This window comes from Mesorhizobium sp. NZP2234, assembly GCF_013170765.1.
Taxonomy (GTDB): Bacteria; Pseudomonadota; Alphaproteobacteria; order Rhizobiales; family Rhizobiaceae; genus Mesorhizobium; species Mesorhizobium loti_D.
Window position 1 is genome coordinate 684,999 of record NZ_CP033364.1, and the last position, 55,381, is coordinate 740,379.

General features: G+C 64.0%; 58 protein-coding genes (1 of these 58 running past the window's edge). 33 read left to right on the forward strand and 25 right to left on the reverse strand.

Features of this window, described 5'->3' with window-relative positions; translation table 11 throughout:
• The first annotated feature begins 103 nt into the window (after positions 1-103).
• From gcvA to EB230_RS03245, 8 genes are all read left to right on the forward strand, one after another.
• Positions 104-1,078, forward strand: a complete 975-nt coding sequence (gene gcvA, locus EB230_RS03210; protein WP_056570261.1) for a transcriptional regulator GcvA — start codon at positions 104-106, stop codon at positions 1,076-1,078.
• 136 nt (positions 1,079-1,214) lie between these two features.
• Positions 1,215-2,519 (forward strand): nicotinate phosphoribosyltransferase, encoded by a 1,305-nt coding sequence (gene pncB, locus EB230_RS03215; RefSeq protein WP_056568475.1) that lies wholly within the window; start codon positions 1,215-1,217, stop codon positions 2,517-2,519.
• 507 nt (positions 2,520-3,026) lie between these two features.
• Positions 3,027-4,295 carry a hypothetical protein gene (locus EB230_RS03220; RefSeq protein WP_348646677.1) on the forward strand — a complete coding sequence of 423 codons (1,269 nt, stop codon included), beginning with the start codon at positions 3,027-3,029 and terminating at the stop codon, positions 4,293-4,295.
• A gap of 152 nt (positions 4,296-4,447) precedes the next feature.
• A complete protein-coding gene (locus EB230_RS03225; RefSeq protein ID WP_172371320.1) occupies positions 4,448-5,749 on the forward strand; it encodes an ABC transporter substrate-binding protein in 1,302 nt (433 codons plus the stop codon).
• Between the two features lie 161 nt (positions 5,750-5,910).
• The gene (locus EB230_RS03230; RefSeq protein ID WP_172371322.1) at positions 5,911-6,792 is read left to right on the forward strand and encodes a branched-chain amino acid ABC transporter permease; all 882 of its coding nucleotides are present in this window, start codon (positions 5,911-5,913) and stop codon (positions 6,790-6,792) included.
• On the forward strand, positions 6,789-7,751 hold the full coding sequence (locus EB230_RS03235) for a branched-chain amino acid ABC transporter permease (protein WP_172371324.1): 963 nt from the start codon (positions 6,789-6,791) through the stop codon (positions 7,749-7,751). Before EB230_RS03230 ends, EB230_RS03235 begins: the two co-directional genes overlap by 4 nt.
• The gene (locus tag EB230_RS03240) at positions 7,748-8,473 is read left to right on the forward strand and encodes an ABC transporter ATP-binding protein (protein WP_172371326.1); all 726 of its coding nucleotides are present in this window, start codon (positions 7,748-7,750) and stop codon (positions 8,471-8,473) included. Before EB230_RS03235 ends, EB230_RS03240 begins: the two co-directional genes overlap by 4 nt.
• Entirely contained in the window at positions 8,470-9,204 is a 735-nt protein-coding gene (locus tag EB230_RS03245) for an ABC transporter ATP-binding protein (RefSeq protein WP_172371328.1), read from the forward strand. Before EB230_RS03240 ends, EB230_RS03245 begins: the two co-directional genes overlap by 4 nt.
• On the opposite strand, the gene EB230_RS03250 is transcribed toward EB230_RS03245, so the two are convergent.
• Positions 9,205-10,614 carry a sodium:proton antiporter gene (locus EB230_RS03250; protein WP_172371330.1) on the reverse strand — a complete coding sequence of 470 codons (1,410 nt, stop codon included), beginning with the start codon at positions 10,612-10,614 and terminating at the stop codon, positions 9,205-9,207.
• 49 nt (positions 10,615-10,663) lie between these two features.
• Complete coding sequence (gene pncA, locus EB230_RS03255) at positions 10,664-11,278, reverse strand: bifunctional nicotinamidase/pyrazinamidase (RefSeq protein ID WP_172371332.1); 615 nt, start codon at positions 11,276-11,278, stop codon at positions 10,664-10,666.
• 273 nt (positions 11,279-11,551) lie between these two features.
• On the opposite strand from pncA, the gene EB230_RS03260 reads away from it, so the two are divergent.
• From EB230_RS03260 to EB230_RS03285, 6 genes are read left to right on the forward strand one after another with little or no spacing between them, the layout of a single operon-like run.
• Positions 11,552-12,412: a xanthine dehydrogenase family protein subunit M gene (locus EB230_RS03260; RefSeq protein ID WP_172371334.1), complete on the forward strand. Its 861-nt coding sequence runs from the start codon at positions 11,552-11,554 to the stop codon at positions 12,410-12,412.
• Entirely contained in the window at positions 12,409-15,402 is a 2,994-nt protein-coding gene (locus EB230_RS03265) for a molybdopterin-dependent oxidoreductase (protein WP_246738908.1), read from the forward strand. Before EB230_RS03260 ends, EB230_RS03265 begins: the two co-directional genes overlap by 4 nt.
• Entirely contained in the window at positions 15,399-16,940 is a 1,542-nt protein-coding gene (locus tag EB230_RS03270) for a 6-hydroxynicotinate reductase (protein ID WP_172371336.1), read from the forward strand. The genes EB230_RS03265 and EB230_RS03270 overlap by 4 nt, the downstream gene beginning before the upstream one ends.
• Positions 16,940-17,824, forward strand: coding sequence for a thiamine biosynthesis protein ApbE (locus EB230_RS03275; protein ID WP_056568439.1), 885 nt, complete (start codon positions 16,940-16,942; stop codon positions 17,822-17,824). Before EB230_RS03270 ends, EB230_RS03275 begins: the two co-directional genes overlap by 1 nt.
• The gene (locus tag EB230_RS03280; protein WP_172371338.1) at positions 17,817-18,401 is read left to right on the forward strand and encodes an amino acid synthesis family protein; all 585 of its coding nucleotides are present in this window, start codon (positions 17,817-17,819) and stop codon (positions 18,399-18,401) included. The genes EB230_RS03275 and EB230_RS03280 overlap by 8 nt, the downstream gene beginning before the upstream one ends.
• Positions 18,398-18,859: a MarR family transcriptional regulator gene (locus EB230_RS03285; RefSeq protein WP_056568432.1), complete on the forward strand. Its 462-nt coding sequence runs from the start codon at positions 18,398-18,400 to the stop codon at positions 18,857-18,859. The genes EB230_RS03280 and EB230_RS03285 overlap by 4 nt, the downstream gene beginning before the upstream one ends.
• A gap of 47 nt (positions 18,860-18,906) precedes the next feature.
• Here EB230_RS03285 and EB230_RS03290 read toward each other — a convergent pair whose 3' ends face one another.
• The 3 genes from EB230_RS03290 to EB230_RS03300 are packed head-to-tail and all read right to left on the reverse strand — an operon-like array spanning position 18,907 to position 22,774.
• Positions 18,907-19,875, reverse strand: a complete 969-nt coding sequence (locus EB230_RS03290) for a substrate-binding domain-containing protein (RefSeq protein WP_056568429.1) — start codon at positions 19,873-19,875, stop codon at positions 18,907-18,909.
• The gene (locus EB230_RS03295; protein ID WP_172371340.1) at positions 19,872-21,191 is read right to left on the reverse strand and encodes an ABC transporter permease; all 1,320 of its coding nucleotides are present in this window, start codon (positions 21,189-21,191) and stop codon (positions 19,872-19,874) included. Before EB230_RS03295 ends, EB230_RS03290 begins: the two co-directional genes overlap by 4 nt.
• Positions 21,188-22,774 (reverse strand): sugar ABC transporter ATP-binding protein, encoded by a 1,587-nt coding sequence (locus EB230_RS03300; RefSeq protein ID WP_172371342.1) that lies wholly within the window; start codon positions 22,772-22,774, stop codon positions 21,188-21,190. Before EB230_RS03300 ends, EB230_RS03295 begins: the two co-directional genes overlap by 4 nt.
• Before the next feature lie 220 nt (positions 22,775-22,994).
• Here EB230_RS03300 and EB230_RS03305 point away from each other — a divergent pair, with 220 nt between their 5' ends.
• Positions 22,995-24,014 carry a LacI family DNA-binding transcriptional regulator gene (locus EB230_RS03305; protein WP_056568424.1) on the forward strand — a complete coding sequence of 340 codons (1,020 nt, stop codon included), beginning with the start codon at positions 22,995-22,997 and terminating at the stop codon, positions 24,012-24,014.
• A 15-nt stretch (positions 24,015-24,029) separates the two neighbouring features.
• Here the strand turns inward: EB230_RS03305 and EB230_RS03310 are convergent, their stop codons facing one another.
• From EB230_RS03310 to EB230_RS03325, 4 genes are all read right to left on the reverse strand, one after another.
• Complete coding sequence (locus EB230_RS03310) at positions 24,030-24,824, reverse strand: inositol monophosphatase family protein (RefSeq protein WP_056568421.1); 795 nt, start codon at positions 24,822-24,824, stop codon at positions 24,030-24,032.
• Between the two features lie 179 nt (positions 24,825-25,003).
• Positions 25,004-26,005 carry an LLM class flavin-dependent oxidoreductase gene (locus EB230_RS03315; protein WP_056568418.1) on the reverse strand — a complete coding sequence of 334 codons (1,002 nt, stop codon included), beginning with the start codon at positions 26,003-26,005 and terminating at the stop codon, positions 25,004-25,006.
• A 69-nt stretch (positions 26,006-26,074) separates the two neighbouring features.
• Entirely contained in the window at positions 26,075-27,244 is a 1,170-nt protein-coding gene (locus tag EB230_RS03320; RefSeq protein ID WP_172371344.1) for an AI-2E family transporter, read from the reverse strand.
• A 113-nt stretch (positions 27,245-27,357) separates the two neighbouring features.
• Positions 27,358-28,419 (reverse strand): LLM class flavin-dependent oxidoreductase, encoded by a 1,062-nt coding sequence (locus tag EB230_RS03325; protein ID WP_172371346.1) that lies wholly within the window; start codon positions 28,417-28,419, stop codon positions 27,358-27,360.
• 221 nt (positions 28,420-28,640) lie between these two features.
• Here EB230_RS03325 and EB230_RS03330 point away from each other — a divergent pair, with 221 nt between their 5' ends.
• A complete protein-coding gene (locus tag EB230_RS03330) occupies positions 28,641-29,069 on the forward strand; it encodes a DUF6481 family protein (protein WP_065005444.1) in 429 nt (142 codons plus the stop codon).
• Between the two features lie 144 nt (positions 29,070-29,213).
• On the opposite strand, the gene sugE is transcribed toward EB230_RS03330, so the two are convergent.
• Together sugE and EB230_RS32925 are read right to left on the reverse strand one after the other, a co-directional pair.
• The gene (gene sugE, locus EB230_RS03335) at positions 29,214-29,528 is read right to left on the reverse strand and encodes a quaternary ammonium compound efflux SMR transporter SugE (protein WP_056570253.1); all 315 of its coding nucleotides are present in this window, start codon (positions 29,526-29,528) and stop codon (positions 29,214-29,216) included.
• A gap of 207 nt (positions 29,529-29,735) precedes the next feature.
• Positions 29,736-29,861 carry a hypothetical protein gene (locus tag EB230_RS32925; RefSeq protein ID WP_081294966.1) on the reverse strand — a complete coding sequence of 42 codons (126 nt, stop codon included), beginning with the start codon at positions 29,859-29,861 and terminating at the stop codon, positions 29,736-29,738.
• Positions 29,862-30,074: 213 nt separating this feature from the next.
• Here EB230_RS32925 and EB230_RS03340 point away from each other — a divergent pair, with 213 nt between their 5' ends.
• The 4 genes from EB230_RS03340 to EB230_RS03355 all read left to right on the forward strand — a co-directional run bounded on the left by EB230_RS03340 (position 30,075) and on the right by EB230_RS03355 (position 33,334).
• Positions 30,075-30,884, forward strand: coding sequence for a transglutaminase family protein (locus EB230_RS03340; RefSeq protein ID WP_056568407.1), 810 nt, complete (start codon positions 30,075-30,077; stop codon positions 30,882-30,884).
• A 120-nt stretch (positions 30,885-31,004) separates the two neighbouring features.
• Positions 31,005-31,958: a cation diffusion facilitator family transporter gene (locus tag EB230_RS03345; protein ID WP_056568404.1), complete on the forward strand. Its 954-nt coding sequence runs from the start codon at positions 31,005-31,007 to the stop codon at positions 31,956-31,958.
• 77 nt (positions 31,959-32,035) lie between these two features.
• Positions 32,036-32,440, forward strand: a complete 405-nt coding sequence (locus tag EB230_RS03350; RefSeq protein WP_172371348.1) for a GFA family protein — start codon at positions 32,036-32,038, stop codon at positions 32,438-32,440.
• An 81-nt stretch (positions 32,441-32,521) separates the two neighbouring features.
• On the forward strand, positions 32,522-33,334 hold the full coding sequence (locus EB230_RS03355; RefSeq protein WP_065005445.1) for a methyltransferase domain-containing protein: 813 nt from the start codon (positions 32,522-32,524) through the stop codon (positions 33,332-33,334).
• A gap of 12 nt (positions 33,335-33,346) precedes the next feature.
• Here EB230_RS03355 and EB230_RS03360 read toward each other — a convergent pair.
• A protein-coding gene (locus EB230_RS03360; protein WP_156394344.1) for an IS630 family transposase occupies positions 33,347-34,289 on the reverse strand; the annotation gives its coding sequence in 2 pieces (ribosomal slippage) (positions 33,347-33,952 and positions 33,954-34,289; 942 coding nt in all).
• Between the two features lie 181 nt (positions 34,290-34,470).
• Positions 34,471-35,742, reverse strand: a complete 1,272-nt coding sequence (locus EB230_RS03365; protein ID WP_056573545.1) for a DNA recombination protein RmuC — start codon at positions 35,740-35,742, stop codon at positions 34,471-34,473.
• Positions 35,743-35,845: 103 nt separating this feature from the next.
• Between EB230_RS03365 and def the strand changes: the two genes are divergently transcribed.
• The 4 genes from def to truA are packed head-to-tail and all read left to right on the forward strand — an operon-like array spanning position 35,846 to position 38,610.
• A complete protein-coding gene (gene def, locus EB230_RS03370) occupies positions 35,846-36,376 on the forward strand; it encodes a peptide deformylase (protein WP_056573548.1) in 531 nt (176 codons plus the stop codon).
• Positions 36,377-36,380: 4 nt separating this feature from the next.
• The gene (gene fmt / locus EB230_RS03375; RefSeq protein WP_172371350.1) at positions 36,381-37,334 is read left to right on the forward strand and encodes a methionyl-tRNA formyltransferase; all 954 of its coding nucleotides are present in this window, start codon (positions 36,381-36,383) and stop codon (positions 37,332-37,334) included.
• Positions 37,331-37,837, forward strand: coding sequence for an N-acetyltransferase (locus EB230_RS03380; protein ID WP_056573554.1), 507 nt, complete (start codon positions 37,331-37,333; stop codon positions 37,835-37,837). The genes fmt and EB230_RS03380 overlap by 4 nt, the downstream gene beginning before the upstream one ends.
• 23 nt (positions 37,838-37,860) lie before the next feature.
• A complete protein-coding gene (truA, locus tag EB230_RS03385) occupies positions 37,861-38,610 on the forward strand; it encodes a tRNA pseudouridine(38-40) synthase TruA (RefSeq protein ID WP_172371352.1) in 750 nt (249 codons plus the stop codon).
• An 83-nt stretch (positions 38,611-38,693) separates the two neighbouring features.
• Here the strand turns inward: truA and EB230_RS03390 are convergent, their stop codons facing one another.
• Both EB230_RS03390 and dapE read right to left on the reverse strand, forming a co-directional pair.
• Positions 38,694-39,326 (reverse strand): hypothetical protein, encoded by a 633-nt coding sequence (locus EB230_RS03390; RefSeq protein WP_056573559.1) that lies wholly within the window; start codon positions 39,324-39,326, stop codon positions 38,694-38,696.
• A gap of 5 nt (positions 39,327-39,331) precedes the next feature.
• Positions 39,332-40,525 carry a succinyl-diaminopimelate desuccinylase gene (gene dapE / locus EB230_RS03395; protein ID WP_172371362.1) on the reverse strand — a complete coding sequence of 398 codons (1,194 nt, stop codon included), beginning with the start codon at positions 40,523-40,525 and terminating at the stop codon, positions 39,332-39,334.
• 126 nt (positions 40,526-40,651) lie between these two features.
• Here dapE and EB230_RS03400 point away from each other — a divergent pair, with 126 nt between their 5' ends.
• Positions 40,652-41,704: a 2-dehydropantoate 2-reductase gene (locus tag EB230_RS03400; protein WP_172371364.1), complete on the forward strand. Its 1,053-nt coding sequence runs from the start codon at positions 40,652-40,654 to the stop codon at positions 41,702-41,704.
• Here EB230_RS03400 and EB230_RS03405 read toward each other — a convergent pair.
• The 4 genes from EB230_RS03405 to dapD all read right to left on the reverse strand — a co-directional run bounded on the left by EB230_RS03405 (position 41,607) and on the right by dapD (position 44,158).
• A complete protein-coding gene (locus tag EB230_RS03405; protein WP_172371366.1) occupies positions 41,607-42,380 on the reverse strand; it encodes a hypothetical protein in 774 nt (257 codons plus the stop codon). The two genes, EB230_RS03400 and EB230_RS03405, sit on opposite strands and share 98 nt — an antisense overlap.
• A gap of 127 nt (positions 42,381-42,507) precedes the next feature.
• A complete protein-coding gene (locus EB230_RS03410) occupies positions 42,508-42,885 on the reverse strand; it encodes a DUF805 domain-containing protein (protein WP_010912753.1) in 378 nt (125 codons plus the stop codon).
• The gene (locus tag EB230_RS03415) at positions 42,878-43,231 is read right to left on the reverse strand and encodes a DUF805 domain-containing protein (protein WP_056573568.1); all 354 of its coding nucleotides are present in this window, start codon (positions 43,229-43,231) and stop codon (positions 42,878-42,880) included. The genes EB230_RS03410 and EB230_RS03415 overlap by 8 nt, the downstream gene beginning before the upstream one ends.
• Before the next feature lie 72 nt (positions 43,232-43,303).
• A complete protein-coding gene (gene dapD, locus EB230_RS03420) occupies positions 43,304-44,158 on the reverse strand; it encodes a 2,3,4,5-tetrahydropyridine-2,6-dicarboxylate N-succinyltransferase (protein ID WP_056573572.1) in 855 nt (284 codons plus the stop codon).
• A 227-nt stretch (positions 44,159-44,385) separates the two neighbouring features.
• On the opposite strand from dapD, the gene EB230_RS03425 reads away from it, so the two are divergent.
• Complete coding sequence (locus EB230_RS03425) at positions 44,386-45,231, forward strand: LOG family protein (RefSeq protein WP_081294967.1); 846 nt, start codon at positions 44,386-44,388, stop codon at positions 45,229-45,231.
• A gap of 115 nt (positions 45,232-45,346) precedes the next feature.
• Here EB230_RS03425 and EB230_RS03430 read toward each other — a convergent pair whose 3' ends face one another.
• Positions 45,347-46,051 (reverse strand): pyrimidine 5'-nucleotidase, encoded by a 705-nt coding sequence (locus tag EB230_RS03430; protein WP_056573581.1) that lies wholly within the window; start codon positions 46,049-46,051, stop codon positions 45,347-45,349.
• Between the two features lie 161 nt (positions 46,052-46,212).
• Between EB230_RS03430 and EB230_RS03435 the strand changes: the two genes are divergently transcribed.
• The 3 genes from EB230_RS03435 to EB230_RS03445 all read left to right on the forward strand — a co-directional run bounded on the left by EB230_RS03435 (position 46,213) and on the right by EB230_RS03445 (position 48,775).
• A complete protein-coding gene (locus EB230_RS03435; protein ID WP_172371368.1) occupies positions 46,213-46,974 on the forward strand; it encodes a GGDEF domain-containing protein in 762 nt (253 codons plus the stop codon).
• A gap of 182 nt (positions 46,975-47,156) precedes the next feature.
• A complete protein-coding gene (locus EB230_RS03440) occupies positions 47,157-47,339 on the forward strand; it encodes a hypothetical protein (RefSeq protein ID WP_056573587.1) in 183 nt (60 codons plus the stop codon).
• Complete coding sequence (locus EB230_RS03445; protein WP_172371370.1) at positions 47,336-48,775, forward strand: GMC family oxidoreductase; 1,440 nt, start codon at positions 47,336-47,338, stop codon at positions 48,773-48,775. The genes EB230_RS03440 and EB230_RS03445 overlap by 4 nt, the downstream gene beginning before the upstream one ends.
• An 87-nt stretch (positions 48,776-48,862) precedes the next feature.
• Here the strand turns inward: EB230_RS03445 and EB230_RS03450 are convergent, their stop codons facing one another.
• Positions 48,863-49,030 (reverse strand): hypothetical protein, encoded by a 168-nt coding sequence (locus tag EB230_RS03450; protein ID WP_171883271.1) that lies wholly within the window; start codon positions 49,028-49,030, stop codon positions 48,863-48,865.
• Between the two features lie 94 nt (positions 49,031-49,124).
• Between EB230_RS03450 and EB230_RS03455 the strand changes: the two genes are divergently transcribed.
• Entirely contained in the window at positions 49,125-49,622 is a 498-nt protein-coding gene (locus EB230_RS03455; RefSeq protein ID WP_172371372.1) for a MarR family transcriptional regulator, read from the forward strand.
• Positions 49,623-49,671: 49 nt separating this feature from the next.
• Here the strand turns inward: EB230_RS03455 and EB230_RS03460 are convergent, their stop codons facing one another.
• Positions 49,672-50,304, reverse strand: a complete 633-nt coding sequence (locus tag EB230_RS03460; RefSeq protein ID WP_172371374.1) for a TetR/AcrR family transcriptional regulator — start codon at positions 50,302-50,304, stop codon at positions 49,672-49,674.
• Between the two features lie 103 nt (positions 50,305-50,407).
• On the opposite strand from EB230_RS03460, the gene EB230_RS03465 reads away from it, so the two are divergent.
• Entirely contained in the window at positions 50,408-50,812 is a 405-nt protein-coding gene (locus tag EB230_RS03465; protein WP_172371376.1) for a VOC family protein, read from the forward strand.
• Positions 50,813-50,893: 81 nt separating this feature from the next.
• Here the strand turns inward: EB230_RS03465 and phhA are convergent, their stop codons facing one another.
• Positions 50,894-51,730, reverse strand: coding sequence for a phenylalanine 4-monooxygenase (phhA, locus tag EB230_RS03470; RefSeq protein ID WP_172371378.1), 837 nt, complete (start codon positions 51,728-51,730; stop codon positions 50,894-50,896).
• Between the two features lie 138 nt (positions 51,731-51,868).
• Between phhA and EB230_RS03475 the strand changes: the two genes are divergently transcribed.
• Together EB230_RS03475 and bchE are read left to right on the forward strand one after the other, a co-directional pair.
• Complete coding sequence (locus EB230_RS03475) at positions 51,869-52,345, forward strand: Lrp/AsnC family transcriptional regulator (RefSeq protein WP_023810775.1); 477 nt, start codon at positions 51,869-51,871, stop codon at positions 52,343-52,345.
• 117 nt (positions 52,346-52,462) lie between these two features.
• Positions 52,463-54,025: a magnesium-protoporphyrin IX monomethyl ester anaerobic oxidative cyclase gene (bchE, locus tag EB230_RS03480; protein ID WP_172371380.1), complete on the forward strand. Its 1,563-nt coding sequence runs from the start codon at positions 52,463-52,465 to the stop codon at positions 54,023-54,025.
• Between the two features lie 7 nt (positions 54,026-54,032).
• Here bchE and argB read toward each other — a convergent pair whose 3' ends face one another.
• Both argB and EB230_RS03490 read right to left on the reverse strand, forming a co-directional pair.
• The gene (gene argB / locus EB230_RS03485; RefSeq protein ID WP_056573602.1) at positions 54,033-54,926 is read right to left on the reverse strand and encodes an acetylglutamate kinase; all 894 of its coding nucleotides are present in this window, start codon (positions 54,924-54,926) and stop codon (positions 54,033-54,035) included.
• A gap of 159 nt (positions 54,927-55,085) precedes the next feature.
• On the reverse strand, positions 55,086-55,381 hold the final stretch of the coding sequence (locus EB230_RS03490) for an amidase (protein WP_172371382.1). The gene runs 1,204 nt beyond the window's last position; 296 of the gene's 1,500 nt are visible here — the last part of the coding sequence; its start codon lies beyond the right edge, outside the window; it ends in the stop codon at positions 55,086-55,088.

Consider the following 55,381-nt stretch of genomic DNA (forward strand, 5'->3'; position numbering starts at 1 on the left):
TGAAGTTGTTCAGGGCCGAAGTGTCCGGCAGCCGCATTGAAAAATCAATTGATATTGTTAGGGTGTTTTCTGTGAGAAAATCTCACAAACTGTCGAGTCCATGATGGCCAAACGCCTGCCGCCCCTCAATCCGCTGCGCGCCTTCGAGGCGACGGCGCGGCTTGGCTCGCTGACCAAGGCGGCGAGTGAGCTGAACGTCACGCATGGCGCCATCAGCCACCAGATCAAGGCGCTGGAGCAGTCGCTCGGGGTCAAGCTGTTCGAGCGTGTCGGCCAGCGGGTCAAGCTGACGCCGCATGGCGCCGAGCTTCTGCCGGCTGTATCGACCGCCTTCGACGGCATCGCCGCCGCCACGCAGCGGCTGACGCGCCCAGCCAGCAGCGGCGCGCTTTCGGTGTCCTGCGTACCGGCATTGCTGCTTTTGTGGATGACGCCGAGGCTCGGCAGCTTCACCGCGCAATATCCAGACATCCAGCTGACGCTCATTCCCTCCAATGATCCCAGGGATATAAGGGCGCCGCATATCGATGTCTGCGTCCACTATGGCAATGGCGGCTGGGCCGATTGCTGGATGCGCAAATGGTCGGGGCTGGAACTGTTTCCCGTGGTGAGCCCGACCTTGATCAACAACCGCCCGATCCGCGGCGTCAGGGATCTTGCCGACCATGTCTTCCTGCATGGCGACGACGGCCGCGAATGGCACACCTGGCTGGCGGCCGCCGATGCGCTGGACCTCGAGCGCGGCCGCCGCCATCATCTTGGCGATGCCCGCATGGCGACCGAGGCCGCGGTGCACGGCCATGGCGTGGCGCTGGGCGATTCCGTGACGGCAAGCGCGCTGCTGGCCAGGGGCATGCTGATCGCGCCGTTCAGCCTGTCGGTGCCGGCGGTCGATGAATTCTACATCGTCTGCCGCAACGAAATGCGGACGGCGCCGATCGTGCAGGTGTTCATCGACTGGCTGTTCGCCGAGAAGGCCGGGGATGACGGCCGCGCCGATGCTCCGGTCGCCGGCCGCCTCGTCACCCGCCGCAAACGCCCGGCACTCAAGGTGATGGGTGGCAAATCGGCAAGCTGACGGCAAACCGCGCCTCGCCGTATGCAGGCCGTTCTTTTTGTCGGGCCAGCCTGAAAGCGAGCAGCGTTTTGGTCAATTCGATGCTATGAGGCCTCTCGCGGTTGTGGATGGCAGGCAGCGAAGGCGGCGTTGAAACATGGCTAAGACCGATATTGCGCGGCGCGTCTACAACCACACCTGGAAGCTCGATCCGATCGTGCGCAGTCTGCTCGACACGGATTTCTACAAGCTTCTGATGCTGCAGATGATCTGGGGGATGTACCCCAAGGTCGAGGCCACCTTCTCGCTGATCAACCGCACCACTTCGGTGCGGCTGGCCGACGATATCGATGAAGGCGAGTTGCGCGAACAACTCGATCATGCCCGCACCTTGCGCTTCTCCAAGAAGGAGATGATCTGGCTGGGCGGCAACAATTTCTACGGCCGCAAGCAGATCTTCGAGCCGGAATTCCTCGCCTGGCTGGAAGGTTTCCGGTTGCCCGACTACGAACTGTCCAAGCGTGACGGGCAGTATGAGCTCTCCTTCAGCGGCCCGTGGATGTACACCACGCTGTGGGAAATCCCGGCGCTCGCCATCATCAACGAACTGCGATCCCGCGCGGCGATGCGGGCCTTCGGGCCCTTCGCGCTCGATGTGCTCTATGCCCGCGCCAAGGCCAAGATGTGGGCCAAGACCGAGCGCCTGAAGGCGCTGCCCAGCATCCGCATTTCCGACTTCGGCACGCGCCGGCGGCACTCCTTCCTGTGGCAGCGCTGGTGTGTCGAAGCGCTCAAGGAAGGTATCGGCGAGGCCTTCACCGGCACCTCCAACGTGCTGCTTGCGATGGACAACGACCTCGAAGCGCTCGGCACCAACGCACACGAATTGCCTATGGTGTTCGCGGCGCTTGCCAATTCGGAGAAGGAGCTGAAACAGTCCCCGTACAAGGTGCTGCAGGACTGGCAGCGCTACTATGGCGGCAATCTGCTGATCGTGCTGCCCGACGCTTTCGGCACCGCCTCCTTCCTGCGCGACGCGCCGGACTGGGTGGCCGACTGGACCGGTTTTCGCCCCGACAGCGCCCCGCCGATCGAGGGCGGCGAAAAGATCCTTTCCTGGTGGCGCGAGAAGGGCAAGGATCCCAAGCAGAAACTGCTGATCTTCTCCGACGGCCTGGAGGTGGAAACCATCGAGGAGACCTACCGCCACTTCGAGGGCAAGGTGCGCATGTCCTTCGGCTGGGGCACCAACCTCACCAATGATTTCGAGGGCTGCGCGCCGACGGAAACCAACAGCCTGGATGCCATATCGCTGGTCTGCAAGGTCACCGAAGCCAATGGCCGGCCGGCGGTGAAGCTTTCCGACAATCCAGCCAAGGCGACCGGCGACGAGAAGGAAATCCAGCGCTATCTCAGGATTTTCGGCGAGAAGGACCGCGTGGAGCAACTGGTCAAGGTGTGAGCCAAGATCGGACTCATGGATAGTTCGAGTTCCTTCACGCCCCCTTCTGTCCTGCCGACAGAGGCTCCTTTCCTCTCCCTCCGGAGGGGGGAGAGGTGGCGCCGCGAAGCGGCGACGGAGTGGGGGAACCACTTGGCAACCGCCACAACGGACATAAGAAAGAGGACCACGCTCGACCCGCGCCAGGGTCGACCCCCACTCCGTCGAGCTACGCTCGACACCTCTCCCCCGATCGACGGGGGAGAGGAAGGGTGCCAAGTTATCCGAACAGGCGCCAGTCGTCGGCGGCAGAGGCTCCCGTCCGAAAATGGCAGCATGATCTCCCCCCTCGAGGGGGAAATATCTGGCAGGACAGAGGGGAGCGCCGTAGAGCGCCGTCTTCACGGATTCGCTTTCGCCGTCGCACTGCTAGCCCTCCTCCCCACTCGCGCCTTCGCCCACGCCTCCGACCGAGGCCACGTCCTGCTCCTCCCGACCGGCTACTACCTTGTCGGCGGCGCGTTCGCCGTGGCCGTCAGCTTCCTCGTGCTGGCGCTGCTGCCGGCGGCTTTCATCGATCGTTTCTGGCGCCAGCGACTGCCGCTTTTGACCTTCGGCGATACCGCCCGCACGTCCCTCAGCCTGATATCCTTTGCCGGCTTTGCAACTCTCATCGCCGCCGGCCTTTTCGGCAGCCGCGACCCGCTCTCCAATCCATTGCCGCTGGTGATCTGGACGCTGTTGTGGGCCGGCCTCACGCTGCTGCAAGGCGCTGTCGGCGACATCTGGTCATGGCTCAACCCTTGGGTCGGGCCGTGGCGCCTCGCCTCGCGCCTGCGCGGCGCAAGCGATGAGGGGCCGTGGCGTCTTCCCCGGTGGATCGGCTGCTGGCCGGCCGTCATCCTGTTCTTCGCCTTTGCCTGGTTCGAACTCATCGATCCGGCGCCCGACGACCCGGCAAGGCTTGCCCTTGCCGCCGGCATCTACTGGCTGTTCTCTTTCCTGGCCATGCTGATGTTCGGCTATCGCGCCTGGAGCCGCAGCGGTGAGTTCCTGACCATCTTCTTCTCCATGGTGGCGCGTTTCGCGCCTGTCGAGCGCGACGAGAAGGGCCGGCTTGCGCTGTGCTGGCCAGGCGCCAAGCTGCTGGCGGCGGAGCCGTTACCGCCCAGCGGCATCGCCTTCCTGCTGCTGACCCTGTCCTCGGTCTCCTTCGACGGCCTGTCGAAGACCTTCTTCTGGCTTGGCCTGTTCGGCGTCAATCCGCTCGAATTCCCAGGCCGCACGGCGGTGATCGGCAGTGGCAGTCTCGGTCTCGTGCTGACATTCGTCCTGCTGGCGGCGGTGTTCCTTTTGGCCGTCGTGCTCGGCCAACGTCTTGCCGGCAGTGGACCGCCGCTCACCCAGGCAGCCGGGCTGCTGGTCTGGTCGATCGTGCCGATCGCGCTCGCCTATCATGTCGCGCACTATCTGACGGCGCTGCTGGTCGACGGCCAGTATGCGCTAGCCGCCCTGTCCGACCCGTTCGCGCTCGGCTGGAACCTGTTCGGCACCGCCGACATGCAGGTCGAGGCCGGCATCGTCGCCGGCGCGGCGTCGGCCTGGTGGTTGTGGAACATCCAGGCCGGTGCCATCATCCTTGGCCATGTGCTCGCCGTCCTCGTCGCCCACGGCTTCGCCTGGCGCCTGCACCCGCAGCCCGCCCGCGCCGCGTTCAGCCAGTTTCCGCTCACCCTGCTGATGATCGCCTACACGGTCTTCGGTCTCTGGCTGCTCGCCACGCCGACGGTCGGCTGAGGCATTTGCGCTGGAAAATAAACCGGGATTCCCCTAGGGAACCAGCATTGCCGTGTCCGGACTTTGGTGATTTAGTTTGTACACATGCAATTTTTCGACTTCCGGACATGAGCGGACTTTGCGCTCCTAACGCTGAACAAGGGGAACGGCATATGGACAAGAGCAAGACCTTCAACCTCCCGAAAACCGGTCTCACCCGCCGCACGGCGCTGAAAGGCCTGGCAGCGGGCGCCGGCATTGCCATGGCGCCCGGCTTCGTCCGCTATTCCCAGGCGCAGAGTTCGGCGCCGATCAAGATCGGCTTCCAGTCGCACCGGACCGGCATCGGTGCCGCCTATGGCCGCTGGTACGAGAAGACCACCGCCGCCGCGGTCAAGGCGATCAACGCCGCCGGCGGCATCAATGGCCGTCAGGTCGAGGTCATCATCGAGGATGACGGCACAGATCCCGGCCGCGGCGCCGAGGTGGTTGGCAAATTCGCCACCCAGCACAAGACCGACATCGTTTTCGGCACACTGTTTTCGCACGTCGTCATCGGCTCGGCGCCCGCAGCCGGCGAGGCCAAGATGCCCTATTTCGTCGTCAGCGAAGGCCACCACGTCGCCTCGACCAAGCTCAACCGCTACGTCTTCCAGCCCGGCATCACCGACGTGAAAAGCCAGATCCAGTCGATGGCGCCGTGGATCGCGGCCAATGCCGGCAAGAAGGTGACGCAGATCTTCCCCGATTTCGCTTTCGGCTACGATCATCGCGACTATCTGCCGCCGGCGCTGAAGGCGCAGGGCGCCGATGTCATCGCGCAGATCGCGATCCCGCCGACGGAATCGTCCTTCACCAAGTATTTCCCGCAGATCCCGGCCGAGACCGAGGTGATCTACCACGTGATGGTCGGTCCCGCGGTGCTCACCTTCGTCAAGGAACTCGGCGAGTTCTACGGCTCCAACCGGCCGCAACTGTTCGGCTTCATCGATTCGCTCGAGGCCGTCGACATCAACAGCCCGGGGCTGGAATTCCTCGACGGCAGCCATTTCTGGGAAGGCTCGCCGCGTTATGCCCAGGCTGATGATACCGAGGCGCAGAAAGCCTATCGCGCCGCCGTCGGCATCGACGACAATGGCGCCGCCGTCGGCGACCCCAAGGACGTCTCCACCGCCGCGCACATGTTCGGCTGCTGGGAGACACTCTACGTCGTCAAGAAGGCGATGGAAGATGCCGGCTACAAGGGTCCGGAAGACCGCGCCAAGCTGGTCGAGGCGACCGAGGCGCTGACAGCCTTCGCCGAAGGCCCGGAGCATCCGCAGGGGCCGAAAACCTTCAACGGCAAGATCCACCAGTGTTTTGGCATCCAGAACATCTCCAAGGTCGAAGGCGGCAAGCTGAAGGTCGTGCACAAGACCAAGATCGAGGACGGGCTTTACGAGGCCGAAGGGGACTATACGACGCAGGCGCTGTGAGGCGCCTTGCCCTCCCCTTGTGGGGAGGGTCGGCGAATAGGGTTCGCGTTTTTGCGAGGCCTAAGAGACGGGGTGGGGGTCGCGACGGCCCGCGCCCCACCCTCCACCCGACCGCCTTGCGGTCACCCTTCCCACAAGGGGCAGGGTTAAGGGCGCCCTGAATGCATTTCGGACCCCATCTCCTCCTTGCCGCCCTCGAAGGCCTCGTCACCTCCGCCGTACTGGCGCTGACGGCGCTTGGGCTGTCGCTGGTGTTCGGCGTGATGCGGGTGGTCAATGTCGCGCATGGCGAGTTCTTCATGCTGGGCGCGGTGCTCGCCTGGGCGATCTCGACGGCGATATCGGGCCATCCGGCATTGGGTTTCCTGGCGGCACTGGTGATAGCGCCGCTGATCGTCGGCGCCATCGCGCTGGTCGCCGAGCGGCTGGTGCTGCGCCGGCTCAACTACAATCCGGAAGCCACTATCGTCGCCACCATCGGCATGCTCTACATCATCCAGCAGCTGGCGCTGACCTTCTATGGTCCGGAGGCGCGGCCGGTGGAGCCGCCGTTCAGCTACCGCATCCTTTTGCCGTGGTTCGGCTACTCCGGCTACAAACTGTCCATCATCGCGGCTTCCGCGCTTCTCTTGATCGCCACATGGCTGGTGCTGACACGCACCAGGATCGGCCTCATCATGCGCGCCACCCAGTATGACAGCGAGACGGCGCAGGCTTTCGGCATCCCGGTCGACCGCGTCTACGGCGGCGTCTTCGCGCTCGGCGCCATGCTGGCGGCGGTCGCCGCGGTGCTGATCGTGCCGATCAGCCAGGCGCATTATCTGATGGGACAGGACCCGCTGCTGCTTTCCTTCATCGTCGTCATCATCGGCGGCCTCGGCTCGCTGCGCGGCACCGTCGTCGCCGCCGTGCTGATCGGCCTGTCCGATGGCATCATCTCGATGTTCTTCTCGCCGACCCTGGCCAAGATCATCGCCACGCTGCTGGTCGCCATGGTGCTGGTGTTCCGGCCGCAAGGCCTGTTCGGGACGGCATCGCGATGAGCGAAGCTTCGCCGGCAAAGGCCTATGCGCTGCATCTCTGCGTCATCGCGCTGCTCTTCCTGCTGAGCTTCGTGCTGCCTGAGTACTATCATGGCCTTCTCGCCCGCATCATGGTGCTGGCGGTGTTCGCCATGGGCTACAACATGCTGTTCGGCTATGTCGGCCTGCTCAGCCTCGGCCATGCCATGTTCTTCGGCGCCGGGCTCTACGGCGCCGGCCTTGCGGTCATCCAGCTCGGCTGGGGCGTGCCGCTGGCCTTCCTCGGCGGGATTGCCTGCGGCGCGGTGCTGGCGCTGGTGATCGGCCTCCTTGCACTACGCACCACGGGCGTCGCCTTCATGATCGTCACCATGATGTTCGCGCAGGTGTTTTATCTCGTCATCCTCTATTTCTCTTCATGGACCGGCGGCGACCAGGGCATGGTCGTGCCGCAGCCGGCGCGTGTCCTCACATTCGGCGCGGCCGCGCTTGACCTCACCAATCCGACCGTGCGCTACATGACAGCGCTGGCGCTGTTCTCGATAGTGCTGCTGATCACGCTGGGCATCGTCCGCTCCCGACATGGCCGCGTGCTGATCGCCATCCGCGAGAACGAGGAGCGGACGAAGATGCTGGGCTACGACACCTTCTCCAACAAGCTTGCCGCCGTCGTCGTCTCCGGCACCATCTGTGCCGCCTCAGGCGCAGCCTACGCGCTGCTGTTCGGCTATGTGGGCTCGAGCTTCGCCTCGGTGCAGTATTCGATCCTGCCGCTGCTGTGGGTGCTTCTTGGCGGTGCCGCCACGACGCTCGGGCCGCTGATCGGCACGGTCTTCATGTACTATGTCATCGACGTCACCAGCGGCTACACATCGGCCTATCTGCTGATCGTTGGCATCGCGCTCATCCTGCTGGTGCTGTTTTTCCCCAAGGGCATTCTCGGCAGCATCCGTCAGCGCTGGCTCGGGTGGCTGCCATGACGCCGCTTTTGATCACCAAGGGCCTGTCGCGCGATTTCGGCGGCTTGCGCGCCGTCGACGGCGTCGATTTCACCCTGACTCCCGGCGAGATTCGCGCCGTGATCGGCCCCAACGGAGCGGGGAAGACCACCTTCGTCAGCCTGGTCAGCGGCCGCATCCAGCCGTCTTCCGGCACGATCGTCTTCGACGGCGCCGATATTACGGGCCTGCCTGCCTATGCCCGCGTCCGCATGGGCATCGCCTACACGTTCCAGATCACCAGCGTCTATGCCAACCTGTCCGTTTACGCCAACGTCGCGCTGCCCGCGCAACTGACGTTGCGGCATGGCCCTTCCAAGAGCGCGATACAGGCCGCCGTCATGGCGGCGCTCGAACGCACCGGCCTGGCCGACCGCGCCCATATGCCGGCCGGGCAATTGTCCTATGGCCACCAGCGCCTGCTGGAGGTGGCGATGGGGCTGGCGTTGAAGCCGCGTCTGCTGATCCTCGACGAGCCGACGCAAGGCCTGGCCGACTCTGAGATCGACAATTTCATCACCCTGGTGCGCGAGATCGCCAAAAACGCCACCGTGCTGCTGATCGAACATAACATGCCCGTCGTCATGCAGCTCGCCGATCGCATCACCGTCTTCAATGCCGGCAGGATCCTTGCCGAAGGCACGCCGGAAGCGATCCGCGCGAACGTAGCGGTACAGGAGGCCTATCTGGGGAGCGCCCCATGACCGAAACGAACAAGGCGGAGACAAAGTCTGAAGCGCTGGTGATCGCGGGACTGGACTGCTTCTACGGCCAGGTCCAGGTGCTCTACAGCCTCGACCTCATGCTGAACAAGGGCGAGGTGCTGTGCCTGTTCGGCCGCAACGGCGCCGGCAAGACGACGACGCTGAAGGCGATCATGGGCCTGCTTCCTTCGAGTGCCGGCTCGATCAAGCTCGCCGGCCGGGAACTGACCGGCCTGCCGGCGCACGAAGTGCCGAAGGCCGGCGTCGCCTATGTACCGCAGGGCAGGAGGCTGTTCGCCGAGATGACGGTGGCCGAAAACATCGAGATCGGGCTGATGGCGCGCGGCAAGGGCAAGGCCGTGCGGGAAACCGTGTTCGACCTCTTCCCGCTGCTGCGCCAGCGGCTGCGGCAACGTTCGGGCACCTTGTCCGGCGGCGAGCAGCAGATGCTGGCGATGGCGCGCGCGCTCTGCCTCGAACCGCAGGTGCTCTTGCTCGACGAACCGACCGAAGGGCTGATGCCGTCAATGATCGCCAAGATCCGCGAGACGGTGTCGAAGCTGCGCGACATGGGCGTCTCGACCATACTGGTCGAGCAGCGCGTCGATGCCGTGCTGTCGGTCGCCGACCGCGTCTCGTTCATCGAGAATGGCCGCAACCGCGAGACGGTCGATGTCGAGGAACTGCGCGCCGACCCTTCGGCGGTCAGGCGCTATGTCGGCGTCGGTTGATCAGCCGAAAAACAGAAAGCCCGCGACCAGGAAGGTCGGAATCAGTACCAGTCCGGACCACAGCATATAGCCGAAGAAGCCAGGCATCTCGACGCCGCGCTGCCGGGCGATGGCGTAGACCATGAAGTTGGGCGCATTGCCGATATAGGTGTTGGCGCCCATGAACACCGCACCCGCCGAGATCGCCGCAAGCGTCGAGGCGAATTCGGCCATCAGGTGGCGTGGATCGCCCCCGGCAAGTTCAAAGAACACCAGGTAGGTCGGCGCATTGTCGAGGAAGGACGACAGCGCTCCGGTCAGCCAGAAATAGGCGAGGTCGTTGGGCGTGCCTTGCGCCGAGGTGACGAGCGCGACCAGCGGCGCCAGCGCGCCCTCATGGCCGGCTCTCAAAATGGCGATGACCGGCACGATGCAGATGAAGATGCCGGCAAACAGTTTCGCCACTTCCGCGATCGGTCCCCAGTTGAAGCCGTTCGCCTCGCGGTATTCCTTGCGCGAAACCGCCAGCGAGATGAAGGCGAGCGCCAGGATGACGGCGTCGCGCACCAGGTTCTGCAGTTCCAGCGTCACGCCATGAATGGAGACGCTGATCTCAGGCTTCCATGTCGCCGACAGCAGGATGGCGCCGATGACCCCGGCCAGCAGCGGAATGTTTGGCAGGCCTCGAATGCGTATCCTGGAATCCGGTGTCGGGTCCTTGATCTTCGGCGCGCCTGCCTCGCGCCGGTGCAGGATGATGTCGATCGCCAGGAACGCCGCCAGCACCAGGCCGCCGACGAACAGCGTTTCCCGATAGAGGTTCGTGGTCGTCCAGAAGAAGTCGATGCCACGCAGGAAGCCAACGAACAGCGGCGGATCGCCGAGCGGCGTCAGCGAGCCGCCGATATTGGACACCAGGAAGATGAAGAAGACGATGACATGGGCGTTGAACGGCCTGTTGTCGTTGGCGCGGATGACCGGCCGGATCAGGATCATCGAGGCGCCCGTCGTGCCGATGACCGAGGCGAGCAGCGCGCCGACCAGCAGCAGCCCGGCATTGACCAGCGGTGTGCCGTGGATGTTGCCGGCGACCAGAATGCCGCCCGAAATGGTGAACAGCGCAAAAAGCAGGATGATGAAGGACATGTATTCGGTAAGCAGCGCGTGCAGTACCGCCTCGGTCGCCGAAGACAGACCGAAGGCAAGCGCCAAAGGCACGACCACGGACGCGGCCCAAAGCGCCGCGATCTTGCCGTAGTGGTGCTCCCAGACGTGATGGAACAGCAGCGGCCCGGTGGCAATCGACAGCAGCAGCCCGGCAAAGGGAAGTGCCCACCACAGCGACATCGAAGCGCCGGGCAATGCGTGTTCCTCGGCCGCGAAGGCCGCTTCCGGGAACAGCATCGCGGCGGCAAATGCACCGCCGGCCATCAGGCTTGCGGTGATCCGCGAAAGGCCCCCCTGATGCTCCACCGTCCGTTCAGTCCGACAAATGATCTTCAAGCGTCACGCCGGCATCGCGCATGCGCCGCAGCATGGCATTGAGCGAGCCATTGAGATCGATGCCACGGCAGGCATCGAGCCTGACGGTGGTTTTGAAACCCTGGCTGACGGCATCCAGCGCCGAAAAGCCGACGCAGAAATCGGTCGCCAGGCCGACCAGGGTCAAACTGTCGATGCCGCGCTCCCTGAGATAGCCGGCGAGACCCGTCGGCGTCGTGTGGTCGTTCTCGAAGAACGCCGAATAGCTGTCGATCGCTGGGCGAAATCCCTTGCGGATGACGAGCTCGGCCTTGGTCCAGGCAAGGCCGGAATGGAAATCCGAGCCGAGGCTGCCCTGGATGCAATGGTCCGGCCACAGCGTCTGCTGGCCATAGGGCATCTCGATCATGGTGAAGGGCTGCGCGCCCGGATGGCTGGAGGCAAAGCTCGAATGGCCGGCGGGGTGCCAGTCCTGCGTCAGCACGACATGGTCAGTCCGCCGGATCATGTCGTTGACCAGCGGCACGATCTCGTCGCCGCCGGTCACGGCCAACGCGCCGACCGGGCAAAAGTCGTTCTGCAGGTCGATGACAACAAGCGCTTCGTCGGCCATGCGGCTTCCTTCCCTCTGTCTCGATGCCGCTGTTGCGACCGGAGGCAGAAACTTGACCAGATGGCCGGCCGCGTCAACCTCCGAAGGCGTAACAATCTCGTTGCATGCGGCCCGACAGGGACGACGCCCCAAACTCTGGCTTTGACAATTTCCACCGGCTTGATATCATTTGCATACGAATGAATTTCCGGTTCGAAACCGGCGACATGATCCCGGGGGAAAATCCTGGGAGGGCCAAATTCGTGGAAGGCCCGCTCTCTGGGAAGGCAAAGCGTGATCCGTTACGCGAAACCCACCACGGTCGATGAGGCGCTCGCGCTGCTTGGCGAGGACGCCTGGCGCATCCTCGCCGGCGGTACGGATTTCTATCCGGCACAAGGCACGAAGCCGTTCCGCGACAATGTCCTCGACATCAATGGCCTCACCGCGCTGCGCGGCATCGCCGAGACGGATGACCACTTTGTCATCGGTGCGCGCACGACATGGAGCGACCTAATCCGCCATCCCTTGCCGCCTGCCTTCGAAGCGCTGAAACAGGCCGCGCGCGAGGTCGGCTCGCCGCAAATCCAGAACGTCGCCTCGGTCGCGGGCAATCTCTGCAACGCCTCGCCGGCCGCCGATGGCGTGCCGGGCCTGCTCGTGCTCGATGCCGAAGTCGAACTGCGTTCGGCAACAGTGACGCGCTACCTGCCCTTGCCGGATTTCGTTCTCGGCAACCGCCGCACGGCCCTGCAAGCTGGGGAAATGGTCAGCGCCATCCGCGTGCCGAAGCCCTCTACAACGGGCACGTCGGCTTTCGTCAAGCTCGGCGCACGGCGCTATCTCGTCATTTCCATAGCTATGGTGGCGGCGCGCCTGGTCGTCGAGAACGGCACAGTGACCGAAGCGGCCATCGCCGTCGGCTCGTGCTCGGCAGTCGCCAGGCGCCTTGCCGGCGTCGAGGCGGCGCTGCTCGGATTGCCTGTGGATCACCGGCTCGGCGATGCGGTCCAGTCCGCACCGATCACGGAACTGTCGCCGATCGCCGACGTGCGCGGCAGCGCGGAATACCGGCTCGACGCTGTGCGCGAGATTGTCGCCCGCGCCGTGCTGACGGCCGCCGGCCTGACGAACGATAACATGGTGGCGGCATGAACCAGCTTCCGTCTGAAGTGACTGTGGCCCTGCCCGATCTGGGCGAAGGCAGGCCCGGCCTCGGCCCTGAACGCGCCGACATCGCCTTCGCGGTCAATGGCGACGCCGTCCTGGTCAATGTGCCGCCGCTGCGCCGGCTGTCCCAGGTGCTGCGCGACGAATTGCGGCTCACCGGCACCAAGGTCGGCTGCGATGCCGGCGATTGCGGCGCCTGCACGGTACTGGTCGATGGCGAGCCTGTCTGCGCCTGCCTGATGCCGGCGGCGTCCGCTGCCGGCACCGCGGTGACGACGGTTGAGGGGCTGGCCAACGGCAGGCTGTCGGCGTTGCAGGCCTCTTTCCTTGCCCACGGCGCGGCGCAATGCGGCATCTGCACGCCCGCGCTGCTGGTCGCGGCGACCGCATTGCTGGACAGGAAGCCCAGCCCTACCGAGCCCGAAGTGCAGGATGCGCTGGGCGGCATTCTCTGTCGCTGCACCGGCTACCGGAAGATCATCGCGGCGGTGATGGATGCCGGGCGGTTCGAACCGTCAATGGATGGCGCTGCCCCTCATCCGCCTGCCGGCACCTTCTCCCCGTATAGGGACGGGGAGAAGGGACAAGCTCCAGCGTCGACGCCTCCCTCTCCCCGTCCCTTGCGGGGAGAGGGTGAGGGTGAGGGGCGGCATCAGCATCACCATTTGGATCGCAACCTTGACCACAGAATGCCAACTTCAGGCCACGCCGTCGGCTCATCCCCAGTCCGGCTAGATGGAATCCCGAAGGTCACAGGCGGCGAAAAGTTCGGCGGCGATTCCTTCCCTGCCGATGCACTTTCCGTGCTGGTGGTCCGCTCGCCGCATTATCACGCCAGCTTTGCCTTTGGCGACCTCGATGGATGGGCGAAGAGACACCCCGGCATCGCCGGTGTCTTCACGGCGGCCGACATCCCGGGAAAGAACTGCTTCGGTGCGATCGGCCCGTTCGCCGATCAGCCGGCATTGGCCGAAGGACTTGCGCGGCTTCGCGGCGAGGCGGTGGCGCTGGTCGCCGGCGAGCGCGAGGCGATCCTTGATCTCGACCTGTCGGATTTCCCGGTCCACTGGACCGAATTGCCGTATTTCCTGCAATCTTGCGAAGCGCAGGCCGAAGGTGCGGCACGGATCCATGACAACCGCCCGGCCAACCTTCTGACCACGGGCCTCGTCGAGCGCGGCGATCCCGAGGCGGCGCTTGCCGATGCCGCCCTCACCGTGAGCGGCGCCATCGAAACGTCCTATGTCGAGCACGCCTATATCGAACCGGAAGCCGGCCATGCCTATCTGGATGGCGACACGCTGGTTGTCGTCGCGTGCACGCAGGCGCCCTACATGGACCGCGACGAGACGGCGAAGGTGCTTGGCCTTGCCGTCGACAAGGTGCGCATCGTGCCGACCGCGACCGGCGGCGGTTTCGGCTCGAAACTCGACGTTTCGCTGCAGCCGCTGATCGGCCTCGTGGCGCTGAAAACCGGCCGACCGGCGGCGCTGACCTACACCCGCAATGAATCGATGACATCGACCACCAAGCGCCATCCGGCTGAGATGCGGGCGACCATCGGCGTCGACGCCGAAGGCCATGTCACCGTCATGACCTTTGCCGGCGATTTCAACACCGGCGCCTATGCCAGCTGGGGCCCGACCGTTGCCAACCGAGTGCCGGTGCATGCGTCCGGACCCTATGCGACGCCCAACTATCGCGCCGAGGGCCGCGCCATCCATACGCATGGCCCGATCTCCGGCGCCTTCCGCGGCTTTGGCGTGCCGCAGGCGACCATCATGCAGGAAACGCTCTATGACGAGCTCGCCGGCAAGCTTGGCATCGATCGCCTCGATTTTCGTCTGAAAAACTGCCTTCGGAACGGCTCCGAAACGGTTACCGGGCAACGCCTGGAGTCCGGCGTCGGCATTGCCGAGTGCCTTGAGGCGCTGCGGCCGCATTGGGCGCGCGCGACAGCCGACGCGGATGCGTTCAACGATGCCCACGCGGACAAAAAACGCGGCGTCGGCGTGGCCTCCTGCTGGTATGGCTGCGGCAACACCTCGCTGCCCAATCCATCGACCATCCGGGTCGGCATCGCGGCCGACGGCACGGTCGTCCTGCACCAAGGCGCCGTCGATATCGGCCAGGGCTCCAACACCGTCATCACCCAGATCTGCGCCGACGCGCTCGGCCTGCCGCTGGAGAAATTCCGGCTGAAGAGCGCCGATACGGCGATCAGCCCCGATGCCGGCAAGACTTCGGCCTCGCGCCAGACTTTCGTCACCGGCAAGGCGGCCGAGAAGGCCGGCCGCGCGTTGCGTGAGAACATCCTGCGCTTTGCCAATGTCTCGGAAAAGGCATCCCTCCAGCTGGATGGTGTGGCGATCGTCATCCGCGAGGGCGAGGCCGTACGCCGCATCGATCTCGCCTCGCTCGACGTCGATGCCGAAGGCTTCGTCTTCCGCGCCGAGGAGACCTACGATCCGCCGACGCTGCCGCTCGATGCCAAGGGCCAAGGCAAGCCCTATGCCGTGTACGGCTTCGGCGCGCAGATCGCCGAACTCGAGGTCGATCTCAAGCTCGGCACGGTGAAGCTGCTGAAAATCACCGCCGCGCACGATGTCGGCAAGGCGATCAACCCGCTGCTGGTCGAAGGGCAGATCGAAGGCGGCATCGCGCAAGGCATCGGCATGGCGCTGATGGAAGAATACATTCCCGGCCGGACCGAGAATTTGCACGACTATCTCATTCCGACCATAGGCGACGTGCCGCCGATCGAAACCATCCTGGTCGAGGTACCCGATCCGGAAGGCCCGTTCGGCGCGAAGGGGCTGGGTGAGCATGTGCTGATCCCGACCGCACCCGCGATCCTCAACGCCATCCGCCACGCCACCGGCGTTCTGGTCACCAGGATTCCGGCGACGCCGACGCGTCTGCGCGCTGGCATTCGTGAAAAAGATGGCATCCGCGAAAAGGAGGCACGCCGATGAGCGAGCTTGCCGAGCGCTTCGAAACGCACGATCCCGGCGAGAAGCTGGTGGCGGAGAAGATCCGCTGCGATGCCTGCCCGGTCATGTGCTACATCGCAGATGGCCGCACCGGCGCCTGCGACCGCTACGGCAATGCCGGCGGCCGGATCGTACGGATGGACCCTCTGACCATCCTCGACCACGCGGCCGAGACCGGCGCGGCGATCGTGCCTTTCGTCGCCGAAGGCGAGGCCTGGGACGGCGAGTTGGTCAACACCGGGCGCCGCTTCGTCACGGCAATAGGCGCCGGCACCACCTATCCCGACTACAAGCCGGCGCCGTTCATCGTCAGCCAGGAGGTCGAGGGCGTCGATCTCGTCACGGTCGTCACCGAAGGCATCTTTTCGTATTGCGGCGTCAAGGTGAAGATCGATACCGACCGTCATATCGGACCGGAAACGGCTGTTGTTCGGGCGGAGGGCGAGGCGATCGGCCATGTCACGACAGGCGAATACGGCTCGCAAATGCTGTCGCTGGGCGGGGTGCATCACCTCACCGGCGGCTCCAAGGCCGAAGGCCGCGCCACCTGCGATGCGCTGCTCAATCTGTGCAACCGCAAGCCGGTGGAACTGATCATCGACGGCGGTGCCACCATCATCGTCGAAGCCGGCAAACCACCTGTCATCGACGGCAAGCAGGAGCACCGCATGCGCGTCGGCTGCGGCTCGGCGACGATCGGCATGTTCGCCACGCAATGGCGCGGGCTGGTCGACGAGGTGGTGGTGGTCGACGACCACATCACCGGCGTCGTTTCCGAGCATCAGGCCGGCAAGGTGCTGGGCTGGCAGGATACGGGGATCAAGATCATTGGCCGCCGCTCGACGCCGGGCCGCTATTTCAAGGTTTCCGAGCCCGGCCTCGGCTGGGGCGGCACCTCGATTTCCGACCCGCTGTCGATCCTTGGCGACTGGAACGCCAAGAAGGGCGCGCGACCCGGCCTGTCGTTGCTGATGGTTTCGACCACAGGCGAACAATTCGCCTATTACGAACTCGACGACGAATTGAAGCCTGTCGAAAAACCGTTTCCCGAACGGCTGCGGAAGTCGGTCAATCTGATCGAGGACAATTGCGAGCCCGCGCTGTGCACCGTGCTGTTCATCGGCGGCGCCGGCGGTTCGCTGCGGGCCGGCGTCACCGAAAACCCGGTCAATCTCACCCGGTCGGTGCAAGGCCTGAAGACCTATGTGACGGTCGGCGGCGCGCCGGTCTATGTCTGGCCGGGCGGCGGCATCACGCTGATGGTCGATGTCACCAAGGTGCCGGAAGGCGCTTTCGGCTATGTGCCGACACCGGCGCTGGTGGCGCCGATCGAATTCACGCTGCGCCGCGACGACTATATCAGGCTCGGCGGCTACGAGGCCGAAATCCGCAGCGTCGAGGATATCGTCGCCAAGGGCGGCGAGTATCTCAACCCACGTCGCGGAACCGGCGCGCCGTCCGACAATCCATGGCCGCCGCTCGCGCAATTGCGGCGTGCCGCCTCGAACGGAGCCGGGTGATGGACGGCCCGCAAGTCCACTGGCTGCAGGACGGCAAGCGGCTGCACCTCAACCACGGGCCGATCGACCTGATCGTCGAGGCCTTTGGCGAGGCGGGCGAGTGTCGTGCCGCCTACGCCCAGGCTGTCGCGCGCTTCCAGACGATCCTGATCGAGTTGGTCAAGGAGCTTCCCGAATTGCGGCTCCCGGCATTTTTCCTGCGGCCGCGCGCCTTTGACGGCCCGACGGCGCGCCGCATGGAAGCCGCCGTCATGCCCTTGGCGGAATGCTTCATAACACCGATGGCGGCCGTTGCAGGATCGGTAGCCGACGAAATGCTCGCCGCATTGCTTGCCGGCCGCAGGCTCGATCGCGCCTATGTCAACAATGGCGGCGACAGCGCCCTTCACATTGGCACGGGCCGGTCGATCGGTCTGGCGGTCGCCGGCACCGGCAACGGCATGGCCGACCGGATCACGATCCGTGCGGAAGACGGCGTTCGCGGCGTTGCCACCAGCGGCTGGCGCGGCCGCTCCTTTTCGCTCGGCATTGCCGACGCCGTCACCGTGCTGGCGCGGACCGGCGCAGAGGCCGATGCGGCGGCGACGCTCATCGCCAACGCGGTCGACCTGCCCGGCAATCCCGCCATCAAGCGCACTCCGGCACAGGAGTTGTCGCCCGACAGCGATCTCGGCGCGCGACTGGTGACACAAGCCGTCGGCACGCTGGCGTTTGGCGAAGTGGCGCAGGCGCTGGACAATGGCCTGGCCGTCGCCGAAGATTTTCGCCGGCGCGGGCTGATTGCCGCATCGGCACTGTTTCTTGGCGGTGAGGCCCGCATCAGTGGCTCGGTTGCACTTTCCGCGCCCAACAAACATCCGAGGGAGGAAGTTGCCCATGCCTGAGTTTCCGATCCGCAAGGTCGCGGTGCTGAGCGAAGAAATCTTTCACGAGGGCGGACCGGTCGCGGACGTACCGCGCCGCCGGGCGGCGGCCATGGCCGTGGTCAGGAACCCGTTCGCGGGACGCTATGTCGAGGATCTGCAAAGCGCCATGGACGATCTGAAGCCGCTCGGCCTGCTGCTCTGCGACCGGCTGATCGCGGCGCTCGGCGGCGATGTCAATCAGATCGACGGCTACGGCAAGGGCGCCATCGTCGGCACGGCGGGCGAACTGGAACACGGCGCGCTCTGGCATGTGCCGGGCGGCTACGCCATGCGCGAGCGGCTCGGCGACGCCAAGGCGATCGTGCCGTCGGCCAAGAAGGTCGGCGCCTTCGGCTCGAAGCTCGACGTACCGCTCGGCCACATCAACGCCGCCTATGTGCGCAGCCATTTCGACGCCATGGAAGTCGGCATAAGCGACGGCCCGCGTCCCGACGAGATCCTGTTTTGCCTCGCCATGACCTGCGGCCCGCGCGTCCACAACCGCATGGGTGGCCTTGCGGCCGACGACATCAAGGCCTGGGACGGGTTGCGGTGAACGGCGAGGACAATCTGCTCAAGCTGGTCGAGGCCGAAGAGCCTGAGGAACATGACTACCTCCTCCAGGAACAGGTCGGCTTCATCCTGCGCAAGGCGCACCAGCGCCATGTGTCCATCTTCGCCGCGCATATCGGCGACCTGACGCCGCCACAATTCGCGGCGCTGGCCAAGCTGCGCGATGTCGGCGAGACCTCGCAGAACCAGCTCGGCACGCTGATCGCGATGGACGCGGCGACCGTGAAGGGCGTGATCGACCGCCTGAAGGCACGCGGCCTGGTGGCGCTCTCCAGGCATGAGGTCGACAAAAGGCGGCTGCTGGTCAATCTGACCGCCGAGGGTCGCGATGCGATCGAACGGCTGATCCCGCTGGCCCGCGAAATCACCAGGGAAACGCTGGCACCGCTCTCGGCCAAGGAGATCGCCACGTTCACAAAGCTGCTGGCGAAGCTGGCGTAGGCTGGTCCTGCCGGACGCCAATCAGCGCCCGGCAGAAGCGTATCGTCTCAGAGTCCGTTGTCCTTCAGCACCTGGGCGGCGTTTTCCTTGGTGATCTTCTCGGTCGGCAGCGTGATGGTCTTCTCGACCTTCTCGCCGTTGAGGAACTTGATCGCCTGACGCAGGCCTTCAGCACCGGGGGTGACATAGGTGAAGGTCGCCGTCAGCTCGCCCTTGTTCACCATTTGCACGCCTTCATTGGGCAAGCCGTCGATGCCGATGAACTTGATGTCCTTCTCGCGGCCGACGTCCTTGGCGGCAAGATAGGCGCCGTAGGCCATTGGGTCGTTGTGGCCGTAAACGAGATCGATCTTCTCGTTGGTTTTCAGCGCGTTGGCCATCAGATTGTAGGCCTGGTCCTGCTTCCAGTCGCCCGACTGCTGGTCGAGCAGATACTTGATGCCCGGCTCCTTGTCGGTGAATTCGTGGAAGCCGTCATGGCGGTCATGCGCCGGCTGGGTGCCCATCCCGCCCCAGATCTCGACGACATTGCCCGCCGCCTTGCCCTTGCCGCCGAGCAGCTCGACGGCATATTCGCCGGCCGCGCGGCCGATCAGCTTGTTATCGCCGCCGACGAACTGCGTGTAGTCCTTGGTGTCGACGTTGCGGTCGAGCACGAAGACCGGAATCTTGGCGTCGATGGCCTGCTGCACGACGCCGGTCAGGCCCGCGGATTCCTTCGGCGACACCAAAAGCGCGTCGACCTCCTGACGGATCAGGTTCTCGACATCGGCGACCTGCTTCTCGGTCTTGTCCTCGCCATCGGTGATGATCAGCTCGACCTCGGGATGCTTGGCGGCTTCGGCGATGATGTCCTTGTTGAACTGGGCGCGCCAGGGCTCGATGGTCGTCACCTGCGAGAAGCCGATCTTCCACTTCTTGTCCTGGGCGAAGGCGTTGCCGGTCGAAAGCAGCGCGGTGGTGGTCAGCAGTGCCGCGCCGAGTGCGGCAAGCTTCAGCATGTCACGTCGTTTCATTTCTTGTTTCCTCCGAGATTGAGAGACGGGGTCTCTTGTGGCGGCCGCTTGGCTGCGGCCGTTTCCTTGCGCGCCGGTTGCCCGCCGGGCAGGCGCAGATAGGCCAGGAGATCGCCGGCATTGCGCTCCTGGACGAGCACGGTGCCGATGATGATCATCCCCTTCAGCACCAGTTGAAGATTCGAATTGATGTTGTGGAGCTGCAGTATGTTGGAGAGCAGCCCGAAGATCAGCACGCCGCAGAACGTGCCGATCAGGCTGCCGCGTCCGCCCATGAGGCTGGTTCCGCCGATGACCACGGCGGCGATGGCGTCGAGCTCCAATCCGGCGCCGGCATCGGGCTTGCCTTGCCGGTACTGCGCCACATAGAGCACCGCGGCGAGGCCGGCGAGCAGGCCGGAGACGGCATAGGTGGCGATCTTGACGCGGCCGGCGGCGATGCCTGAGAGCCGCGCCGCCTCCTCGTTGCCGCCGATGGCATAGACATAGCGGCCGAACGGCGTGAAGCGCAGCACCGCGCCATAGATCAGGATGGCACCGAGGAAGAACAGGCCGGGCATCGGGATGACGCCGAACACCAGCGAGCGCAGCATCTCGAAATCGGCGGTGGCGTTCGAGCCGGTATAGACCGGCAGCACGGCATTGTTCTGGCCGGCGGTGAGCCGGGCGATACCGAGCGCCGTCACCATCATCGCCAGCGTGACGATGAAGGGCTGCAGCCGACCGGCAACGATGATGAAGCCGTTGATGGCGCCGAACAGCAGGCCGACGCAGGGCGCCACCAAGAGCACGCCGAGCACGCCGAATTTGGGCTCGATCTGCGGCAGCAGGTACCATAGCGACAGGCCGCACAGGAACACGCCGACGATTGCTGGCGTGACCAGGCCGCGAACACTGGCCAGCTTCACATCGCGCGCGGCGGCATCCGGACCGGTACGGGACTTTTCCACGTTGAGGAAAATGAAGCGGGTGACGACGAAACCAAGGCAAAGCGCCACCAGCGCGACAGTCGGCACACCCAGCACGACGCCCGGTGTAACACCCGGCACCGTCAGCAGCATGGCGCAGACCACCGAGCAGATGGCCATCAGCGAGCCGACGGAGAGATCGATGCCGCCGGTGATGATCACCGCCGTCATGCCGGTGGCGATCAGTCCGGTGGTCGACACCTGGCGCAGCACGTCGAGCAGATTGCCGTAGGATAGGAAGATGTTGTTGCCCTTGGAACTGACCGGCGAGCCGAGCACGCCGATCAGGAAGATGGCGATCAGGCCCCAATAGAGCTTGGTCCGGGACAGGAGTTTCAATGCAGTCATGCGGCTGGTCTCGATAGCGTCCGGCGCGGCGCGGCAAGGCGCATGATGGCCTCTTCGCTTGCCGCGTCGCGGGAAAGAATACCGGTCTGGCGGCCCTCGGCCATCACCAGGATGCGATCGGAGAGATGCAGCAATTCCGGCAATTCGGAACTGATGACCGCGATGGCCAGGCCATCGCGCGCCAACTGGAAGATGAGGTCGTAGATCTCGCGCTTGGCGCCGACATCGATGCCGCGCGTCGGCTCGTCCAGCAAAAGCACGCGCGGCCTGGTCGCCAGCCACTTGCCGATGACGACCTTCTGCTGGTTGCCGCCCGACAGCGTGCCGGCGGGCTGATCGATGTCCTGGCAGCGGATGCCGAGTGCCTTGACCGCCTGCCTCGCCAGGCCCTGCTCGCCGGCCAGCGAGCGGATGCCGAAGCGTGCCAGCGACCCGACCAGCGGCAGCGCGACATTGTCCGTGATCGAGGCCTGCAAGTGCAGGCCTTGCGTCTTGCGGTCCTCGGTGACCAGCGCGATGCCCAGCCGCCTGGCGTCGCGCGGCGAGCGGATGTTCACGGACCGGCCGTCGAGTTGGATATCCCCGCCGGCACGGCCATCGCCCGAGCCGAAGATCGCTTCCATGATCTCGGTGCGGCCCGAGCCCAGAAGGCCGCCTATGCCGAGGATTTCGCCCGCGGCCAGATCGAAGCCGACGCCGTCGATCACTTGCCGCCAACCCTGGCGGTCGGGCTTCGACAGCGACAGATTGCTGACCGAAAGCACGGTTCGGCCGCCGGGATCCCGCTCCTCTTGCGAGGATGCGAGCAGGTCCCGTCCGACCATCGCCGAAATGATGGCATTCTCGTCAAGCTCGGCCATCGGCCGCGTCAGCACATGGCGCCCGTCGCGGAACACCGTGACGCGGCCGGCCAGATGCATCACCTCGTCGATGCGGTGCGAGATGTAGATGATGGCGACACCGCTTTCGGCAAGCTGGCGGATGATGCGGAACAGCCGCTGGCATTCGGCGGGCGAAAGGGCCGAGGTCGGCTCGTCCATGATCAGGATGCGCGCCGACATCGACAGCGCCTTGGCGATCTCCACCAGTTGCTGTTCGCCGACGCGCAAGGCGCCGACGCGCGCTTCCGGATCGAGTTCAATGCCGAGTCGCTGCAGGAGGGCGGCCGCCGCACGGCTGCTCGCCTTGCGGTCGACGATCAGCCCGGCGATCAGTTTTTCGCGGCCGAGGAAGATGTTGTCGGCGACGCTGAGTTCCGGCACCAGGTTGAGTTCCTGGTGGATGATGGCGATGCCGGCATCCTCTGCGTCGCGCACGCCGGCGAAGCTGACCGGTCTTCCATCGACGCTGACCGTGCCTTCGTAGCCGGTATAGACGCCGGAGAGGATCTTCATCAGCGTCGACTTGCCGGCGCCGTTCTCGCCCATCAGGGCATGGACCTCGCCACGCCGCAAATCGAAGCCGACATCGACCAGGGCGGCGATGCCGCCGAAGCTCTTGGAAATGCGCTCGGCGCTCAGGACGACATTGGAATGGTCCGCCGCCGCGACATGCCCATGGGCGATGGAACCTCTGTGCTCCATGACAATGGCGGCCTCCCTTCCGTCCTCGTCAATCTCATCCAAACGCTATTCTAAACGTTTCGATACTGTCAAGCCGCTATCTGATAACGCAGGATTGACCCTTTTCAATTCTTGCGAAAAACCTTGATATTCCGTAGGTATAGCGAACAGACACTGGCGAAACGTTTCGAAAATGGCAGCATCCAAGCGGACGAGACAGCGAAAATCGACGGCGCCGACCATGCTGCATGTGGCGGAAGCGGCGCGTGTCTCGGTCGCCACCGTGTCGGCGCTGATCAACGGCACGGCGACCGTCAGCCCCGAACTCAGCCAGCGCATCGAGCAGGCGATCCGCGATATCGGCTACAAGCGCAATGCGATCGCCCGCAGCCTGAAAATGGGCACGACGCGCACCATTGGCCTGACCGTGCCGCACATCACCAATCCGTTCTTCACCGATGTCGTCTCGGTCATCCAGCAGGCCTTCGACCGCGCCGGCTATGCCGTCATGCTTTGCTGCACGGACGAGGATCTGAACACCCAGGACGACCAGATCAGGCTCTTGCTCGACCGCATGGTCGACGGGCTGATCGTGGCGCGTGTCGGCGACGGCGCGATCCTCAAGGGGATCGTCGACGACGCCAATGTGCCGGTCGTGCTGCTGGACCGCATCTGCGAGGGCGTCGATACCGACGCGGTGGTGCTCGACAACCAGAGCGCCGTGTTCGACGCCATCACCTACCTGATCAATCTTGGCCACCGGCGCATCGGCTACATCACCGGCACGTCCGATATTTCGCCCATGCACGACCGCATGACCGGATACAGCGAGGCGCTTCGGGCGGCCGGCCTGCCGGTGGCCGAGGAACTGGTTCGCTCCGGCAATTTCCATGAGATCGACGGCTATAACGCGACCATGCAGCTGCTGTCGCTGCACAATCGGCCAAGCGCGATCTTCTCGGCCAACAATCCGATGGTGATCGGCACCATGAAGGCGATCCGCGACATCGGCCTGTCCTGCCCGGAGGATATTTCGGTCGCCTGCTTCGACGATTTTCCGTGGTCCGACGTGTTCCAGCCGCAACTGACCACGGTGGCGCAGCCGGTGCAGGCGATCGGTGAACAGGCGGCCAATCTGCTGCTCGACCGCCTTGCCGGCAACCGGGACGCGCCGCCGCGCAAGCTGGTGCTCAAAGGCCGGCTGATGATCCGCAATTCGTGCCGGCCGCTCGGCGCAATCGCGCAGAGCGCGAGTGCCTGAACGACGCGCGTTGGATCAGGGCTTGAACACTCCGGAACAAAGCGCCTGCAGTTTCGAAAAGACGCCCTTGCCGCCTGATATGACCTGTGTCCCGCTTTGCAGCACCGTCGCGCGATCCGCCTTCAGAACGGCACCGCCGGCTTCCTCGATCAACAGCATGCCGGCCAGGCAGTCCCAGGCGTTCATGTGCTCCTCCACATAGCCAAGCAGCCGGCCCGAGGCCACATAGGCCAGCATCAGCGCGCCGGACGCGTTGCGGAAGAAGACACCGCCTTCGGCGAGGATCTTCTTGATCAGCACGGCGATGTTCTCGGCTTCGGCCCGATTCGAGAAGCCGGTCCCCACCGACCCTTCTTCCAGGCTGGTCGCCGCGCTTGCCTTGATCGGCCGGCCGTTGACGAAGGCGCCACCGTCGCGCCTGCCGTGAAACGTCTCGCCGGTCGACGGCTCGTGGATGACGCCGACGACCGTCTCCCCATCCCGCGCGCAAGCGATCACCACGCACCAGGCCGGAATGCCGCGCACGAAATTGGCGGTGCCGTCGATGGGGTCGATGACCCAGACATGGCCTGTCGAGCCTGCGACCGAGGCATGCTCCTCGCCGACGATGCCATCTTGCGGATAGTCGGCGGCGATCGCGGCGCGGATGAACAGCTCGACCTCACGGTCGGCTTGCGAGACCAGGTCCTGATGGCCCTTGCTCTCGATGGTCAGGCTCTCCAGATCGCGGAAATATCTGAGCCCGAGGTCACCGGCGCGCCGCGCCAGATCGATGGCAAACCGCTCGCGCGCTTCATGGTCGTTTTTCAAGGGAAGTTTCCGATCCGTGGAGGGAAACCCGCCCATAGCAAAACGGCGGTGCCTGCAACAGTGCCTGCCAGGCAGGTTCCGTAAAAAGTGTCCCGCGGTTTTGCGGCAAGAACCCGCGGCAAACAAAGAAACCTAGGCAGACGACGCGTTGGCGAAGCCGGCGGAGTCCGCTCGGAACATCAGGCCGCCTGCAAAAGCGATTTGTGAGCCTCAGCCAAGATCTCGAAGGAGCGCACCCGCGCCGCGTGATCAAAGATCTGCGCGGTGACCATCAGCTCGTCGGCACCGGTGCGGCGCACGAAGGCGTCGATGCCTTGCCGCACCGTTTCGGGAGAGCCGACGACGGCGCAGGACAGCGCCTGGCCGAGCATTGTCTTGGCCATCGGGTCGAGATCGCGGTCATAGTTCTCGACGGGCGGCGGCAATTTTCCCGGCCTGCCGGTGCGCAGGTTGACGAAGGCCTGCTGCAGCGAGGTGAACAGCAGACGCGCCTCGGCATCGGTAGGTGCCGCGAAGACATTGAGGCCGAGCATGACATGCGGCTTGTCGAGCTGCTCCGACGGCTGGAAGCGGGAGCGGTAGATGTCCAGCGCATGATCGAGCTCCGCTGGCGCGAAATGCGAGGCAAAGGCGTAGGGCAGGCCAAGCATGGCGGCGAGCTGCGCGCCATAGAGGCTCGAGCCGAGGATCCAGATCGGCACGGTCTGGCCTTCGCCCGGCACGGCGCGCAGGCGCTGGCCTTCCTCCGCGGGGAGGAAATAGCCCATCAGTTCGACGACATCCTGCGGGAAATTGTCAGCACCGGCTTCGAGGTTGCGGCGCAAAGCGCGCGCGGTGTTCATGTCGGTGCCGGGGGCCCGGCCGAGCCCCAGATCGATGCGGCCGGGAAACAGGGCCGCCAGCGTGCCGAACTGCTCGGCGATCACCAGCGGCGCATGGTTGGGCAACATGATGCCGCCGGCCCCGACGCGAATGGTTTTGGTGCCGCCGGCGACATGAGCGATGACCACCGATGTGGCGGCGCTGGCGATACCCGGCATGTTGTGATGCTCGGCCAGCCAGTAGCGCTTGTAGCCCAGCCGCTCGGCATGGCGGGCAAGATCGAGCGAGTTGGCCAGCGACTGCGAGGCATCGCTGCCTTCGACGATCGGCGACAGGTCGAGAACGGACAGTTCGGTCATGCGTTGGCATCCTGTGTAGAAACCGCATGTAGGATGCACCTGGCGAGGCCGCAAATTCAAAAATATTGATCAGCCCTTCGCCGGCTCGGTGTCGGCGGCATCATCGTCCCCCACCACACCGTTCTGCTGCGCGGCGAGAAAATTGCCGACATGGCCGAGCCCCTCGAAATGGTCGCAGAACACCTTGATGACGACCAGCAGCGGCACCGCCATCAAGGCGCCGACGAAACCCCACAGCCACGACCAGAAGGCAATGGCGATGAAGATCGCCACGGCGTTGATCTCCAGGCGCCTGCCGACCACCATCGGCGTCACGAACTGGCCCTCGACGACGTCGCAGAGCAGCACGAAGGCCGGCGCCAGAAGCGCGTAAGAGATGGTGTCGAAGCTGATCAGCGCCATCACCGCGACCAGCACGATGGTCAGCAGCGCGCCGACATAGGGCAGGAAGTTGAGCAGCGCGGCGGCCACGCCCCAGACCAGCGGGTTGGGCATGCCGAGCGCCCACAGGCCAAGGCCGATGACCGTGCCGAGACCGGCATTGATGATGGTGACGGTGAGCAAATAGTGCGAGATCTCGCGCTCGACGTCATAGACGACACGCAGTGCCCGCTTCTTTTCCGTGAGGCTGGCGAAGGACTGGATGATCTTCTCGTAGAACATCGTGCCCGAGGCGAGCAGGAACAGCGACAGCACGAAGATGATGGTGAGGCTGGTTCCCGCCGCCAAGATGTTGCTGGCGGCCGCCGATAATATGCCGGACTGGGCCACCGCCACCTTCTGGATGCCCGGCTCCTGCGAGGTCTCGGTCATTTGCTCGATCTGATGCGAGACCTGCATGATCCTTTCCAGCGGACGCCGCAATTGCGCCAGCCGCTCGGTGAGCTGCTGGCCGATCGACGAGGTGTTGTTGAGGAGATCGATCACCGGGCCGCTGAGCAAGTAGCCAGCGCTTGCGAACACACAGATGGACAGCAGCACGAGAAGCGTCGCCGAAACCACTTCAGGGATGCCGCGCTTGCGCAGCAGCCGTACGATCGGCGTCAATGTCAGCGCCAGCAGGAACGCCAGGATGACCGGCATGAAAAAGGCGCGGCCGAAGTAGAGCGCATAGACGGTCATGAAAATGAAGATGCCGACCAGCAGCGTACGCATCAGATGCGTATCGGCACGCGCCACGGCGCGCGCTTCGGCCGCTTCGGCAACGCCCGCGCCCAGCGCCTCGGATTCGGCTTTCATCTCGGTCCCTCAGCGGTGCACCGCAATTGGTGCGATCCGTCGACCGAAAACGCTGGCGCGCCTTCAAGGTTCCGTTAGCCGGCAGGGCCCGAGAAGCCGGCCCTGCCGTTGGCTTATGCCACCGGAGCAGCCACCGCCGGCGCGGATTTCGCCGTCTCCTTGCGCACGATCGGCGCCACCCTGGTGCCGTAGAGCTCGATCGCCTTCATGATCTTGGCATGCGGCATGGTGCCGATCGCCATCTGCAGCAGGAAGCGGTCATTGTTGAAGATCTTGTGCTGGGCGACGATCTTTTCGGCCACCTGCTCCGGGCTGCCTACGAACAGGGCGCCGTTCGGACCACGTGACTGGTCGAAATGCGCCCGCGACGTCGGGCCCCAGCCACGCTCGCGGCCGATGCGGTTCATGACCTCCGCCTGCGGGCCGTAGAAATCGTCGGCCGCCTGTTCGGTCGTCTCGGCAATGAAGCCATGCACGTTGATGCTGGTGGCGAGACCGGCCGGGTCACTGCCGGCCCGCTTGGCGGCCTCGCGGTACAGGTCGAACAGCGGCGCGAAGCGCGCCGGCTCGCCGCCGATGATGGCGAGCGCCAGCGGCAGGCCGAGCGCGCCGGCGCGGGCGGCCGACTGCGGCGTTCCACCAATCGCGATCCAGATCGGCAGCCTGTCCTGGAACGGACGGGGGTATACGCCACGATCGTTGATCGCCGCGCGCAGGTTGCCGGACCATGTGACTTTCACCTGATCGCGGATGGCAAGTAGCAGATCGAGCTTTTCGGCGAAGAGCTCGTCATAATCCTCGAGATTATAACCGAAGAGCGGAAAGGATTCGATGAACGAGCCGCGCCCGGCCATGATCTCGGCACGGCCGCCCGACAGAAGATCGAGCGTGGCGAACTGCTGGAAGACGCGCACCGGATCGTCCGAGGAGAGCACGGTGACCGCGCTGGTCAGCTTGATGCGTTTGGAGTGCTCCGCCGCGGCCGCCAGGGCCACGACTGGCGCGGAGGCTGCATAATCGGGCCGGTGATGTTCGCCCAGGCCAAAGACGTCGAGGCCGACCTGGTCGGCCAGTTCGATCTCCTCGATCAGGTTGCGCAGCCGCTCATGCGGCCCGATGGCGCCGGGACCCGGCTGCGGGCTGACGTCGGCGAAAGTGTAGAGACCGAGTTCCATGTGATGTCATCCTGGTGTTGGGTTTTGGCGTTAGAGGTAGCGAGCGATACGCCTGGCCGCCAGAGGTCTGGACAGTGAACAGTGCATGTCGGTTTGGGTGGGAAAAGGCGTCTCCCGGCTGCAACATCGCGGAATTTCATGGCTGGCATACCGTTTTGGCGCTTGAACTCTCGGCATTCGCGCGTATGTAAGCCTCGCGAATTGACTTCAGGGAAGTGGACTTGGCTATCTACAGGGAAAAAGACATTTTCGAGCGGCGCAACGCCGCGAACGAGGCAAAGAAGGCGCTTCTGGAGCGTTTCAAGTCAAAGCCGGCGGCAGATGATCCTGCGGTGCTGGCACGGCAGGCCGAACGCAAGGCAATCCTCGAGGCTCGCGCGATACGCGAGGCTGAAAAGGCCAGGCTGAAGCAGGAAAAGCTGGCACGCGAGGCAGCCGAGAAGGCTGAGCGCGAGGCAGCGGCCGAGGCGGCGCGCGTTGCCGCGGAAGAAGCAGCCCAGGCCGAAGCCAAAATTCGGGAAGCCGAAGAGACCGAGCGCATTGCCCGTCTGCTCGCCGACGAGGCAGAGCGAAAGGCCAAGCGCGACGCACGCTATGCGGCCCGCAAGGCGCGTACCGGCAGAGCGCCTCCCGGTTTCTCCGCCCGCTAGCAGCTTCGGCGCAGCCACGTTTGAATATTGGATCAGGGTCGCCTTGCAGCGGCCCTGAATGTGTTTGCGCGAAAGTAGGGCTTTGGCCTTCGAGGATGCGTATCGTTGTCCCAAAGCCGTTTGGCGCCTTTGGGCGACGTGCAGTCAAGCCGCGAACTTCAGCCCCATGATGCCGCAGACAATCAGCGCGATGCAGGCAAGCCGGATCGCCGTGGCGGGCTCGCCGAGCAGCCAGATGCCAAGCAGCGCCGTGCCGACCGTGCCGATGCCGGTCCACACCGCATAGGCGGTGCCGACGGGAAGCGCCTTCAGCGCCAGGCCGAGCAAGGTAAGGCTGACGATCATCGACGCGACCGTGAGCACGGTCGGGACGAGCCTGGTGAACCCATCAGTGTATTTGAGACCGATCGCCCAGCCGATTTCGAACAGGCCGGCGAAAAACAGAAAAATCCAAGACATCGGGAACGCTCCATCCAGCATCGGATCGGAAATACAATCCGATCCTCAGATCAACAATGGGCGGGTCGTCCCGACCTGATTTTTGGGAGAAGCACGGGGTCGTCCCCGCGCCAAGGATATAGGGTTTTCCAAAAGCCCGATCAACACCCGCCGGCGGCATTGCCGAATGCCGCCGGTGAGATCCCACCGCGCCGGCCTTGTCGAGGCCTACTTCTCCTTGATGCGCATCGCCTTGACTGGCGGCGCCTTCAGGACGGGAGCGGCTGCCGGCTTCTTGGCGTCCTTCTTCGGCTTGCGGGCTTCCTTGCCTGCCTTCATCGCACCTTTAGCCATGATTCGTTCCTCCAATTGCGGGGAGTGAAGTGAAACAAGAGAAACGCTTCGCTGCAAGGGGGCAGCGCCTGTCAGGAACTGCCGGTCGGCCGCTTTCAACCGGTTTCTAATTTACTCGTAAACCACGGCGGTCCGTGCCATTCTCATCTTCGCACTGCAGCATCGACCCGCGCATTCGCCGGGTGATCGTCAGGCAGGCCGGTCAGGACGACAATGCGGATCCATATCGGCTGCGAGATGAGTTTCGACTTCCCGCAGGAAACGCCGCTTATCGCGATGCTCAATGTCCACTATTCCCGCGCTTCCGATCTCGAGCGCCCGGATTTCTTGACATCGAACCCGCCGGTGCCGATCGAGAGCTACCGCGACAGTTTCGGCAATTGGTGCAACCGCTTCGTTGCGCCGCCCGGACGGTTCACATTCGGCACCGATGCCGTCATCGGCGCGCCCGGCACATTCGAGATGAGCGAGCTGATGGCCTGGCAGCACGAGGTGCGCGACCTGCCGGCGGAAACGCTGCTGTTCCTGTTGCCCAGCCGGTTTTGCGAGAGCGACCTTCTGGCCAGCGAGGCATGGCGGCTGTTCGGCCATACGCCGCTCGGCATACCGCGCGTGCAGGCGGTGTGCGATTTCGTCCACAACCACATCGTCTTCAACTATGGCAACGCGCGGCCGACGCGCACCGCGGCGGAAGCCTATCGCGAGCAGAGCGGCGTGTGCCGCGACTTCGCGCACCTCGCCGTGACCTTCTGCCGGGCGCTCAACATCCCGACACGCTACTGCACCGGCTACATCAGCGATATCGGCATGCCGAAACCGTGGTCGAGCATGGATTTCGCCGCCTGGATGGAAGTCTATCTCGGCGGGCGCTGGCACGTCTTCGACCCGCGCAACAATGCACCGCGCATCGGTCGTATCCTGATCGCCTCCGGACGCGACGCGGCGGATGTGCCGCTGACCCATATTTTCGGACCGGGAACACTGGCCGGCTTCAAGGTGTGGACCGACGAAATCGTCGAATAGTCACCGTTCCGCGCCAATCCCAGGCAAATCGCGTCTGAACGACCCGGCCGTTGGCGCGTTGTGGTGGAGCTTCGGCCATCCGGCCGTTAGACTGGGCGCGTTAAACGGGAACCAAACTGCATGGCCGGCCATGGCGGCTCCAAAACGGTCATCTATGCCGCGCTCGCCGGCAATCTGGCGATCGCGCTGACCAAATTCGCCGCCGCCTTCTTCACCGGCAGTTCGGCGATGCTGTCGGAAGGCGTCCACTCGCTGGTCGATACCGGAAATGGCGGGCTGCTGCTCTACGGCATGCACCGGGCCGCGCGCCCGGCCGACCGCACACATCCGCTCGGCCACGCCCGCGAGCTCTATTTCTGGAGCTTCATCGTCGCGCTTCTGGTTTTCGCGCTGGGCGCCGGCGTGTCGTTCTACGAGGGCATTGTCCACATCATGGCCCCGGAGCCTGTCGCCAATGTCAAGGTGAACTATGTCGTTCTGGGCCTCTCCTTCCTGTTCGAAGGCAGCTCATGGCTGGTGGCGCTGAAGGAATTTCGCCGGGAGAAGGGCAAGCAAGGCTGGCTGCAAGCCGTGCAATCGAGCAAGGACCCGAGCGTCTATACGGTGCTGTTCGAGGACAGCGCGGCGCTTCTTGGCTTGATCGTGGCCTTTGCCGGCATATTGGCGGCGGAGTTGCTGGAGATGCCGGAGCTCGACGGCGCCGCCTCGATCGGCATCGCGCTCATCCTCGGCGCGACGGCGATTTTCCTCGCCCGCGAAAGCAAGGGCCTGCTCATCGGCGAACCGGCATCCCTCGAGGTGCAAGGGAAAGTGCTGGCAATCGCCCAGCAGGATCCGGCGGTGCAGCGGGCGAACGGCGTCCTGACCGTCCACATGGGACCGCAAGAGATCGTCGCGGGGTTGAGCATCGAATTCGAGGATCATCTTACCGCGCCGGAAATCGAGGCCTGTGTCCAGCGCATCGAGACGCGGCTGAAGGAGGAGATGCCGGAGATCACGCGGCTGTTCGTCAAGCCGCAGACCACGGGCACCTGGGATCAGCGACGCAAACAGATCGAGGCCGCGTCGAACTAGTCGTGGACCAGCACTGCACCGTTGGCCGCACCGCCTGGCGCCGCTAAGATCAGCCGATCGATTTCGGAGGAGCAACAATGAAGATCGACGGCGCGTGCCATTGCGGTGCCATCACCTATGAAGCGGAGGTCGACGCGGAAAAGACCTCCATCTGTCACTGCACGGACTGCCAGCAACTGACCGGTACGGCCTTTCGCGTCACCGTTCCCGCGCCCGAGGATCATTACCGGATCACCAGGGGCACGCCAAAAATCTATATCAAGACCGGATCGAGCGGCGCCAAGCGCGCCCAGGCATTTTGCGGCGATTGCGGCTCGCATCTTTATGCGACGTCTGTCGGCTACGGCCCGAAGATCTATGGGATCCGAGCGGGGACCGCGCGGCAACGCGAGGATCTGATCCCGACACAACAGAAGTGGCATCGATCGGCTCTGCACTGGCTTCCGGAATTCGAAGGAATAAGCATCGTGGAAGAGCAGTAGCACCTGCCTCCGCGCCGAAAGCCGCCCAGGACAACAATTATGTGCTAGCCTGGCTCGACATCAAACAGGCGGGTGATAGCCATGTTGGAAACGGACAAGTTGTTTGCCGGCTCGATCCCGGAAAACTACGACCGCTATATGGTGCCGTTGATTTTCGAGCCGTTCGCCGCGGATCTTGCACAACGAGCGGCATCCTTTTCGCCGAGCGCCGTTTTGGAAGTCGCCGCGGGCACCGGGGTTGTCACCCGCGCATTGGCGCCAAGACTGTCTCCTGACGCAAACTATGTCGTTACCGACCTCAACCAGCCGATGCTCGACTATGCCGCTTCGCGACAAGCTCCCGACAGCCGCATCCAATGGCGCCAGGCCGATGCCATGGCGCTGCCGTTTGAAGATGCGGCCTTCGATCTCGTTTGCTGCCAGTTCGGCGCGATGTTCTTTCCCAGCCGCCCCTCCGCCTACCGCGAGGCAAGGCGGGTGCTGAAGCCGGGCGGACACTTTCTGTTCAACGTATGGGATCGCATCGAAGAGAATGTGTTTGCCGATGATGTGACGAATGCCCTGGCCAGGATCTTTCCCAGCGATCCACCACGCTTTCTGGCCCGCACGCCGCACGGCTACCACGATACGGCATTGATCCGCGGAGACCTTGAGGAGGCGGGTTTCTCCGGTGTGGCGATCGAGACGAGGGCCGAACAGAGCCGCGCGCCCTCGCCGCGCATTCCGGCCCTTGCGTATTGCCAGGGAACGGTGCTTCGCACCGAAATCGAGGCCAGGGATCCGGGAAAACTCGACGCCGCAACGGACCATGCCGCGTCAGCGATCGCGGCCAGGCATGGCAGCGGTGCGGTTGCCGCCAAGATTCAGGCCCACGTCATCGTCGCCGTGGCCTAGAGCGTGTTTCACTTACATTGAAGCATATCCAGCGTTGACGAGATAGTTGGCGCATTCAGCGGGTTGAAAGCTTTCGAGGAGTGTTCCGATACGTCGCCATGTGGCCTCGACGGTCCGTTCTGAAGCCTTTCGCATGAGGTGCTTGAGCTTGGCGAAGACCTGCTCGATCGGGTTTAGGTCTGGACTGTAGGGTGGCAGGTAGAAAAGCTTGGCTCCGGCCGCGCGAATGGCACGACGAATGGCTTGCCCCTTGTGACTTCCAAGATTGTCCATGACGACGATGTCACCGGGCGAGAGCGTCGGCACGAGGAACTGCTCAACCCAGGCCGCAAAGCTTGCACCGTTGATGGGACCATCAATGACGCAGGGCGCGTCGATGCGCTCGCAGCGCAGCGCGGCCAGGAAGGTCAGCGTGCGCCATTTGCCATGCGGAGCCTTGGCGACCAATCGGTGCCCACGAGGCCCCCAGCCTCGTAGCGGCGCCATGTTGGTTTTTGCCCAGGTTTCGTCGATGAACACCAGGCGCCGTGGATCAAGCCTGCCTTGATACTTCCTCCATTGCGCCCGGCGCCGCGCAATCGCCGGCCTGTCCTGCTCGCTGGCGAACAGCGTTTTTTTTGAAGCTGAACCCGGCCTCCTTCAGCACCCGCCACACCGACACCGGGGCTGCCACGATGCCGCGCTCGGCAAGCTCCGCCGACAGCGCTCGCACGCTCACATGCGACTGTGAGGCTACCCGCTCCAGCAGCCACACGCGATGTGGCTCCAAATCCCGGCCGGATTGACGCCCCATGCGCAACGCCGATGCGCTTCCGCTCAATCGTTGGCGTTGCGACCACTTCACAACACTCGCCACGCTCACCCCGAACAATGCAGCCGTTTCCCGGCATGTCCGGCCAGCCGCAACCGCTGCCGCAACGCGCTCACGAAGATCGTTTGAATAGGGTCTTGGCATCCGATGCTGGCCTCCGCCCAGCCAGCATCTTGAATCACAAAATCACCTCGGCGTGAATCCCAACCGATTCAAATCAACAGCAACACGCTCTAACGCAATTCCAGGAAAGGTGTGGGCGGTCTTCCCGGGAAAAGCGCGTAGCGCTTTCCCCGGGGAATTGCGTCAAGATCAAACAATCCGCTCAGTCGTCGCCTTCGACGACCCGCAGCCTGAGCTGCCCGGTCTTAGAATCGGCAACGCGCGGGCCGGGGTCGAGTTTCGCGGCCGGTGCCCGGGACGGCGTCTCCGGGCTTGCATCGCCTTCGGCCTGCGCACCGAACTCCAGCGCCTCGATCTTCTGGCCGCGCTTGGTCACTTTCGATGTCGAGACGAGGATGTCCTCGATATCCTTGGCCGACTGGCCGAAATGGCCCTGCAGCTTGCGCACGCGCTCGTCGACGCGCGCGACATCTTCCATCAGCCGGATCACTTCGCCCTGGATCAGATGCGCCTGTTCGCGCATGCGGGCGTCCTTGAGGATCGCTTGGATGACTTGGATCGACAGCATCAGCAGCGACGGCGAGACGATGACAACGCGGGCGCGGTGCGCCTTGTGGACGATCGCCTCGAAATTCTCGTGAATCTCGGCGAACACCGATTCCGACGGCACGAACATGAAGGCGGTGTCCTGCGTTTCGCCCTGGATAAGATACTTCTCCGAAATATCGCGGACATGGATCTCGATGTCGCGGCGGAAGGCCTGGGACGCGACCTTCTGCAGGTCGGCGCCATCGGCGGCGCGGATGGCATTCCAGGCTTCCAGGGGAAACTTGGCATCGATGGCCAGCGAGGGCGCGCCGTTCGGCATCTTCACCAGGCAATCGGGCCGGCTGCCGTTCGACAGCGTCGCCTGGAATTCATACGCGCCCATCGGCAGGCCGTCGGCGACGATCGCCTCCATGCGCGACTGGCCGAAGGCGCCACGCGTCTGCTTGTTGGAAAGGATGGCCTGGAGCTGCACGACCTGGCCGGCAAGCGACTGGATGTTGCCTTGCGCGGTATCGATGACCGCCAGCCGTTCCTGCAGTTTGGCCAGGCTCTCATGCGTGGATTTGGTCTGCTCGGTCATGGTCTGGCCGATGCGGCCGGTCATGGCGTCGAGGCGCTGGCCGATCGACTGCGTCAACTCCGCCTGACGCGCGCCGAACACTTCGGCGATGGCGCCCATGCGGCCCTGCATCTCAGCCTGGCTTTGCAATATGCCGGCCATCCGCGCCTCGGCGTCGCGGGCATGGTCGGCGGCTTCCGCGGCCGCGACGGCACGCGCCTTGGCCGACCGCCACAGCGAGACGACCAGCGCCACGAACAGGCCGAAAAACAACAAGGCGCCGAAGGCCAGAGCGTGGCCGAGCGTGATTGTCGAGGCGCCGAGCCGGGCGACGGGCTGCGAAAGGATGGTGCTCAGATCATTCATGTGGACAGCATAGCCGATTCGGGGGGCCGGCACAGATCAAAACGTGAACGAGACTCAGGTCCAACGGTTGACGCTTTTCGCTGGACGTCTTACGTGGGACGCCATGCCGATCAAGCCGCTCATCATCCTTCCCGATCCCATCCTGCGCCAGGTTTCGAAGCCCGTGGAGCGCGTGGACGCGCCCTTGCGCAAACTGGCCGACGACATGCTGGCGACAATGTATGACGCGCCCGGCATCGGGCTGGCGGCAATCCAGATCGGCGAGCCGTTGCGCATGCTGGTAATCGACCTTGCCAAGGAAGACGAAACGCCGGCGCCGCATGTCTTCATCAATCCGGAGATCCTCGAAAGCGCCGATCAGCGCTCCGTCTACGAGGAAGGCTGCCTGTCCATCCCCGACTATTACGCCGAGGTCGAACGCCCGGCTTCCGTTCGGGTGAAATATCTCGACCGCGACGGCAAACTGCAGGAGATGGAGGCCGAGGGTCTGATGGCGACCTGCCTGCAGCACGAGATCGACCATCTCAACGGGGTGCTGTTCATCGACCACATCTCGAAGCTGAAGCGCGACATGGTGGTGAAGAAATTCAAGAAGCTCGCCAAGGACAAGGCGCCGGGCAAGCTGGTGGGATAGGGGAATGCCCCTTCGCGTCATCTTCATGGGCACGCCGGAATTTTCGGTGCCGACGCTGCGCGCGATTGCCGAGGCCGGACATGAGATTTCCGCCGTCTACACGCAGCCGCCTCGCGCCGCCGGCCGGCGCGGGTTGGAGTTGACGCCGTCGCCGGTGCAGCGCGAAGCGGAGCGGCTGGGCATCGCGGTACGCACGCCGACCTCTCTCAAGGCCGAGGCCGAACAGACCGCTTTCCGTGACTTGCAGGCGGATATCGCCGTGGTCGTCGCCTATGGATTGCTGCTGCCCAAGGCTGTTCTCGACGCGCCCCGGCTTGGCTGCATCAACGGCCACGCATCGATCTTGCCGCGCTGGCGCGGTGCCGCTCCCATCCAGCGCGCCATCATGGCGGGAGACCTGGAAAGCGGCATGATGGTGATGCGCATGGAAGAGGGGCTCGACACCGGCCCGGTGGGATTGCTTGAAAAATGCGCTATCGAACCCGATATGACAGCCGGCGATCTGCATGATCGGTTGATGAGTGTCGGTGCCTCCCTGATGGTGGAAGCGCTGGCGCGGCTGGAAGAGAACACCCTGACATTTACCGCGCAAGCGGCGGACGGGGTGACTTACGCCAGAAAAATCGATAAATTCGAGACGCGCGTGGATTGGACACGGCCTGCCGTCGAGGTCCATAACCGTCTTCGTGGCCTGTCGCCCTTTCCCGGCGCCTGGTCTGAAATTGACATTGGCGGCCGCATGGAACGGCTGAAACTGCTTCGCTCGACGCTGTCCGAAGGCCGGTCGCTTTCGGAAGATCTGGGCGAGTCGGGAGGAATTCTCGATGACCGGCTGACGGTCGCCTGCGGAACAGGCGCGATCAGACTGGTCGAAGTTCAACGTGCGGGCGGAAAGCCCGCCGCCGCGTCGGAATTCCTGCGCGGAGCCAAGATCGTAAAAGGAATGAAGTTCTCATGAGCATGATGTCGATACGCGCGGCGACGCCGCGGGATCGCGAGGCCATCCGCCTCGTCGAGGAACACGCTTTCGGCCAGCAGGCGGAGGCCGGCTTGGTCGACGCGCTGGTGACCGGCGGCGACGCCGTGGTCGAGCTGGTGGCCGAAGAAGAAGGCCAGGTGGTCGGCCATATCCTGTTTTCAAGGCTCTTCGTCCAGAATGGCGGCAAGAGCCTCGCGGCCGTGGCCCTGGCGCCGCTGGCGGTGGAGCCTTCGTTCCATGGCAGCGGCATTGGTGGCGCGCTGATCCGAGAGGCGCATATCCGCCTGAGGGATGCCGGCGAGACGCTGGCCGTGGTGCTGGGCGACCCGGCCTATTATGGCCGTTTCGGCTATAGCCATGCGCGGGCCGAAAAATTCGAGAGCGAATACCAGGGCGAGGCGCTGCAAGCGCTGGCCTGGGGCGACGCTCCGGAAGCCGGCAGGCTGGTCTACGCTTCCGCCTTCACCGCTCTCGCCGCTTAGGCAAGAGCGTATAGCTGCCCGGCATGCCGCGTTTTCGCCTCGACATCGAATATGACGGCAGCCTTTTCGCCGGCTGGCAGCACCAGGCCGACCAGCCTTCGGTGCAGCAGGCGATCGAGCAGGCGATCGAGAAATTCAGCGGCGAGGCGGTGCGGCTGCGTGCCGCCGGCCGCACCGATGCCGGCGTGCATGCAACGGCCCAGGTGGCGCATGTCGACCTCGCCAAGGCATGGCCTGGTGACAAGGTGCGCGACGCGGTCAACGCTCATCTTCAGGCCGCCGGCGCGCATGTTGTGATCCTGAAGGCGACGGTCGTTCCCAACGATTTCGACGCCCGCTTCTCGGCCACCGGCCGTCACTATCTCTACCGCATCCTCAACCGACGTGCGCCCTCGGCGCTGGAAAAGGGCAAGGTGTGGTGGGTGCCGAAGCGGCTCGACGCCGTCGCCATGCACGAGGCGGCGAAAGTCCTGCTCGGCCGGCACGACTTCACCACCTTCCGCTCGACGCAGTGCCAGGCCAACAGCCCGGTCCGGACGCTGGAGCGGCTCGATGTCAGCCGGACAGGCGACATGATCGAGGTCAGGGCCTCGGCACGTTCCTTCCTGCACAACCAGGTGCGCTCCATGGTCGGCTCGCTGAAACGCGTCGGCGACGGCGGCTGGACCGAGGCCGACCTCAAGGCGGCGCTGGAGGCGCACGACCGCGCCGCCTGTGGCCAGGTGGCGCCGCCCGACGGGCTTTTTCTCATTGGCGTCGATTATCCCGGATGAGCCAGCAGGCTCTATCCCTGAATAGAGGCCGGAGGCTCTATTCGGAATGGGTCCGGCAGGTCCTGTTCCGAGCCCGTTAGGCTCTACCCGGGAAAGAGCCCGGAAAGGCTCTGAGCCCCGATATCGTCCGGCACGGTGATGCCAAGCAGCATCTGCAGCGCGAACAACACCAGTAGCGAAGCGATGAACATGCCGACGAAAACGGCGGTTCCAACCGCTGCGCCCTTGCCGATCGTCGCAGTGGTCATGCGCCAGGTCAGCACCATCGACAGGGCAAACAACAACAGCGACACAAGGCTCGAGACCTGGCTCGCCGAGGAGAGGAAAAGCCTGACGAGCGCCGAGGGCAGCATCAGCCAGGCGGTGATGGCCGAGGCCCAGTTGCTGGCAACGACGTAGTGGACGAAGCGGCCGCCAATGCCGGCGCGCGGCGCGACCAGGGCGAGCGCGATCAGCGGCAGCACCCAGGAGCCTATGTCGACCGTGGCCAGGCGCAACAGCATGCTGAAGCGCCCCACGAAAGCATCGGGATCACCGATCTCGTTGGCGATGCCGACCCAGCCGACGATCAGCGGCGGCGCGGCAACGATGATGGCGAAGAAAGAATTCCAGAAACCGTCGGCCGACAGGTCGAGCAGGCGCAGGCCATCGACCTTGCCGAGCATCAGCCGCCAGGCACCGAGCAACGAGGCTTGGGTTTCGTCCGCCGAAAGCATGCTGCTCAGCCTTGTCCGAACCAGTCTTCGATGAAGCGCTGGTAGATCCGCGTCAATGTCTCGAGGTCGGCAAGGGCAACGCGCTCGTCGACCATGTGCATGGTCTTGCCGACCAGGCCGAACTCGACCACCGGGCAATAATCCTTGATGAAGCGTGCATCCGATGTGCCGCCGGAGGTCGACAGCGTCGGTTCCTTGCCAACCGCCGCCTTGATGGAGCCGGCAAGCGTGTCGACCAGCTTGTCGTCACGGGTCAGGAAGACATGGCTCGGCCGATCGCGCCAGACAAGGTCGTAGTCGACCGGCGTCCTCTTGCCCGGCCGGTACTTCTTGCGCTTGGCCGCCTGGTCGAGCCGGTTGTGGATTTCGGCCTGGATGGTCTCGGCCGTCCAGGTGTCGTTGAAGCGGATGTTGAAGGTCGCGGTGGCCTTGGCCGGAATCACGTTGGTGGCCGGGTTGCCGACATCGATGGAGGTGACCTCCAGATTGGTCGGCTGGAAATCCCTGGTGCCCTTGTCGAAGACGGGATGCAGCAAGGCGTCGACCAGACTGATCAGCCCGCGCACCGGATTATCGGCAAGCTGCGGATAAGCGGCATGGCCCTGGCGGCCATTGACCGATATCGAACCCGACATCGAGCCGCGACGGCCGATCTTGATCATGTCGCCCAGTGCATCCGGATTGGTCGGCTCGCCGACTATCGAGGCATCCCATTTCTCACCCCTGGAAGCGGCCCATTCGAGGAGCTTGACCGTGCCGTTGACGGCCGGGCCTTCCTCGTCGCCGGTGATCAGCAGCGACACCGAGCCCTTTGGGCCGCCATTCGCCTCGACATGGCGTGCCACGGCGGCGACGAAACAGGCGATACCGCCCTTCATGTCGACCGCGCCACGGCCATACATCTCGCCATTGGCGATCTCGGCGGCAAAAGGCGGGTGCGTCCAGGCGGCCTCGTCGCCGACCGGCACGACATCGGTATGGCCGGCGAACATCAGATGCGGGCCGTTGCCGGACCGCCTTGCATAGAGGTTCTCGATGTCGGGCGTGCCGTCCTCGGAGAACACCGGCCGATCGACCAGGAAGCCTAGCGGTTTCAACATTGTTTCCAGCGCGCTCAGCGCGCCGCCTTCGGCTGGCGTCACCGAGGCGCAACGGATAAGGGCGGCGAGGTTGGCGGCGGGATCGGTCGGCAGCGTCATGGCAAAAGCGATAGTCGAAAGCTGAGGGCCTGTCACGGCCAGACATGGAGGCCAGTCCAATGGCGGACGATGCCGCCGACATTATGGTTTTCATGTCGTATAGTCGGGCTGGTGCGGAGCGGCAGCATGGCAAACAGGCAAAAAAGGATCGTCATCGCCGGCGCCGGCAGCATCGGCTGCTATGTCGGCGGCTGCCTGGCGCTCGCCGGCAGGCAGGTGATTCTGCTGGCACGGTCGCGTATCGAGGCAGCCGTACAGCAGGGCGGACTGCGCATCAGCGACCTCGAGGGCCGCGATCGCCTGGTCAAGAACGACGTGCTTGGGATCACCGTGGATCCGGCCGCTGCCTTGCCCGGGGCGGACGTGATCCTGGTCACCGTCAAGAGCCGCGCGACACACGAGATGGCAGCGCTCATCAATACCCATGCCCGCCCCGACGCCGTGGTGGTGAGCCTGCAGAACGGCGTCGACAATGCCGACAAGCTGCGCGCCGGGCTCGGCCAGCGAACCGTGCTGGCCGGCATGGTGCCGTTCAACGTGGTGCAGTCACCCGACGGCGAGCTGCCGCTGCGCGTCCACCGCGCCAGCGAGGGCAAGGTGATGATCGAGGATGGCGGCCGCGCCGGCCTTCTCGATGTCGCCGGTCTTCTTAGTGTCGGGGGGCTGGCGGTCGAGACGCATGGCGACATGAAGGCCGTGCTGTGGGGCAAGCTGTTGATGAACCTGAACAACGCCCTGGTGGCGCTGTCGGGCCTGCCGCTTGCGAACGAACTCGCCGACCGGCGCTGGCGGCTGATCCTGGCCGGGCAGATCCACGAGGCGCTGCGCGCGATGAAGGCCTCCGGCATCGCGCCGGCGCGGATCGCCGGCCCGCGGCCGGCGCTGCTGCCAACAGTGCTTCGGTTGCCGGACTGGCTGTTCAAACGGCTGGCGCGGCGCATGCTGGCGATCGATCCCAAGGCGCGCTCTTCGATGTGGGACGATCTGCAGCGCGGCCGGCCGACGGAGATCGATGAGCTGCAAGGGGCGGTGCTCAGTCTCGCTGAAAGAACGGGCACGCCGGCGCCGGTCTTGAAAAGCGTTACCGCTTTGGTGCGCGCGGCGGAAGCGGCGCGGCTTGGCTCGCCGGGCTTGGCGCCGGAACAGGTTGCGCCGCCGGGTGGCTCTCGATCAGGGTGATCTTTTGCCAGATCTTGCGCGACAGGTTGGAGCTCAGATTCTCGATGTCGTTGACGCCATCGATAACCACGTCGTCATTGACCGACTGGGCGAACAGAGCGGCGATCTTGCCGGTGATCGACAGCATTTCGGAGCAATAGTCGAGATAGCGCGCCAGGTCGGCGGCATTGGTGATGCGGGCCGGCGACTGCGCCGTCGGCTTGAAACTGGCCGAAAGCGCCGCCGGATCCTTGGTCAGCTGGTGCATGTCGATGACATGGATCAGCGAGCGCAGGCCGTGGAGCTGGCGAAAGACCCTCTTGCGCTTGATGCGCTCTTCTGTGCGGATCAAGGCCAGAAAGCCAAGCACGGCGAGGATGACGGTGTTGATCGAAGCCTCGATGCCTTGCACCGACTGCACGGCATCGTCGGTTCCGGAAATGCGGTCGAGCGGCAGGATGGTGCCGACGAACAGGAAGATCAGCACCCCGGTGATGAAGGCCGCGACGATGAGGCCGCGCAGCCACCAGATCGGCTCCTCGAGCCCTTTCGCCGCCTTGGCCAGATCGCGCGACAGCGATACGAGCTCGGCGGCCACGCCACGCAGTCCGGCCTTGGGAAAACGCTCCGCAACGCGCCCCTCGAGCCGCTCGGCGGTCTCGATGATCAGTTTCGGATCAAGCGTACGGTAGCGCATGTCCGATCGGTCCTCAGAGCGTGATGCCGAAAAGTGTGAAGCGGCTTTCGGACGACATCATGCTCTATCCCTTTGATTTAGAGCCGGATTCAGATCTCAGGTCGATTCGACCTGAGATCATCCGGCTCTAGGGTTGCGCCGGCTCGTTGGTACGGCGGCCATAGCGGTTGGGCCCAGGCTGCCCTGGAAACAGGCACAGTACAAGAAAGGCGACAATCGAGACGACCGGCACGAACAGGATCAGCGCGGCAATGCCCGGCTTGTCGAGGTCGTGCAGCCGCTTCACCGCCAGCGCGATGTTCGACCATAGCGAGGCAATGAAGGCGATGAAAAAGATGAACGACCACATGTTGCTCTCGGCCGAGCCTTCCGGCACCAGCGTGAAGCGATAGAGCGGGAACGCCTGGATGATGGCGACCAGCAAGCCACCAAGAAAATAGGCCGCGCGACTGACGCGGCCCGATGTCTTGAAGAAAAGCCAGGTGAGATTTGAACTGTCAGGCAAGCGGGTCCGATCCGTATTGATTGGCACCCTTGGCGCCTTCGAGAATGCCGCATTCCACCAGAAACCAGATCGCGCCGATGAAAGGCACCAGAATGATCAGGCTCCACCAGCCGGACTTGCCTCGGTCATGCCAGCGCTTGGCATAGACGGCGAAGACCGAATAGAGCATGGCCAACGCGTAGAGCAAATAGATAAAGCCGTACGGCATGTGGTTGAATGTCGTACCCAGTATGTTGTCGAGAATTGTGGCGATCACCGCGCCGACGAAAATCACGCCCACGCAAGCCCAGAACTTTGCGCGGTTGATGCGACCCTCATAGCTGGTCAGCAGATACTTCCAGTCCATGTCACCCCTCCATGTTGAACCAGCGCGACCGATTGTCGCGCCGGCGGAAGGTGCGCCCGCACGGCGGAAAGATCAATCGCGCAGCAATTCGTTGATCGAAGTCTTGGAGCGGGTCTTGGCGTCGACGCGCTTGACGATGACGGCACAGTAGAGGCTGGGGCCGGGTTCGTTGTTTGGAAGAGGCTTGCCGGGCAGCGAGCCGGCGACGACGACGGAGTTTGGCGGCACCTCGCCGTAGAAGATCTCGCCGGTGGCGCGGTCGACGATCTTGGTCGACTGGCCGATGAAGACGCCCATGCCGAGCACCGAACCCTCGCGCACGATGCAGCCCTCGACGACTTCCGAACGCGCGCCGATGAAGCAATTGTCCTCGATGATGGTGGGACCGGCCTGCATCGGCTCCAGCACGCCGCCAATGCCGACGCCGCCCGACAGGTGAACGTTCTTGCCGATCTGGGCGCAGGAGCCGACCGAGGCCCAGGTGTCGACCATGGTGCCGCTATCGACATAGGCGCCGACATTGACGAAGGACGGCATCAGCACGGCGCCTGGCGCGACATAGGCAGAGCGGCGCACGATCGACGACGGCACAGCGCGGAAACCCGCCTTCTCGAAATCGACGGCGCTCCAGCCGTCGAACTTGGAGGGCACCTTGTCCCACCAGACGGCCTGGCCCGGGCCACCCTTGATGACCTCCATCGGGTTGAGCCGGAAAGAGAGCAGCACGGCCTTCTTCAGCCACTGGTTGACGTGCCACTTGCCGTCGGCCTGCCGCTCGGCGACGCGGGCGCTACCGCGATCGAGCAGGTCCAGCGCCGACTGGATGGCGTCGCGCGTCTCGCCGCGTGTCGCGGTCGAAATGGAGTCGCGCTCCTCGAAGGCCTTCTCGATGGTCTTTTCGAGGCTCGCCAGATCGGGCTTCGACATGAATTTGCTCCATTACCAAGCTGTTAAGGGGCTGCGCCTTAACCTGTTTTGAGAGTCGCGCGGACCCCCAGGCATGCTTTGCATGCTTGGGTCTTTGCATGTAGCAGGTTCTTGTCGCAAAACCGCCGGACACTTTTGCGGAACCTGCTTATGTTAAGGCTCAATGGGGGTCAATCGTGGCTGCGTCACGGGACGACGCAAGTAAAGGAATTGGACGGGTGGATTCGATGACTCCCATGGAAAAGGCGGGATGGACGCCGCTGCCGCATTCGGACGAGGATCTGGAGCGGTCGAAAAGCGTGCCGGACACGCCGCAGACGCGGGCCGAGACGTACCGGCTTGCCTGGAACGACCCTGACTTCATGACGCGGCGCGAATTGCGGGCGGTCAGGCTGCAGCTCGAACTTTTGAAACCGGAAATGATCCTGGCCGAGCGTGGCATACGTTCGACGGTGATCCTGTTCGGGGGCGCGCGCCTGCCTGAACCTGGCGGCGAAGCCTGGGCGGCCAAGAACGAGACGCAGAAGAAGAACCTCGAGGAAAACAGCAAATATTACGAGGAGGCGCGCAAATTCGCCCGTCTTTGCTCACAGCAGTCGGCGGCGTCATACTACCGCGAATATGTGGTGGTGACCGGCGGCGGCCCTGGTGTGATGGAGGCCGGCAATCGCGGCGCCGATGACGTTGGGGCGCCGTCGATCGGGCTCAACATCGTGCTGCCGCACGAGCAGGCGCCGAACCCCTATGTGACGCCGGAGCTCTGTTTCAACTTCCACTATTTCGCCATCCGCAAGATGCATTTCGTCATGCGCGCCAAGGCGGTGGCGGTGTTTCCTGGCGGCTTCGGCACGATGGACGAGTTCTTCGAAACGCTGACCTTGATCCAGACCGGACGCATGGAGCGCGTGCCGGTGATCCTGTTCGGCAAATCCTTCTGGAAAAGGGCCATCGACCTCGACTTCCTCGCCGAGCAAGGCACGATCAGCCCCGGCGACCAGGACATCATCGATTTCGTCGACACAGCCGACGAGGCCTGGGGCATTATCAGCCGGTTCTACAAGTTAGGGGAGTAGGGCTGGGAGCTGGAGAATTGAGGAATTGAGGAATTGAGGAATTGAGGAATTGAGGAAAAAGGGGCCAGATCGTTCTTCAATTCCTCAGTTCTCCAATTCCCCAATTCCCCTCCACCTACTCCCTCTCCACAATCGCAGTCAGAAACCCCGCCAGATCGTCGGTGACGAAATCGACATCGTCATCCTGCGCGGGGTCGCGTTCCCAGATCTCGGAAAAGGTCGGCTCGAAATTGCGCGGCACCACCAGCACGGTGGTCATGCCCAGCGCCTTCGGCACCTCCAGGTTGCGGGCGAGATCCTCGAACATCACGGCATTGTGGCCGGTGACCGCGTGCAGTTCGGCGAACTTCTCATAGGTCTGGCGAGCGGGCTTGGGATTGAGGCCGGCGGCGACGATATCGAAGATGTCGTCGAAATGATCGAGGATGCCGAGCTGGCGCGCGGTGCGCTCGGCGTGCTTGCGGTCGCCATTGGTGAAGATGAACTTGCGGCCGGGAAGCTGGCGGATGGCGGTGCCGAGAACCGGGTCGGGCACCAGCCATGAATAGTCGATGTCATGGACCTTCTCGAGGAAATCGTCGGGATCGATGCCGTGGCGCGTCATCAGTCCGTTCAGCGTCGTGCCGTATTCGAGATAAAGCTCCTTCTGCAGCTTGCGCGCCTCGTCGCGCGGCAACGCCAGCAGCTCCCCGACATAGGCCGTCATCTTGACGTCGATCTGCGAGAACAGATTCGAATGATGCGGATAGAGCGTGTTGTCGAGGTCGAACACCCAGTCGGTGACATGTGCGAAGCGGGCGGGATCAGGCAGCGTGGTCATGCGCTCCTTATGGCATGAAACGGGGATTCTGAAAGGGACTTTATCCACAACTTCCACGCGCTTTTAGTGGTGGAAATGGCCTCACGATTCAAATTTTAAGCAACCGGGAAAGGTGGCCTTCAGGGCTTGCTGGCACAGAGACAGTCCTGTGGGAGCCCGCGATGAACAGCATCATTCTGAAATCCGCCGCTATCGCTTTTGCCTCCGTCGCCGCCTCTCTTCTGCTCACGCTGATCATCGTTCCGGCCATGGGATTTCCGATCAACCGGACGATCTGGCTGACCTCGACCCTCTGCCCGCTGGTCCTTGCATGGGTGGCCTGCATCAGCACCTTCTGGCAGAGCGACAGGCTGAAAAACGCGCACCGCGAACTGGCCCGGGCGCACGCCCAGCTTGCCGCGGCACACCGCCGCTTGTCGGAAAAGGCGAGCCGCGACGACATGACCGGCATGCTCAACCGGGAGAGTTTCTTCGCCGCGCTGGACGGCTCCCGGCGCAAGTCCGACCGCGGTGCGCTGCTGATCATCGACGCCGATCATTTCAAGAAGATCAATGACAGTTTCGGCCATCTGACCGGCGACGACGCCTTGCTGTTGATCGCCGGCGCCATCGAGCGCGGCGTGCGTAGCGGCGACGTGCTCGGGCGCATTGGCGGCGAGGAGTTCGGGGCGTTCCTGGTCGGAGCCACGGAAAAAGAAGCCAAGCGCGTTGCCGAGCGCATTCGCCGCGAGGTCGAGCTGATCCGCTTCCGGCCCGTCGACGAACGGACCATTCCGCTGACCGTCAGCATCGGCGGCACCGTCTGCGGAGAAGAGGCAAACGTCTCGGAGCTGATGCGTGCCGCAGACCAGCGCCTCTATCAGGCCAAGCATGCCGGCCGCAATCTGTCGATCCTCGATACGGACATTTCCGCGGCCGCCTGAGCGGCCGGCCCGACACACCCGCCTGTTAAGGAATTTCTAACCCTGTGTGCATTCGGTTGTACCGCTTGCCTGGCTTTTCGCTGCCCTGAGGCCTGACTTGGCACGATACTGGCGTCTGTGACGATGCGTGTGCCGTTCGGGGAATGGCATGCGCGTCGAAGCCCCTATGCGAGACACCTGTCATGAGTTTCTTCAAAAAAATGTCACGCCGCACACTCGTGCGGGCGATAATCGCACTGCCTGCCCTGTCCTTGTTCCGCAAGCTGCCCGAGGCCGGCGCCACCCATGCCAGTCGATCCCAGGCCGACCCGAACGAAATTGTCGAGGTCAATGGCTGGATCCTCAGGCGGAGCGACCTGGCATGATCTTCGACAGCTACGAGGCGTACCGCGCAGCCACCTTCAAGCCCAGGGTCTGCATTCTCGGTTCCGGTCCGGCCGGCACCACCATCGCCCGCAAGCTGAGCGCTGCCGGCATCCAGGTCGTCGTGCTGGAGGCCGGTTCGCGCGAGTTCAGCGACGAGTCGCAGGATTTCTACCGCGGCACCACGGTCGGCGACTTCTATTTCGATCTCGACATCACCCGGCTGCGGTATATGGGCGGCAGCTCCAACCACTGGGCCGGCTGGTGCCGCGTGCTCGACAATCAGGATTTCGAGCCGAAGGCCTGGGCACCCGACACCGGCTGGCCAATCCGCCGCGCCGACATCGAGCCCTACTTACCCGAGGTGCACGATATCCTCGAGCTTCCCGATTTCCGGCCTGACGTGCCTATCTCGGACGACATACGCTGGGTACAGCTGATCAAGAGCCCGGCTGTGCGCTTCGGCGAGAAATTCGCCGACGAGCTCGACAAGAGCCGCAACATCGCCGTCGTGCTCAACACCTATGCCACCGAACTCGCCGGCGACGGCAAACGGGTGACGGGCGCCAAACTGTGGTCCAACGGGCAGGATGCCGGCACCTTCAGCGCCGACTATTTCATCGTCTGTACCGGCGGGCTGGAGAATTCGCGCCTGCTTCTGTGGTCGAACCAGCGCTCCAACGGCGGCGTGGTCCCAAACGCCACGGCGCTCGGCCGCTACTGGATGGAACATCCGACCTTCGAGGGCGGCAATGCCATCCTGGCCGACTACAGCGAGTTCGAGGTCGATGCCGTCAACGAAGCCTTCTTCTCGCCGACGCTCGCCGCGATGGAGCGCCTGCGGATCATGAATTTCGGCATCAGGCTGATCGAGACGCCCTATGCCGGCGTCAAGCATGTGATTGCCGACCTCGCCTGCACGGCACCCGACATGGCCGAATGGGTCGCCTATCAGCTCAGCCAGAACCTGCGCTGCGCGGCCCAGCTCTACGTAGCCTGGGAACAGGCGCCGCTGGCCTCCAACCAGATCGAGCTGTCGAAGACCGATGTCGACCATGCCGGCGTGCCGCGCATCGAGTTGCACTGGAAGAAATCGGAGCTGGAACGCCGCACGCTTGTCGAAGGCCTGAAACTGTTCGGCACGACGCTCATCGAGAAGGATCTCGGCCGCGTTCGCCTGATGGACTGGATTGCCAACGCCGAGGACTACCCGACCGACGAGGAGACCGCTGGCCACCATCACATGGGCGGCACGCGCATGGGCACCGACGTTACCAGGAGCGTGGTGGACGCCAACTGCAAGGTGCACGGCATGGACAATCTCTATGTCGGCGGCTCCTCGGTGTTCTGCACCTCGGGTCAAGCCAACCCGACGACGACGATCACCGCGCTGGCCTGCCGGCTGGGGGACCATCTGAGCAAGGTGGTCGCGGTCTGACGGTTGCACCGCGAGCCCATTCGCTCCGCTGCGAGCCGATATGTCGCCGGAGCCGACAACGGCCCCGGCGGAAGCCCGGCAGGGCCGTCAAAAGCCGTAGATCGCGAGGCGCACCAGCACGGCCGCGGCGGCCAGCGCGACGAGCAGGATGCCGAGGCCGATGGGAGAGCCCCAGCCATACCATTCCATCGCCAGCTTGGCGTATTTGAATTCCTCCTCGTGCGAGAGGGGCGCACGCTGTTGAATCAGGCTCATTTTTCACTCCTTGTCGGCGACCGGCACTTGCCTTGTCGGGGCCCGGGCCGCATATTGTTGCGATAGTCTAAATGTTAGACGGATTGATAGTTAGATGATCGAAATAAATTCGTCAAGCGTGCATCGCGACGAGATGACGGCCGCGATCGGCCTTGCCGTGATGCAATGGCAGGACGCCACGCAGGCCTATGACGAAGCGGTCGGCACGAAGCTTGGATTGAACATGGCCGAACGCCATTGCATCGGGCTGCTCTATAGCGGCCCGCAATCGGCCGGCGCGATCGCGACCGCGACCGGGCTGACGCCGGCAGCGGTAACGGCGCTGATCGACCGGCTGGAAGCGCGCGGCCTGCTGACACGCACGCGCAGCCTTGAAGACAGGCGCAAGGTGGTGATCGAAGCGACCAAGGCGACCAGGGAGCTGTCGGCGCGCTACTACGGCGCCATCGCCGAGGAGGGCGAAAAGGTGATCGCCACCTTCAGCGATGCCGAGCTCGCGACCATATCGCGTTTCGTCAACGCAGCCCTCGACCTTCAGCGTGCACAACTCGCCCGGCTGAAGGCCGAGGGTGCGGACACCCCTGTGCGATAACGCGCCGTTTTATTCGCGGCGTCACCGCAAATGTCTGCGGGGACCCAGACTATTTCGGCTTGACCCCATAGGTGACAAGAAACGCCTCCACCGAGGCGTCCGCGTGCTGTTCCAGTTCGGCCCTGGAGCGCCGGTTGCTTCCCGTGAACATGGCTTCATTCATGGGGATCCAAAGAAGCATTCCAAAAAGATGGCTGGCCGCCAGATAGGGATCACTGGTCTGTATCAGTCCCCGGCTGGTGAGCTTTTGAAAGCAGGACGCCGTCGAGGCAAGCATGCGCTCAAACCCTTTTTCGTACCAGCTGCGGCCAAGCTGCGGCATTCGATCCGCGTTGGCGATGATCAGGCGCCGCAGCCTCAACAATTCTTCATCCATGAGCATCGTGATCAGACTTCGGGCAAGCTGCTGCAGGCCACCTTCCATGAATTTCGCCTCGGACAGCAGCGTCGTCACGGACTCGATGATGTCGTTGACCTGGGTGGCGGTTGACAGAACGACTTCGCCGAACAGCGTCTCCTTGTCGGTGAAATGCTTGTAGACGGTCTGCTTGGAAGCCCCCGCCCTGGTGGCGATTTCCTCCATGCTGGTCCCGTCATAACCCTTGCTGATGAACGCCGCCGTGGCCGCCTGGATGATTTCACGATCCTTGCGCGCCGATCTGGTCTCACCGTCGATTTCCATGGAATCCTCCTAACCAGTACTAGACGGTACCGTTCCCGCATGATAGTCACACCCACAGTACTAGACTGGCTAGTACCCGTCAACGAAAGCAGGGCTTATGCCGATGAGCAAAATGATCTTCGTTAATCTACCGGTGCGCGATCTGCAGGCAGCGACCAACTTCTATCTCGCGGTCGGAGGCACACTGAATCCGCAATTCTCGAACGACCAGGCCAGCTCGATCATGTTCTCGGATTCCATTGGGGTCATGTTGCTGACGCACCAGCATTACGGCCAGTTCACCACGCGTCAGATCGGCAACGCCAGGCGCGACAGCCACATGCTGATCGCCCTCACCGCCGGCAGCAAGGACGAGGTCAATGCGACGATCGAGAAGGGCGTGGCGGCCGGCGGCCGCGCCGATCCCAATCCGGCGCAGGACCTCGGTTTCATGTACAACCGCCACATCGAAGATCCCGACGGCTACGTCTGGGAGTTCTTGTGGATGAACCCGGCCGCCATGCAATAGCCTGTCGGGGTCAAAGCGTCCAAAGCGCGTCGCATTGAAACGGATCCATGCGACGCGCTCTGGGTCTTTGGGCGAGATGTATCAGACCGTCGCCGGGTCGAGCGCCGGCTGGCCCTTGCGGCGCGCCACGATCGCCTCGAAATCGGCGCCCTGGAAGGCATCGCGCAAGGCGTCGAAGGACGGCAGCACGAAATAGGCGCGCTGGAACTTGTCGATCTCGTAGCCGGTGCGCATCACCGTTTCGAGGTCGAAGGGCACGTGATGGGCGTCCTTGCCCTCGACGGCGAACTGCAGTTCGGTGAAGGATGACATCAGGCCGGCGCCAAAGGCTTTCAACGGCTGGCCGGCCTCGTGCATGAGGCCGTATTCGGCCGTGTACCAGTAGAGCCTTGTGATCATCTCGTCACCGCCGAGCGCGATGATGTCGCCGGCCCTCTTGCCATACATCTGCATGAAATCGGCGAATACCGGCTGCGACAGCACCGGCACGTGGCCGAAGAAATCGTGGAACATGTCGGGCTCGACGATGTAGTCGAGTTCCTGCCTGGTGCGCAGCCAGTTGGTGACCGGGAAGCGGCGATTGGCCAGATGATCGAAGAAGGGGGCGGCGGGAATGAGACCCGGCACCGCGACGATCTCCCAGCCGGTCAGCTTGCGCAGCTTGGCGCTGACATCCTCGAAATCGGGGATGCGGTCGAGCAGGCCGAGCTTGTCGACACCGTCGAGATAGGAATGATGGGCGAGCTTGCGCGTCAGTTTGGTCTGGCGGTCGCACAAAGTGCGCCATACCGCCTGTTCCTCGGCGCTGTAATCATAGCCCTGCGCCACGGTGAAATCGGCACGGCAGACCGAATAGTCGCCGCGCAACCCCTGTGCCGCGCAGTCGCGTGCATATTCGGCAACGGTCATCGTCGTCATGGTTTCCTCCTCGCAGATCATCGATTGCTGACGTGCCAAGAGGCTAGCCGGATTCGTCGAGGCAAATCGGTTTTGATGATGGTTCGGCGGCGATATTGGAGATAATATTCACTCACAATCCGCGCAGAAGGAGTGAAAATGCCTCAATTCGACGATTTCGAGATCAAGATGCTCGATGTCCTGCAACGTGATGGCCGCAAGCCGGTCTCCGAGCTGGCGCAAGAGATCGGCCTGTCGACGACGCCATGCGCACGACGCTTCGAGGCACTGCAGGACGCCGGCATCATCAAGGGCTTTGCAGCCGTGATCAGCCGCCGCGCGGTCGGTCTTATGGTCGAGGTGTTCATCCAGGTCCGCCTTGTCAGCCACAGCGACGGCTCGCCCGAGAGCTTCATTGCCGCCGTGCAGCGCATGGACGAGGTGTCCTCGTGCTGGACGATGACCGGCGACCACGATTTCCTGCTGCACGTGATGGTGCCGTCGGTCGACGAGCTCAACGCCTTCGTCATGCACCGGCTGATGCGGCTCGACGGCGTGCGCGACGTCCATACCCAACTGGTGCTGCAGAACATCAAGGGGCCAGGCCACGTGCCGCTCGCGCATCTCAGGCGATGACGGCGCCAGCCTTCCTCGTTGCCTGGGCAAAAGCTGCACGCAAACTGCTGAAACGAGCCAATCCGGGGTCCACATCCCAGATCAGCATACGCGGACCATCTCTCCATGAGGTCCGCCATGAAAATCGTCCTGATCAATCCACCGCACACCTCCATCGGCAGCCGCGTGCCCGACGACCATCTGCCGCCGCTCGGCCTGCTGGCGATCGGCGGCCCGCTGATCGATGCCGGTCATGACGTGCGGCTCGTCGATGCCGAATTCGGGCCGATGCCGCTCGAGAAAGTGGTGGGCGACGCTCTGCACGACTTCCCGGACTTCGTCCTGATCGGCCATTCCGGCTCGACCTCGGCGCACCCGACCGCCTTGCTGATCGCCGCGATGGTCAAGCAGCGCGAGCCGGCGACCATCATCATCTATGGCGGCGTTTTCCCGACCTATCACTGGCACGACATTCTGGCTGCGACGGATGTTTTCGACTTCATCGTGCGCGGCGAGGGCGAGGCGACCGTGGTGGCGCTGGTCGAGGCGCTGGAGATGCACCAGCCACCGGCGAGCGTGGCGGGTGTCGCCTTTCGCGACGCTCTGCGCCGGCCCTTCGCCACGCAGGCGGCGATGACCATTGCCGAGCTCGATGCCTACCGTGTCGGCTGGGAGCTGATCGACCATGACAGGTACAGCTATTGGGGTGGCAAGCGCGCCGTGGTGATGCAGTTTTCGCGCGGCTGCCCGCATCTGTGCAACTATTGCGGACAGCGCGGCTTCTGGACCCGCTGGCGGCATCGCGATCCCAAGAAATTCGCGCAGGAGATCGCCTGGCTGCACCGCGAACACGGCGTCGAATTGATCAATCTCGCCGACGAGAACCCGACGGTTTCCAAGAAGGCCTGGCGCGCGTTCCTCGACGCGCTCATCGCCGAGGACGTGCCGGTGCTGATCGTCGGCTCGACGCGTGCAGACGACATCGTGCGCGACGCCGACATACTGCATCTTTACCGCAAGGCCGGTGTCATCCGCTGGCTGCTTGGCATGGAAAACACCGACGAGCAGACGCTTCAATTGATCCGGAAGGGCGGCAGCACCTCATCCGACCGCGAGGCGATCAGACTGCTGCGCCACCACGGCATCCTGTCGATGGCGACCTGGGTGGCCGGCTTCGAGGATGAAGGGGTTCGCGACCTGTGGCGCGGCTTTCGCCAGCTCATCGCCTATGACCCCGACCAGATCCAGGCGCTCTATGTGACGCCGCATCGCTGGACGCCGTTCTTCAGCATCGCGCGCAACCGCAAGGTCATCCAAAAAGATGCTCGGCTCTGGGACTACAAGCACCAGGTACTGCACATGACGCGGCTGAAGCCGTGGGTGCTGTTCTTCAGCGTCAAGCTCATCGAACTTGCCGTGCAGTCCAGGCCGAAGGCGCTGGCGCGCATCCTGTTCCATCCCGATCCCGAGCAGCGCCACTCGATGCGCTGGTACACCAAAATGGGCCGCCGCGTCTGGTTCCGCGAAGTCTGGGGATTTCTGGTCGGCGACATCAGGGTGAAAGACGGCCCGACGCTTGCCGAATTCTGGGGCGCGCCGCAGGACGCCGAGGAAGAATCGATGACCGTTCGGCGCGCGGTGCCGAAACCGGCGCTTTCCACCGCAAATCGCGAACCGCCGGAGAAAAGATTAGCCGGCTGATATTTTACTAGGGCACGATCAGCGTGCCGGCGCCGTGCTCGGTGAAGAGTTCGAGCAGCACCGAATGCGGCGTCTTGCCGTTGAGGATGACGACGCCTTCGACGCCGCGCTCGATCGCCTCGATGCAGGTCTCGACCTTGGGAATCATGCCGCCCGAGACCGTGCCGTCCTTGATCAGCGCCCTGGCCTCGGCGACGGTCAGCTCGTCGATCAGCTTCTTGTTCTTGTCGAGCACACCCGGCACGTCGGTCAGAAACAGCAGGCGCGAGGCCTTGCAGGCGCCGGCGATGGCCCCAGCGAAGGTGTCGGCATTGATGTTGTAGGTGTGACCGTCGCGGCCGGGCGCCACCGGCGCCAGCACCGGGATCATCTCGGAGCGCGCCAGAAGGTCGAGCAGCGTGCGGTCTACCTCTACCGGCTCACCGACAAAGCCGAGATCGAGCACGCGCTCGATGTTGGAATCCGGGTCGATCATGGTCTTGCGCGCCTTTTCGGCGAACACCATGTTGCCGTCCTTGCCGCACAGGCCGATCGCCCACTCGCCCTCGGCATTGATCAGCGCGACGATCTCCTTGTTGATCGAGCCGGCCAGCACCATCTCGACGATCTCGACCGTCTTCTGGTCGGTGACGCGCAGCCCACCCTCGAATTTGGATTCGATGCCCATCTTGGTCAGCATGGCGCCGATCTGCGGGCCGCCGCCGTGAACGACGATCGGGTTGACACCGGATTGCTTCAACAGCGCGATGTCGCGGGCGAAAGCCTTGCCGAGTTCGATGTCGCCCATGGCGTGCCCGCCATATTTCACCACGACGGTCTTATGCTCGTAGCGCTGCATGTAGGGCAGGGCTCGCGACAGCAGGGCTGCCTGCATTTCGGCGGTGGCGGCGATGTCCGTCATCGGGGCGGTTCCCTGGCTTTTGGTTTGTGCATGCCGCTGCCCCAAAACCGCTAGGCATTTTGGGCCGACCTGCATCAGGTAAGGACGGCGGCGTCTTAGCGGGAATTGGCGCAGGGGGCAAATGGCATTGCTGTCATATTCGAACGTCTCACGACGTCGTCATCGCGACGGAACCATCAGGGGCGCCCTACGGCCCAGCCAACCCGAAATCTTCTCCATCTGCGCGGCGAAGGACAAAAGCGTCTCCTCGTCGCCCGGACGGCCGGCGGCCTGAATGCCGAGCGGCAGGCCGGCGTCGGTGACATGTACTGGCAGCGCGATAGACGGCTGGCCGCTGACATTGTGGATCGCCGGCCAGTGCGTGAACAGAAGGCTCTTGTCCATCAGCTGTCCGAACAGCGGCTTGAGCTTCAGCAGGGGCGTCAGGTGAAGCTTGTCGAGCAGGTTCTCGATCA

Bases quoted from the DNA above. Each gene is read 5' to 3' on its own strand.
- gcvA (WP_056570261.1), top strand. From the start codon at position 104: ATGGCCAAACGCCTGCCGCCCCTCAATCCGCTGCGCGCCTTCGAGGCG.
- pncB (WP_056568475.1), top strand. From the start codon at position 1,215: ATGGCTAAGACCGATATTGCGCGGCGCGTCTACAACCACACCTGGAAG.
- EB230_RS03225 (WP_172371320.1), top strand. From the start codon at position 4,448: ATGGACAAGAGCAAGACCTTCAACCTCCCGAAAACCGGTCTCACCCGC.
- EB230_RS03230 (WP_172371322.1), top strand. From the start codon at position 5,911: ATGCATTTCGGACCCCATCTCCTCCTTGCCGCCCTCGAAGGCCTCGTC.
- EB230_RS03235 (WP_172371324.1), top strand. From the start codon at position 6,789: ATGAGCGAAGCTTCGCCGGCAAAGGCCTATGCGCTGCATCTCTGCGTC.
- EB230_RS03240 (WP_172371326.1), top strand. From the start codon at position 7,748: ATGACGCCGCTTTTGATCACCAAGGGCCTGTCGCGCGATTTCGGCGGC.
- EB230_RS03245 (WP_172371328.1), top strand. From the start codon at position 8,470: ATGACCGAAACGAACAAGGCGGAGACAAAGTCTGAAGCGCTGGTGATC.
- EB230_RS03250 (WP_172371330.1), bottom strand. From the start codon at position 10,614: ATGGCCGGCGGTGCATTTGCCGCCGCGATGCTGTTCCCGGAAGCGGCC.
- pncA (WP_172371332.1), bottom strand. From the start codon at position 11,278: ATGGCCGACGAAGCGCTTGTTGTCATCGACCTGCAGAACGACTTTTGC.
- EB230_RS03265 (WP_246738908.1), top strand. From the start codon at position 12,409: ATGAACCAGCTTCCGTCTGAAGTGACTGTGGCCCTGCCCGATCTGGGC.
- EB230_RS03270 (WP_172371336.1), top strand. From the start codon at position 15,399: ATGAGCGAGCTTGCCGAGCGCTTCGAAACGCACGATCCCGGCGAGAAG.
- EB230_RS03275 (WP_056568439.1), top strand. From the start codon at position 16,940: ATGGACGGCCCGCAAGTCCACTGGCTGCAGGACGGCAAGCGGCTGCAC.
- EB230_RS03280 (WP_172371338.1), top strand. From the start codon at position 17,817: ATGCCTGAGTTTCCGATCCGCAAGGTCGCGGTGCTGAGCGAAGAAATC.
- EB230_RS03290 (WP_056568429.1), bottom strand. From the start codon at position 19,875: ATGAAACGACGTGACATGCTGAAGCTTGCCGCACTCGGCGCGGCACTG.
- EB230_RS03295 (WP_172371340.1), bottom strand. From the start codon at position 21,191: ATGACTGCATTGAAACTCCTGTCCCGGACCAAGCTCTATTGGGGCCTG.
- EB230_RS03300 (WP_172371342.1), bottom strand. From the start codon at position 22,774: ATGGAGCACAGAGGTTCCATCGCCCATGGGCATGTCGCGGCGGCGGAC.
- EB230_RS03305 (WP_056568424.1), top strand. From the start codon at position 22,995: ATGCTGCATGTGGCGGAAGCGGCGCGTGTCTCGGTCGCCACCGTGTCG.
- EB230_RS03315 (WP_056568418.1), bottom strand. From the start codon at position 26,005: ATGACCGAACTGTCCGTTCTCGACCTGTCGCCGATCGTCGAAGGCAGC.
- EB230_RS03320 (WP_172371344.1), bottom strand. From the start codon at position 27,244: ATGAAAGCCGAATCCGAGGCGCTGGGCGCGGGCGTTGCCGAAGCGGCC.
- EB230_RS03325 (WP_172371346.1), bottom strand. From the start codon at position 28,419: ATGGAACTCGGTCTCTACACTTTCGCCGACGTCAGCCCGCAGCCGGGT.
- sugE (WP_056570253.1), bottom strand. From the start codon at position 29,528: ATGTCTTGGATTTTTCTGTTTTTCGCCGGCCTGTTCGAAATCGGCTGG.
- EB230_RS32925 (WP_081294966.1), bottom strand. From the start codon at position 29,861: ATGGCTAAAGGTGCGATGAAGGCAGGCAAGGAAGCCCGCAAGCCGAAG.
- EB230_RS03340 (WP_056568407.1), top strand. From the start codon at position 30,075: ATGCGGATCCATATCGGCTGCGAGATGAGTTTCGACTTCCCGCAGGAA.
- EB230_RS03345 (WP_056568404.1), top strand. From the start codon at position 31,005: ATGGCCGGCCATGGCGGCTCCAAAACGGTCATCTATGCCGCGCTCGCC.
- EB230_RS03350 (WP_172371348.1), top strand. From the start codon at position 32,036: ATGAAGATCGACGGCGCGTGCCATTGCGGTGCCATCACCTATGAAGCG.
- EB230_RS03355 (WP_065005445.1), top strand. From the start codon at position 32,522: ATGTTGGAAACGGACAAGTTGTTTGCCGGCTCGATCCCGGAAAACTAC.
- EB230_RS03365 (WP_056573545.1), bottom strand. From the start codon at position 35,742: ATGAATGATCTGAGCACCATCCTTTCGCAGCCCGTCGCCCGGCTCGGC.
- def (WP_056573548.1), top strand. From the start codon at position 35,846: ATGCCGATCAAGCCGCTCATCATCCTTCCCGATCCCATCCTGCGCCAG.
- fmt (WP_172371350.1), top strand. From the start codon at position 36,381: ATGCCCCTTCGCGTCATCTTCATGGGCACGCCGGAATTTTCGGTGCCG.
- EB230_RS03380 (WP_056573554.1), top strand. From the start codon at position 37,331: ATGAGCATGATGTCGATACGCGCGGCGACGCCGCGGGATCGCGAGGCC.
- truA (WP_172371352.1), top strand. From the start codon at position 37,861: ATGCCGCGTTTTCGCCTCGACATCGAATATGACGGCAGCCTTTTCGCC.
- EB230_RS03390 (WP_056573559.1), bottom strand. From the start codon at position 39,326: ATGCTTTCGGCGGACGAAACCCAAGCCTCGTTGCTCGGTGCCTGGCGG.
- dapE (WP_172371362.1), bottom strand. From the start codon at position 40,525: ATGACGCTGCCGACCGATCCCGCCGCCAACCTCGCCGCCCTTATCCGT.
- EB230_RS03400 (WP_172371364.1), top strand. From the start codon at position 40,652: ATGGCAAACAGGCAAAAAAGGATCGTCATCGCCGGCGCCGGCAGCATC.
- EB230_RS03405 (WP_172371366.1), bottom strand. From the start codon at position 42,380: ATGCGCTACCGTACGCTTGATCCGAAACTGATCATCGAGACCGCCGAG.
- EB230_RS03415 (WP_056573568.1), bottom strand. From the start codon at position 43,231: ATGGACTGGAAGTATCTGCTGACCAGCTATGAGGGTCGCATCAACCGC.
- dapD (WP_056573572.1), bottom strand. From the start codon at position 44,158: ATGTCGAAGCCCGATCTGGCGAGCCTCGAAAAGACCATCGAGAAGGCC.
- EB230_RS03425 (WP_081294967.1), top strand. From the start codon at position 44,386: ATGACTCCCATGGAAAAGGCGGGATGGACGCCGCTGCCGCATTCGGAC.
- EB230_RS03430 (WP_056573581.1), bottom strand. From the start codon at position 46,051: ATGACCACGCTGCCTGATCCCGCCCGCTTCGCACATGTCACCGACTGG.
- EB230_RS03435 (WP_172371368.1), top strand. From the start codon at position 46,213: ATGAACAGCATCATTCTGAAATCCGCCGCTATCGCTTTTGCCTCCGTC.
- EB230_RS03440 (WP_056573587.1), top strand. From the start codon at position 47,157: ATGAGTTTCTTCAAAAAAATGTCACGCCGCACACTCGTGCGGGCGATA.
- EB230_RS03445 (WP_172371370.1), top strand. From the start codon at position 47,336: ATGATCTTCGACAGCTACGAGGCGTACCGCGCAGCCACCTTCAAGCCC.
- EB230_RS03450 (WP_171883271.1), bottom strand. From the start codon at position 49,030: ATGAGCCTGATTCAACAGCGTGCGCCCCTCTCGCACGAGGAGGAATTC.
- EB230_RS03455 (WP_172371372.1), top strand. From the start codon at position 49,125: ATGATCGAAATAAATTCGTCAAGCGTGCATCGCGACGAGATGACGGCC.
- EB230_RS03460 (WP_172371374.1), bottom strand. From the start codon at position 50,304: ATGGAAATCGACGGTGAGACCAGATCGGCGCGCAAGGATCGTGAAATC.
- EB230_RS03465 (WP_172371376.1), top strand. From the start codon at position 50,408: ATGAGCAAAATGATCTTCGTTAATCTACCGGTGCGCGATCTGCAGGCA.
- phhA (WP_172371378.1), bottom strand. From the start codon at position 51,730: ATGACGACGATGACCGTTGCCGAATATGCACGCGACTGCGCGGCACAG.
- EB230_RS03475 (WP_023810775.1), top strand. From the start codon at position 51,869: ATGCCTCAATTCGACGATTTCGAGATCAAGATGCTCGATGTCCTGCAA.
- bchE (WP_172371380.1), top strand. From the start codon at position 52,463: ATGAAAATCGTCCTGATCAATCCACCGCACACCTCCATCGGCAGCCGC.
- argB (WP_056573602.1), bottom strand. From the start codon at position 54,926: ATGACGGACATCGCCGCCACCGCCGAAATGCAGGCAGCCCTGCTGTCG.